Raw genomic sequence first — 57,409 nt, 5'->3', positions numbered from 1 at the left:
GGTATTCGCTTTACTACGTTGAGGGGTGCGTTTGCCTTCTTTTTGTACAACTAATCGATTTTCCGACTGTTTACCGCAGTGGGATACCCGGTAAAGGTTTCATAAACGCCGCGGCTCTATTATCATCCTCTGTATATTTATTACCGTCCGGGATGGACTACATGTATCAACCTGTCGCTTTATTTATTGGCTTACGCTACATGCGTGGGCGCGCTACTGATCGATTCGGGCGGTTTATCTCTTGGCTCTCGGCAATTGGTATTACCCTCGGCGTACTGGCCTTGGTCACGGTATTATCGGTGATGAACGGCTTCGAGCGCGAGTTAGAAGGGAATATCTTAGGGCTTATGCCGCAAGCCGTCGTTTCACAGCCTGCGGGGAATATCGATCCGCAACGCTTTCCCGCGTCGTCGCTGAAACTCCCAGGCGTCAACCGTGTTGCACCGTTAACCACTGCCGATGTCGTCTTGCAGAGCGCCCATAACGTCTCGGTCGGGGTCATGCTTGGTTTAGCACCGGGGGAACAGGATCCGCTACTGCCTTTTATCGAACAAGGTCCTCCTCATATCCCGGCTGCGGGCAGTTATCAGGTGATCCTCGGGGCACAACTCGCCAACCAACTCGGTGTTCAGGTGGGTGATAAACTTCGTCTGATGGTGCCCTCTGTAAGCCAATTTACGCCGATGGGGCGGATGCCGAGCCAGCGTCTATTTACCGTGGCCGGTATCTATGCGGCAAACAGTGAGGTGGATAGCTACCAGATCCTCGTCAATCAACAAGATGCCTCACGCGTTATGCTGTATCCGGCCGGCCATATAACCGGTTGGCGGCTATGGCTCGATCACCCTCTCGCCGTCGATGAGATCGACCAGCAGTCGCTTCCCGCGCAGTCAGTCTGGAAGGATTGGCGCGAGCGTAAGGGCGATCTCTTTCAAGCGGTGAGAATGGAAAAGAATATGATGGGGCTGCTACTGAGTCTTATCGTGGCCGTGGCGGCGTTTAATATCATTACGTCGTTAGGGTTATTGATTATGGAAAAGCAGGGTGAAGTCGCCATCTTACAGACGCAGGGACTGACTCGTCGTCAGGTCATGACGGTGTTTATGGTCCAGGGTGCCAGCGCAGGGATCATCGGGTCACTCTGTGGCGCGCTATTAGGGTGTTTACTCGCTAGCCAACTCAACCATTTACTGCCGGTCATCGGCTTATTACTTGATGGGGCAGCGCTGCCCGTTGATATCCACGTCGGTCAAGTTGTTATTATTACGCTGAGTGCGATGCTGTTGGCACTGCTGGCGACTCTTTATCCTTCGTGGCGTGCCGCCACTGTCCAACCCGCTGAGGCTTTACGTTATGAATAAATCTCCTTTGTTACAGTGCGCTGAGTTATGCAAAACGTATCGTGAAGGCGCGGTGAGTACTGAAGTGCTTAAGCAGGTGAGCTTTAGTATTGCAGAACGCGAGTTGGTGTCGATTATCGGTAGCTCTGGATCCGGCAAGAGTACGCTCTTGCACCTTCTGGGTGGATTAGATCAACCGACCTCGGGTGAGGTGCTATTTAAAGGGCAATCCCTCAACACGTTAAGTGCCTCTGCGAAGGCCGACCTGCGTAACCAACAGCTAGGATTTATTTATCAGTTTCACCATCTGCTGCCGGATTTTACTGCCCTAGAAAATGTAGCGATGCCGCTGCTAATTGGCGGATGCTCACCGCAAGAGGCGACACAGTGCGCGGACGAGATGCTAAAAGCTGTGGGCTTGAGCCCTCGCGGTAAACATCGACCTTCGGAATTATCAGGGGGAGAGCGTCAGCGTGTTGCCATCGCCCGCGCCTTGGTGAATAGACCGAGTTTAGTGATGGCCGATGAACCGACCGGTAATCTTGATGCACGTAATGCCGATGCTATTTTTGCCCTGCTCGGCGAATTGAACGAGAGTCAAGGTACGGCTTTCCTCGTCGTCACCCATGACTTAGCCCTCGCGAAGCGGCTGGATCGTCAAATGGAGATGCGCGATGGCGTGTTGCATGCACATCCGATGTTACAGGGAGTGAGTTGATGCGCGGCTCACTCTCTTTCCTGCTTGCCCTTCGCTTTAGTCGAGGGCGTCGACGGGGAGGCATGGTCTCTCTGATTTCGGTCCTGTCTACGGCAGGGATCGCCCTTGGGGTTGCCGTATTGATCATTGGCTTGAGTGCGATGAACGGTTTCGAACGCGAGCTGAATAAGCGTATCTTGGATGTTGTTCCTCACGGCGAAATCATCCCCGTACACCAACCCTTTCAGCAGTGGCAGTCGCTACTCGGCCCCATTGAACAGGTGCAAGGCGTCGCCGCGGCCGCGCCGTTCATCACGTTTACTGGCCTGATCGAAAGCGCACAGAAACTCCAGGCCATTCAGGTCAAGGGGGTCGATCCGCAGCAAGAAACACGGTTAAGTAGCCTGCCACAGTTTGTCCAGAACAATGCGTGGTCGCAGTTTAGCGCGGGGAAACAGCAGATTATCATCGGCGGCGGGATCGCGAAAAGCTTGGGGCTGAAAACCGGGGATTGGCTAACGGTATTGATTCCGAATAACGACGAACAAAATAAGTTATTACAGCCTAAGCGTATTCGTCTGCAAGTCAGCGGTATTTTACAGTTAAGCGGCATGCTCGACCACAGCCTCGCCTTAGTTCCGCTGGCTGATGCCCAACAGTACCTCGATATGGGCCGCTCGGTGACCGGTATCGCATTAAAGATGCGTGATCCCTTCCAGGCACCAGCAGTGGTTCGTGCGGCGGGAGAGGCGACACACAGCTACGTCTATATTCGTAACTGGACCGCAGACTTTGGTTATATGTATCGCGATATTCAGATGATCCGTGCCATCATGTATCTCGCCATGATCCTGGTGATTGGGGTGGCGTGTTTTAACATCGTCTCGACCCTCGTGATGGCGGTAAAGGATAAAAGCAGCGATATTGCCGTGCTACGTACGTTAGGCGCGAAAGATAGGCTGATTCGTGCCATATTTATCTGGTACGGTCTGTTAGCGGGGATTACGGGTAGTCTAGTCGGTGTGGTATTAGGGGTATTGGGTGCCTTGAACCTGACTCGACTCATTAAGGGCATCGAATCGATGACCGGGCACCACTTTCTTTCCGGGGATATCTATTTTATCGACTTCCTGCCTTCGGCACTGCACTGGGAAGATGTGTTGATCGTGTTAGTGTGTGCGTTGGTATTAAGCCTACTGGCTAGCTGGTACCCCGCTCGTCGCGCAAGCCGTATTGACCCGGCACGAGTCTTAAGTGGCCAATAATTTTCCGTACTCGCGATAAGGCGAGTATGATGTTTAACGTGTTCTGCAGGAGCTCTCATGCGTACCAGTAATCGTCGTCGCATTCGCGTCGCCCGCTTTAAAAAAGACAAGCGAAACATGCGCCAACGCTTTCGGCAGTCTTATTTTGAAGATGCCCGCATAGCCAAGCTCATCACCAAGCCGCTGCCTAAAGTGGTTGTGCTTACCGGCGCCGGGATCTCAGCGGAGTCAGGGATCGCGACTTTCCGTGCTGCGGATGGATTATGGGAAGATCATGCGATTGAGGATGTCGCGACGCCAGAAGGTTATCAACGCGATCCACAGCGGGTCCATGATTTTTACAACGCTCGACGCCGCCAGCTGCAATCGCCACAACTATTACCCAACAATGCCCATCGCGCGTTAGCTAAGCTTGGAACGGTTCTTGGCGATAACCTACTGATCGTGACCCAGAACATCGATAACCTCCACGAGCGCGCGGGTAGCTCAAATATTATTCATATGCACGGTGAGCTGTTAAAAGCGCGCTGTACCCAGAGCCAGCAAGTCGTGACCTGGACCGGCGATCTGCAGCCGTCGGACCGCTGTACCTGCTGCCAATTCCCGGCACCATTACGCCCACATGTGGTCTGGTTTGGTGAAATGCCGTTACAGATGGAAGGTATCTACCAAGCGATCGCTGAGTGCGATATTTTTATCGCTATCGGCACATCGGGGCAGGTCTATCCTGCGGCAGGCTTCGTGCATGAAGCGAAGGTTCAGGGGGCGGAGACTATTGAATTCAATCTTGAACCCACTGCCTCCAAAGAAGAGTTTATCGCGGGCCACTATGGACCGGCATCTAAAACGTTGCCTACGTGGGTCGAGCTGTTCTTAAGTCAGCGCTAACGCTATTCGGCAGCCGCGCAGATTTGATCTGCGCGGCTTGGCCTAGACGGTGGGCATCAAGTCTCTTCTTCTTCTTCCTCTTCCCCAGCGAAGTGCCAGTAACCTGCGTTAATCAGCCCGGTCAGTTGCGTTAAGGTCGTGGTGTCGTCTATCAGCGGCTGTAAGGCCTCAGCCTCGATAGTAAGATCTTGCGCTAATAAGCGTAAAAACGCCGGATCGGCGTCACTGAAGCGTTCGCCATTGATAAAGGTCTGAGTCGCGAGTTGTAACACCTTCAGTCCGCCGACGCGGTATAACGGCGTTCCCTCATCGAGGGCTTGACGGACTTCATCTTCCTGGTAGGCGGGCTGCGGCGGGGCGATATCTAATTCATGGCGTGACTGCGACAGGAACTCACCTAACCAAGGCGTGAACTCAGCGGAGCGAAGAAGTTCGGTCATCATCCCACGTAACTGTTCAGCTTCATCGGCTAAGACTTCGGACGCACTGTCTCGCAGAGCGAGTGCGGGGTCTTGATAGCGGCGGCTGCCCAACTCCTGCGCTAACACGTAATCGGCGAAGCCACTGAGGAGCTCTTTGCCCGATGGTGCACGGAAACCGACGGAGTAGTTCAGCGAATTTTCTAACGAGTAACCTTCGTGAGGGAAACCAGGAGGAATGTAGACCAAGTCGCCAGGCTCCAAGATCTCGTCAATGATCGCATCGAACGGCGCGACTTGCAGCAAATCGGGGTGAGGAGAATGCTGTGCGATGACGTCATTATTGCCTACACGCCAACGGCGCCGACCCGCGCCTTGAATGATAAATACATCGTATTGATCGAGATGTGGACCGACTCCGCCCTCAGGAACCGAGAAGGAGATCATCAAATCGTCCATTCGCCAATCCGAGAGGGCGCGAAAGGGCTGCATAAGCTCTGCCGCAGCGGGATGCCAGTGGTTAACCGCCTGTACAAGCAGTGACCAATGCGTCTCGGTTAGCTGATCGAAATCGCTAAATGGGCCATGGGCAACCTGCCAACCTGCCGCGGTTTGACTGACGAGTCGACTATCGACCTCGTTTTCCATCGCCAGACCGGCCAATTCATCAGGCGTAATAGGATCCTGAAAATCGGGGAAAGCTTGACGGATAATGACCGGCTTTTTTTGCCAATAGGTTGTAAGAAATGTCGGCCAGTCAATGGCGAGTTCGAATGACATAATACCCTCAGAGATGAAAAAAACTGGCGAGAGTATAGCAGCGTGAGGTCGAGAATGAGATAGAAAATCAGATCATCTGATTGGCAAATACAATCTCCATCCGCGCGCCTCCCCAGTGACTACGCGCCACACGGATCTCTCCGGCATAGTTTTCGACGATCTCACGGGCTAGCGATAGCCCGATACCTTGGCCGGGTCGCAGAGTATCGGCACGTTGACCGCGTTGGAATATCATCTCGTGGCGGGCCGCGGGGATGCCTGGGCCATCGTCGTCGATAAATAGCGTGAGTGTCGCGTCATCCTGTACCGCACTGATATGAATAAATTCGAGACAGTATTTACAGGCATTGTCGAGCACATTTCCCATCACTTCGACCAGATCGTCGCGATTACCGGTAAAGGTGAGTTCCGGCGAAAGCTCGACGGTAATATCAACGCCTTTATTTTGGTAAACCTTATTTAACGCTGAGCACAAACCATCGATTAACGGGGCAACCGCATGGATCTCTCGATGTAAGATATTGTTTTCTGCTTGCAAGCTGGCACGGTGTAAATAGTAGCCGACTTGCTGAGAGATACGGCTGATTTGTTCAAGCATTAGCGGCTCCGCCTCTTCTATTTTCATCGGCTTCGCCCCACGTAGCGCGCGTAGCGTACTTTGTAACACGGCCAAGGGGGTCTTTAAGCTATGAGTCAGATCAGAGAGTGTGGTGTGATAACGACTACTGCGTTGACGCTCGCTTTTTAACAGCAGGTTAAGGTTACTAACCAGCCCTCTTAGTTCCTGCGGGGGTGAGTCGCCCAGCGATTCTCGCTGTCCAGATTCCAAAGCTTTCAGCTCTGCTGAGAGCTGCCCGATGGGCTTGAGGCTCCAGCGTGCCGCGAGCCACAATAACGGAATAACGAGTAGGCAATTTGCGGCTAAGACGTAATTAAACCACGACCAGACAAGCTCGCTATGTTGTAATTCCTGTGGGATAGAGTCGACCACAACGATGGTGAGTGCCGGGAGTGTTGCGGTGGCATCGTAGCGACTGACTGCTACGGAGTGGGTAAAGGTATCGTCGCTATCGAGCTCGGCTATTTTTTTCTGGGCCTTACTGTTATTACCTATCGCCGCGATACTGACTTTATTGCTCGCATCAATCTCATAAAAATTATTGGTGTGTAACCAGCTCTTGTGAATACTGTGACGAATTTCCGGGACATCGCGTAATTGCCAAAGCAGCCGGCCGTGTTCGTCATAAATATAGACGAGCGTCGGGAAGTTTAACTTTAAGTTATCGGGGCGATCGATAACCAGTTGGTTATTGCGCCACTGAGCTAAGGTGAAAAACAGGTTACTCTCGCCGCGCATAATTTGATACGTGCTTTTATCGAAACTGATCACATAGCCAACCACGGCAACCACGCCATAGCACAGTGAGATGACCAGAACCAGCGCCGACGCGGCAAGTAAAAAACGGCCGCGTAACGAAAGGGGAAGCAGCCTAAACGGCGCGCGACGGCGCACAGAGGGAGTACTATGGGGCATCGAACCGGTATCCCAAGCCTCGTAGGGTGGTGATCACTTCTTCAGAGTAGTGCTGTTGAATTTTCTTGCGTAATCGTCCCATGAGCACGTCGATCGTATGGCCTTCGCGCAGATCGGCATCGGGATAGAGCTGCAACATGAGCGACTCTTTACTGACGACGCGCCCAGCGTTGATGATTAACGTTTCAACGATCGTATATTCGAAGGTTGTCAGTTTAATGGGTTGTTGGTTAACCGTAAGCTCTTTTCGCGACAGATCGATAAGGAAGGGCGCGTAGTGGATGACTTGTGAGGCATGACCCGCAGTACGACGTAGGAGCGCCTGCAAGCGTGCGGCCACTTCCTCAATATGAAAAGGCTTTGTCACATAATCGTCAGCACCCGCCTGGAGTGCGGTGACCTTCGATTGCCAGCCTTCGCGAGCGGTCAGAACAAGGATCGGCTGTTTAACTTCTTGGGCACGCCAGCGTTGAATAAGGCTCATTCCATCTTCATCGGGAAGTCCGAGATCGACTAAGGCGACGTCAGGTGCATATTCGTTAAGAAAATAGTCGGCCTCGTGGGCGTCTTCGGCGGCATCGACTTGATGCCCCATCTCGCGCAGCTGTACCGCTAAATGGTGTCGTAATAATGGGTTGTCTTCGACCACTAAAATGCGCATCTCTATTTCCTCTCGTAAAGTCGCGAACACGTAAGAGTAGGGCCTAAGATCTAAACAGGGGCTTAACGCCGCGCAGATAACGCCGCGATTAAGCCCTTTTATACCTTATTTCAGCTCATCAGTCAGTTGGATAGCACGGCCTAAATAGTTGACCGGCGTCATCGCTTTAAGACGAACTTTTTCTGCTTCAGGCAGATCTAAATTATCGATGAACTGCTGCATACCCTGTGCGTCAATACGCTTACCACGAGTGAGTTCCTTTAGTTTTTCATAAGGCTTCTCAATACCATAACGGCGCATAACGGTTTGGATTGGCTCAGCAAGTACTTCCCAATTCTGATCCAACTCGGCGAGAAGTTTGTCTTGATTGACTTCTAACTTCGAGATCCCCTTCAGGGTCGATTGATAGGCGATGAGTGCATAGCCTAAGCCTACGCCTAAGTTTCTTAACACCGTCGAATCGGTCAGGTCACGCTGCCAGCGAGAGACGGGCAGTTTGGTCGCTAAGTGCTGCAGAACCGCGTTCGCTAAACCTAAGTTGCCCTCAGAGTTTTCGAAATCAATCGGGTTAACTTTATGCGGCATCGTCGAGGAGCCAATTTCACCGGCAATAGTCTTCTGGCGGAAGTGATTCAGTGCGATGTAGCCCCAAATATCCCGGTCAAAATCGATAATGATGGTATTGAAGCGTGCGATACAATCGAACATTTCGGCGATGTAATCGTGCGGCTCGATCTGCGTGGTATAAGGGTTCCAGCGGATACCGAGCGCCGTCACAAACTCCTCGCTGACTTGATGCCAATCGACTTCAGGGTAAGCGGCGATGTGGGCATTATAGTTACCGACCGCGCCATTAATTTTACCAAGGATCTCACATTTTTCGAGTTGGGCGACTTGGCGGGCGAGACGGTAAGCCACGTTAGCCATTTCTTTACCTAGGGTCGATGGAGTTGCCGGTTGTCCATGGGTACGGGAAAGCAGCGGGATATCGCGATAATCAGCCGCTAAGGTTTCGACTGCCGCCAAGACTTTACGCCATTCTGGCAAGATAACCTGCTGGCGCGCCGTTTCAAGCATCAGCGCATGAGAGAGGTTGTTAATGTCCTCAGACGTACAGGCGAAGTGAATAAACTCTGTGACCGCATGAAGCTCAGGCACCGCCGCCACTTTCTCCTTGAGGAAGTACTCAACCGCTTTGACATCATGGTTAGTAGTGCGCTCGATGGTCTTGATCGTTTGGGCGTCCTCGACCGAGAACTCCGCAACGATTTTATCTAGGTAAGCGTTTGCGTCTGCGCTAAATGAAGGAACTTCAGCGATTTGCGTCACTGATGAAAGTTTCTGTAGCCAACGCACTTCGACCTCGACGCGGAACTTTAACAATCCGAATTCGCTGAAGATAGCGCGCAATGGGCTGACTTTGTCACCGTAGCGACCGTCGATAGGGGAGACCGCGGTGAGTGAGGATAATTCCATCAGTAAACTCCTGAGTAAAAAATAAACATTGCTGCCACTACGCGTCAACGTGTGGCAAGCCAGATAAAATTAATTTCGCCATCTCGACCATCTTCCCGCGTGAGAATAGCAGCTGTAGCCGACCACCGCCGCATTGCTGCCACAACATCGCCGAGCGCACACCGGTGAGCAGGACTGCGCGGACACGGCTTTGCACGAGAGAGTTTTGCAGGATGGCTTGCTCGCCAGTGATTTGAATACGTGGCCCCAATGGGCTGACGATATCGGTATAAATACTGGCGGTCGATGAAGCGAGTGTAGATGAGTCGATCCCAAAGTGTTGTAACTGGCGATCGAGCTGACGTAAGCGTTGCTCAAGGTCGCTCATGGCCTGAGTGTTTTTAGTTACCTTACGTTCTAAGCCGATCATTCCTAAGCTATAACGGGTAATGTCGGCTAAGGCGCCTTTCTGTGCGGGCGTATTGAGTACGGCAATGACCGTCTCTACACCGAAGCGCAGCGCAGCCTCGTCCCCCCCAAAGAAAGCCAGTGCGCCACCTGTACCGTTAAGGGGATGGGTAAGGCTATGCAGCGAGCAATGATACGCGGCTTCGGGACAACGTCCATGGCGAGCGAGCTGCTGCGCAAGATGCGCAGCCTGACAGATGCCTGCAAAGGCCAGCGTCATCTCGTAGGTATCTTTTTTTGCCACTACACGATATCCGTAGCCACTAGCGGTAAGCGTTGCTCAATCACACCGCCGCCTAGGCAACGGTCGCCAAGGTAGAAGACAGCCGACTGACCAGGGGTGACAGCCGCAACCGGTTCATCAAAACGGACCTCGATACGCTCGGCATCGAGGGGGGTGATCAGGCAAGGAATATCGGTTTGACGATAACGCGTTTTAACGCTGCAGCGCAGGGGTTCGGTGATCGGCTGGCGATCGACCCAGTGCAGCTGTTGAGCGATGAGGCCTACGGACATAAGGCGGGGGTGCTCACCGCCCTGCGCGACGATGAGGTGGTTTTGTTCGACGTCTTTATCGACCACATACCAAGGATCATCGTTGCTTTCCTTACGCCCGCCGATCCCGAGTCCTTTACGCTGGCCAAGGGTGTGGTACATCAGGCCTTGGTGAGTGCCTAACGCTTGCCCATCGACACTGAAGATCGGACCTGGCTGCGCGGGGAGATAGCGCGCGAGGAAATCTTTAAATTTACGCTCACCAATAAAGCAGATGCCGGTCGAGTCTTTCTTGCGCGCAGTGACCAAATCAAGCTCGTCCGCAATACGGCGGACCTCTGGTTTTTCTAATTCGCCGACCGGGAACAGGCTCTGTGCAACCTGCTGATGGCTGAGCGTGTAGAGGAAATAGCTCTGATCTTTGTTCGCGTCGAGACCGCGCAGTAATTGGCTTTTACCGTCAACATCTTTACGGCGCACGTAGTGACCGGTCGCGATAAAATCAGCGCCTAGGTCTTCGGCAGCGAATTCGAGGAAGGCTTTAAATTTGATCTCTTTATTACAAAGAATATCGGGGTTAGGCGTACGGCCAGCTTTATACTCTTCGAGGAAAAGCTCGAAGACGTTATCCCAATACTCGGCAGCGAAGTTAATTTTATGCAGTTTGATGCCTAACTTATCGCAGACAGCTTGTGCGTCGGCCAAGTCTTCCGCAGCAGTACAATACTCTTCGCCATCATCTTCCTCCCAGTTTTTCATGAACAGGCCTTCAACTTGATAGCCCTGTTGCATCAGTAACCAAGCTGAAACGGAAGAATCTACACCCCCGGACATGCCGACGATGACTTTTTTTGCACTCTGGTCAAACATAAATACTCACTGAAGTTGGCAGACAAAACGAACGCCTCAGTGTACCACGCACCGAGACGCTTCGCACCTGTAATACCGCCCTGGATTACACCCTATGTGCGCTGTTGCGTTGAGAGTCTAGTAGGGTGGGAGGCTTTAAGACGTTGATGACGTCGATTGCCAAATAGAGTGAGGAAGATCCCTATGGCTAGCGGGGCCATTAAGCAGAGTGACGCGAAAGAGATCGACCGTCCATAGAGGATATTCTCCAAGCTTAAGGCGATAATAGGGAAGATTAGAAAGACAATCGATGCTTGGAAAGCGGTTGCGCGTTGTTGCAGCATGAAGTAACACAGGATGCCGAATACGCCAGCAAATGCCCCGAGATAGAGCACCGCCAAGAGCGATTGAACGCTAAACTGGCTTATAGCCGGCTGCTCAATAAGACCACCTAACAGGGTGAGTCCGATTCCCGCTGCCAGGCAAGGTAGGGCATTAAACGTGAGCACCGAAACGCCCACACAGCGTTTCTTACATAAGGCATACATCACCGCATGGATCACCACTGCCGCCACTAGCATCGCTATCCCCAAGAATTGCCCCGCTGCTTCTCCTTGCGATTCGTGTAGCAATACACAAATAAGTGCTACGAGTGCCAGAGTAAGACCGAGTATCTGGAGAGTGTTCGTTTTTTCGCCTAATAACAGGACCGAGGCACAGAGGACCGCAACAGGCATCATCGCAAAAATGACTGAGGCCAACCCAGAGCTGACCCAACGTTCGCCGTAGATCATCAAAGTAAAGGGGAGGGCAAAATAAAATAGGCTGATGATGGCTTGGAAGCGCCGCTTGCCAGGGGGAAACAGTAAGGGTGAACGGCTAAGCTTCACGGCGAGTAGAAGAAGTGGTGCAGCACAGAGGAAGCGCAGACCGGTGGCGAAGAGGGGAGGGATAGAGGTGCCCGCAATCTTCATAGCTAACCAGGTAGTACCCCATGTCAACGACACGATGATAAAGAGTAATGTTTTAATGACAGAATTCATCTCGTTAACCTCGATAAGTTTAGGGGGTTACTATATCGAGATCACGAGAGAATGATTTTGCTACTTTCTCTACTTAAATAAGGATAGAGAGAAATTAATTCTCCTCAACATCAAAAAAGGAGAAATAGTTTCTTCAGTAGTGCGATTGGTAAACATTACTGCACAAACCAGTTAAGGACGGTAAGCGGATAACGCTGACCTGACTGCCACAGCGTGACGCTTTCTGCGACTAATGGGGAGCGCAATTGGTCGGAGGAGAGGATCTCATCAGGCGTTAGCCAATGACAGCAGTCGATGTCGTCATCTTGAGGGGCCGTCGTTAAGCACGCTGCGACCTCACAACTGAATAAAAAGCGAATAAATGGTGTACCGTCCTTTGCCGTCCACTGGTGGACACCGAGTAGATGTTCCGGGGATAGGGTAAGCCCAGTCTCTTCAAGGATTTCGCGCTGCATAGCGTCGATTAAGCTCTCTTGCGCTTCCAGATGACCCGCCGGTTGATTCAGTGTGACGGCACCGTCAACACGCTCCTCAACCACCAGTAGCCGCCCTTGCGCATGAATAACACAGGCAACCGTAATATGGGGGGTGAACATAGCTGCTCCTTAACCTCTACTGGGAATTTTCGATTTTACGCCACTCTCCGCAAGCCAAATCGTCGAGGCTATAAGGACCGATGGCGTAACGAATTAAGCGTAATGTAGGAAAACCAATATGTGCCGTCATACGGCGGACTTGTCGGTTTCGGCCTTCCTGTAGCGTGATTTTCAGCCATTGCGTGGGGATCGCTTTACGTTCGCGAATCGGCGGGGTACGCGGCCACAACCACAGCGGCGGGTCGCAGCGCTCGACGCCAGCTGGAAGAGTGGGACCGTCTTTCAACGTGACGCCAGTTCTTAACGGGGCCAGCTGGGCTTCGCTAGGCTCGCCCTCGACTTGAACATAATAGGTCTTTTTTGTTCCTCTGCCGGGCTGCGTCAATGCTGCTTGTAACTTTCCGTCGTTGGTTAACAAAAGTAGCCCTTCGCTATCTCGGTCTAATCGTCCGGCCGCATAGACATCGGGAACGGAGATATAGTCTTTGAGCGTAGCGCGCCCTGCGTCGTCAGAGAATTGGGGTAACACATCGAACGGCTTATTGAAGATGATGACGGTCGTCGGGCCGGTTGGACGACGGCGAGTAAGCGGTTTTTTAACGCGTGGTGGGCGAGAGTGTGGCGACATAGTTTGGATTCTTGTAAGTAATTTCGCTCATTATACCTGAGACTACCCAGAATATAACCCTACCACTGTTAGGCTTTATGTTGATGTCTAGCGCATATTGCAGTAAGTTTTTCCAACGTTTATCGCGCCACGACAATAATCATTATTCACCACGTTAATCCTTTGTTGTGAAAATGTAGAGGGTGATAAGTCATCCCGCAGTGGACGAAGCAAAGTAAATAATGAGTTTCACCAGCGAGTTACCAAGTAATTAGAAATAATTTGCGACGCATTCATATGTTTTTTTCTAGGAAATTTGGGGTGAGTTCGCGTAACATACCCCGACACATTACAAGTTATTAACAAAAACGCTCGAAGGAGAGGTTGATGGAAAGCAAAGTAGTTGTTCCTGCATCAGGCCAGAAAATCACGCTAAATCAAGGCAAATTAACGGTTCCAAACAACCCAATCATCCCTTATATCGAAGGGGACGGTATCGGGGTTGATGTCTCTCCTGTGATGCTGAAAGTGGTCGACGCGGCAGTCAATAAAGCCTATAACGGCGAGCGCAAGATTTCTTGGATGGAAATTTTCACTGGCGAAAAATCGACAGAAGTTTACGGTAAAGACGTCTGGTTACCGCAAGAAACCCTCGATCTAATCAAAGACTATCGCGTTGCCATTAAAGGGCCACTCACCACGCCAGTTGGCGGTGGTATTCGCTCGCTGAACGTTGCCCTCCGTCAAGAATTAGACCTTTATGTGTGTTTGCGTCCCGTTCGCTATTATACCGGCACACCAAGCCCGGTAAAACGCCCTGAAGACACCGATATGGTGATCTTCCGCGAGAACTCTGAAGATATCTACGCAGGGATTGAGTGGAAAGCGGGCAGCGCCGAAGCCGATAAAGTGATTAATTTCTTACGCACCGAGATGGGCGTGAAAAAAATCCGCTTCCCAGAACAGTGTGGTATCGGTGTTAAGCCATGTTCCGAAGATGGGACTAAACGTTTAGTCCGCGCCGCCTTCCAATACGTTATCGATAATGATCGCGATTCGTTGACCTTGGTCCACAAGGGTAACATCATGAAATTCACCGAAGGCGCCTTCAAAGATTGGGGCTACCAGCTGGTGAAAGAAGAGTTCGGTGCCGAGCTAGTAGACGGCGGCCCATGGATGAAGGCGAAAAACCCAAAAACCGGCAAAGAGATCATCATCAAAGATGTTATCGCTGACGCATTCCTACAGCAAATCTTGCTACGCCCAGCGGAATATGACGTGATCGCCTGTATGAACCTGAACGGTGACTACATTTCTGATGCATTAGCTGCGCAGGTCGGTGGTATCGGTATCGCTCCAGGTGCAAATATCGGTGACGAGTGCGCACTGTTCGAAGCCACTCACGGAACGGCGCCTAAGTATGCGGGACAAGACAAAGTGAACCCAGGCTCGGTTATCCTTTCCGCAGAAATGATGTTACGTCACCTCGGCTGGTTTGAAGCCGCAGACTTAATCGTTAAAGGTGTTGAAGGCGCAATCGCCAATAAGACCGTGACCTACGATTTCGAACGTCTGATGGAAGGCGCTAAGTTACTGAAATGTTCAGAGTTTGGTGATGTGATCATCAGCAATATGTAATTAGTCACTCTGCGTTATTGATAAGAGCGGGTACTGAAAAGTGCCCGTTTTTTTACTGTAAAATTCTTTCCCCAAAACTCTCCCCAAAATTCTTCCCCAAAACTACCCCGATTTTAGTGAAATAGTGACCCATTCTTTGCCTCGATCATCGTTATATCGGTCGGTCATTTTTGCTGACTTATGCCCCAATAATTTTTGAGTATTGATACCCTGTTCACGATAGAGTCGCTCCGAGAGTGATCGTTGTTCGTGGAAAGTCGGGGCCGCATTTTCTGGCCACGTAAAGCCCGATTTATCGCGAGCTTTTTTAAAGGCAGTGGTTAGGTTGCTGGTGGACAGTTGGCCACCACGAGGAGCTTGTGAGGTGGCATGGCGATAATGAACGAGGTATTGGCTCACCACTGCATCACGGCACTGTGAGACAACCTCGGTTAACGTCATATTGAGCGCATTGCATTTTAGGGCTAACGGTATCGCTAGGCGACTTCCGGTTTTTTCCTGCTCGATATGCAGATGCCCATCCCAAATATCGGTAAACTTCATCCTGCAGATATCGCCAATACGCTGGCCGGTGACGAGTGCCAGTAACATGCCGTTTCTCAAATAAGGTCGCAAGGTTTTCGCTTGTTCAAATATCACGAGCCACTCATCTAACGACAAGCGCTGACGAGTCACTTTGTTTCTTGGTTGACGGGTTGCTAGGGCAGGGTTATATCCAGGGGGAACGATTCCCGCATGTTGTGCCTCTTTGAACAGATCAACTAAAACTAACCGCACAACTTGAGCCATACGGTTATGACCTTTCGCTTTAACGTCATCGATAATCTCAGAGACATGCAAGGTGGTAACTTGATCCATAGGGGTCATGCCGCAGTGCTCGTTGAAGAGTCGTAAAGGTTTTTTTTTCTGTTTAAGACTGTTTTCTTTTAACTCGAGATGAGCCACTTTCTCTGCTTGAATTTCTAAGTAGCGATCGATCCATTGAGTAACAGTAGGGCTATAAGATGAGTTTTTTAGCCGGCTGAGTCGGTCATTAAGGCTAAGAATTTGTCGTGTTTTCTGCTCAGCGATTATGGTATTGGCCTCGGAGGCTATCTGTTTTGCTTCAACTTCGTCGCTTCCGAGACTATGAAATTTTCCTGTCAGAGGATGCTTATACTGCCAGTAGATCTTTCCTGTTCGCTTATCTAACTTGCAGTATAGGTTAGGTATAGAGATATTATGTGCTCTAGGTCTAGCAGCCATCCTCAATGATCCTTTTGAGTTTTGGGTGAGCATTTGTGGGTAATTTCGGAGCTGATAACTGCCCAACGTAGCGAGCTTCCTTGTCTACCATCCATCTACGACCCACCTTAATAGCGGGTGGCATGATCATGTTCGCTTTAGCGTACTTGCATAAAATCCGTTCATGCGGCGCAAATTCACCAAACTCTTGTTTAGCCCATTCTGGTAACGAAAGCATCCTAGCCATTTTTATCTCCACACGTTCTCGCAGCAACGAGAGTTTTAAAGAGTAAGGGTTCTGCAAAACCCCTATCTACGTTCTCCACACAAGAGAAAACATAGATGCTCGTTTTATTATGTACCTATACGGTACATTGTCAATCCAAAGAATATCCTATTATATGGATATTCTTTCAATTTAAAGTCTGGGTTTACCGGAAAAGATAACTGTCCCCATGATCTTACAATTATCTTCGACAGGTATATATTTTTCAGGCCAATTAACATTTAGGGCCTTCAAATACTTTTTGTTACCTTCCTCAATAAGTCGTTTAAAGGTTGTTTCACCAGTATCTGTAAGTAAAGCGACAACATCATTTCCAGAGGTAGGGGAAACTGATGGATCTACAAAGATAAGTTCTCCTGGTTTGTAGTCATCTGACATCGACTCGCTAACTACTCGTAATACATAAGTAAGCGGTCCGCATGAGATAGGGCAAGGAAGCTTCTGTAGTTTATCTGTATCCATTTGGGTAAGTCCTTTTTCGTTCCACTCACTTACTTTCTCCCATGGAATAACCGGAACAGATCTAAAGTCATTTGACTTGTGAACTGGCTCGAAGGAATTATGTTTTTCTGTATTTTCTCGGTCCTGGTCAAGCCAACCCTCAGGTAGATCGAAACATCTTTCAATGTGACGAGCCAAGTCCTCCCCAATATTTTTAGTGGGATTATTACCAAGTATGCGACTAGTTTGGGTTGCTTCTCTGTCTATTCTTTCAGCAAAAAAAGAGTTCCCACCAGTTACATCACGTAAATTTCTCGCGTTGCCGCGCCTAATTTCTTTGATCGTTTTCATAATTCCATTAGATGGTTTGTATCTAAATGGTACAAGTTCCTTGAAGGAACTTTTTTAAAGTGTAATATGTTCCTCGGGGGTACATATGAAAAGTTATTGGGATTCACTTACAGCTAGCGAACAGGAATCTCTAGCTATGGCTTCTGGCACAAGTCGACAATATTTGAGGCTGATTTTTAATGGATACAAAAAAGCTGGTTTTCAATTGGCCATATCGATTGAAAATTTGACCCATGGTCACGTTACAAAGCAGCAGTTACGTCCAGATATTTATGCTCGTTCAAATAGTTGAGTTTAGTAACCACAGATGTAAGGAGGTGGCAGTGGTGATAGGAAACTGGAAAATTCAGAAGCAACCTGACTGGTATATCAAGGCTGTCAAAAAAACCATAACTGAGTTAGCTGGTGGGTATTCGGAGGCCGCTGAGTGGCTAGGCATTACTCAAAACTCACTCTTTAATCGCTTACGTGCTGAAGGTGATCAAGTTTTCCCCATCGGCTGGGCACAAGTAATACAGCGTGCCGGCAATACTCACTATGTTATTGATGCGATGGCTCGTGAAGTGGGATGTATTTGTGTACCTCTACCAGAAGATGAGTTAATTGGCGTAACAGATATCAATGAGAAACTGCTCGAGGTCTTTGAAGAGGTGGCACGTTACTCACAGCTGGTCAAAAAATCCATTGAAGATGGCGAGGTCGATCAGGAGGAATTTGAGAATTTGAAATTGGGCTTATACAGGTCGACGGTCAAAATGCAGGAACATTTAAATCTCATTAGCCGAACATTTTGTAAGCCAGAAGAGGTGAACGCCCCGAGTTGCAGCTCAGGACGTTCGGTTGCGAAAAACACTTGTGTGGAGAATTAATCGCGTGAGCATTGTAACAGCAGAAGAGAAATTGCCGCAACTGAGAGTGTTGCCGGTCCGTGGGGGCCAGTTTCCAACGCTCTACTGCTATACGTTGATGGTATATGGAAAATGGATCCCTATTCACCACAGTTTTGCTGAATGGATTGTGGGGGAGTTCAATCAAATGGCCAAGGAAGGCGCAAATGGAAAAAGAATTCATTAGGCCCTGGGTGGCACGGTATCGGAATTCCCATGGAATTGAAGTTCAAACGGTCGGGGTAGATATCATCAACCATCGAGTTATCTACCGACAGAAAGGGTACCCATACGACTGTGTGTGCCCACGTCGAGAATGGTCCAAAAAGTTTAAGAGGGAACCATCATGAGCGTTAAGTTGAGTTCATATGTATGGGACGGCTGTGCCGCTGCAGGGATGAAGTTAACGAGCGTGGCCATCATGGCACGCCTCGCTGACTACAGTAACGATGACGGGGTGTGTTGGCCCAGTATCGAAACGATAGCTCGACAACTTGGGGCAGGGGTTTCAACTATACGAACGGCGATCGCAAAGCTTGAGAAAGAAGGGTGGCTAACTCGTCAGCAAAGGAGATCAGGTAATCGTAATGCTCCGAATATTTACCGATTAAATGTGAGTAAGCTTAGACAAGCTACTTTATCTCATACGCCAGATTCTGACCCCTCAAATTCTGACGGGTCAAAATCTGACGCATCAAATTCTGACCCGTCAAAATCCGACGCGTCGAAATCGAGCAAAACGGACCATTTTCATCCCCCAGAATCTGGCGGGGATCCGTTAGTAAATTCAACACAGGATCCATTATTAAATTCAAAACCCATTTGTCAGGTTGCTGAGCAACCCGACCCGCAAGTTTTACTTACAGACCAGGCTAAGCAAGTTTTAAAACACCTGAACTTGATCACAGGTTCACGATTTACGAACTGTAATTCGTCACTGGAACACATAAGGGCCAGATTACGCGAAGGATTTACCTCTGACGAACTCCAGCTGGTGGTTGAGTATAAAATCGAAGACTGGCGCGGAAGTGAGCAGGAGCAGTATTTGCGACCCATGACGCTGTTCACACCAAGCAAGTTTCCGGGGTATCTGCAGAAAGCAGGTCGGTGGCAAGAGGCGGGAAGGCCTAGGCGTGTCGATGGGAGTTGGGTTAAGCGAGATATCATCTCTAGAAATAGTAACCCTAACTACGCTATTCCTGCTGGGTTTAGGGGGGAGTAACAAAAGAGTTTCATTGATTGTATTGCTTATATAAAATAAAGTTACAGAGACTTTAAAAAACCTCTGTAACTAGTTTAATTAAAATACATCGCCATATTTTGTTTTTTGTTTTTCTTGCGCTTTATCTTGGTCGTTTAAAAGTTCAAATAATTCCTCAAGGCAAATGGCAAAAATATATGAGTTTGTGTTGGTATTGAGAATGTGAGTTATTCCGTGATGTTTTCTGTGATGTATATTGTCGAAGTCCAATAAAGATATTACATTATATTTTTTTTCATATTCAGTACCCATACTCCAAAAGATTGCTAACTCAATACTACGCTCATCTTTAACTTCTGATTCAAATTCTCTGATTAACCCATCTAGAGTGTACTTATATTCTAATATCTTAGGTTTGATAATATATGGTTTTATTAATTGCTCTGAATTAACACCTAATGGGTTTTTATGTTTATCGAAAAATAAATTTTCGAGTGGTTCTTCAGCACAAAATCTAAAAACACCATCGTATTGTGATGATTGCGACGTTGCTAATAGCCTTATTCCTCGTATGACACCACCTGCAAGGAGCTGGTTAAATAATACAATAACATCTTGTTCTGATTGCGGAACTGCACCAATAGAAATTTTTTTAGTTGGAAGGAAGAAAACGTCATTATCCAGAACAAGGGGATTATTTTTCTCATGATCTTCTAATTCTCTTAACCATTGATCAACTTTTATTTCCCTTTCTATGTCTGCTTGAGCTCCACTATCAGATTTTAAATACATTCTCTGATTGCTTAATTCTCTAACAATAGCAACAGAAATCTTTTCTGCTAAATCTTTTAGTTCTGGTTGAAAACCCTTACGGCCTAGATCTGGATCAGCTCCTTCGAAGTGAACAATTACATGCGTTTGGTTTTGATGCCCAATGTTCTTAGTCAAGGGTATAGTTATATTTTCTCCTTGAATCATTCGGTTATTAGCGATGCAAAGCCCTCCTTTCATAATTCTTAAGTTTTTCCTTAATTTTGCTTTCTTATCATTTAATTGATCCCAAACCTCAGTGGAATATGCGAAGTAACCATAAGCAGTTACTTTATAATTTTTTATTAATTCATATTCATCCCCATCTTTTTCTTTTATTAAAGATAATAATGATTCTGAAGTGTAAAATTCATAAATTCCATTTGAATTTCTAAATCGTAGAGAAGTCTTTTGGATATCCTGGCCTTGATCTAGGGATTTTTTTATATTTTCTTTTATTTTAGTGTAATTTTGTGAAGCACTTATTTCGTTGTGTGGGAATTTATATGAAGCTAGTGTATCTGTTTTACGTGTTACATCTCCGTTTGGAGCTGTTACCTGTAAATCAAAGAAAATATCTTGACTATCATTCTTATCTGAAAGTTGTATTGCTCCCAAAGGTGTTTTTAATAATAGTAGATACATCCATTGCTCGGCAGTTGTAGCCTTATACCAGCTCAAATTTGCTGGGCGGATATGACTGCCAGTGAATATTATTTTGAAACTCGACCCTTGGTCTATTTGATTAAATAGATCACTTTGCGTTTCTGTTTTTTCAATCTTAGGGCGCGCAACTGATCCATCAATGTTTTCAATCCATTCTCTTCCTCTCCGCATTAAACCTTGGTAACTAAAGTGAGGGTTTTTTGTTCTTATGAATAAATTGTTGAATCCATAAGCTATATAAGTGACACCAACACCTTTGTTTCCTCTGGTTTTTCCACCGGATTTAAATGATATACTTGGTGCAAGGAAAGCTCTAAATTCGCTTTCTTCAAAACCACACCCGCTATCACAGATTTCTATTGAGTTTTCATTTAGATCTATGTGAATAAATATTTTAGGTATATAGCTTGATAATTGATTTTTTCTTTTCTCTACAGCATCCATAGCGTTTTGAAGTAATTCTGAAAAGGGATCGTAATTACTAACGTATGACTTTAGTATATTCTTTATCTCTCTTTTCTTCGCTGCAGCAACTACATCCTTATCAATGTCATTAGCTGTTTCAAGTGGATCCCAACTAGAAATGTTAATTTCGCTCATAACTTCAAATCATCCGGTAATTGTAAATTGATATATTCTAAATTAAATTTAAGGCTAATGCTACTATTTAAATGAATTTTATGAATGGGGATGGACAGAATATTCATATGGGAATTTAATTAATAATAATCTTTTAATATTTAATTTACGCGATTCTCATTAAGATATCTGGGTATTAATAATTTTATTGTACTCATATCGGTTTTTATTTTTATGAGATGCAAGAGGTCTTCCCGTTTTAAATTCTATCTTTATAGAAAGGTTTATTGTCTATATCTTGTATGTATATTAAATTTATTAGACGAGGGAGTAGTCATTAGCTAGCTTTTGTTATGGGGGTTAATTTATTCGTTGCTTAATAAAATATATTTTTATATTAATGATAAAATATTATAAGTTAATTTAATATGATATATACGTCAAAAATCCTCATTTAGTGTGTTTTCACTTGAATAATACGGCAATATATTTTTCGATGAGTTTTAAAAGTTCGTTTGGTTTTTATTTTCAATGCAACTAATAAAAGTTGGTTCCGTTCATTTACATATAATGGGGCTAGGCCGCTATAAGAACTGTGTCAAGAGAAGCATGTTCTCCCCTATAAATAAAGCAATTGTGCCCGAAAAACGTTCAAATCTGTTACGCTCGTTGGCGTACCAGTAAACTTTCCTATTTTGTCCTATTATTGTATCTGTGTTGTTACCTTCGACACTGTGTCAGAAGGTTATCGGACAAGAATCACCAATACTCCTGCAAATTCAGATGCTAAACTTTAGCCTTTGATTCCTGCCTTATTTGTAAAAATGATTGCTGATTTGGGTGCCAAAACTCCGACGCACAACTTTCAAGTAAAATATTCACTCTGATCTTAAGAACAGAGAGTTGCGCTACCATCAAATCCAAAATTGCCGATACTAATCAGGCTTAAGATTATGCTATGAAATCAGTATGAAAGCCTGTTTTGTGCGAGGAGCAGAAATCTATAGTGTTTTACAGCGAGATGTCAGTATCGCCAACTTAGCCGTTTATTGATAAAGTGGGAATAGGTCAGGTGCATAAGTTTCTATATTCTCTGGCTGCGATGATATAATTCGGCAATCCAACGTGAGTACTTACCCTTTTCATAAACCATGTGCAGCTCTTTTCTGGGACGGGTGACACCTACGTAAAATAGGCGACGAGCCTCGCGAAGGGTATTATCTGAACCTAAATCTCTCCTACTAGGGAAGTCATATTTATTCACCCCAAACATTATGGCTACATCGAATTCTCGGCCTTTAGCACTATGAAGAGTACTAAGGGTGATACGTCCAGTTCCTTCTACTTTCCCAGCGAATGTATCAAGAGACATATCAAGTCCTTTGAGGGGATCGGTTCTTATCAGTAACTCAGAGATGACATTCCATTCCTGCTGAGTGTTATCTGAGATACTCATCCAGGCGGTGATAATTTCTTCATTTAAACGTCTAAGCCACTCGTGAGCACTTTCCGCTTTATCAATCCCGCTTCGCAAAAAAGTGATGAGTTGTATGGTCAGTAATTGTTCTTCAGTACGGCTTGCGCGGCGGGCATAAACAATAAAGAGCGCTTGACCCAGTAAGTGGTTGAATGATGGGGAGGCTTCTTTCCATCCCCCAGTTACCCACTGGCTACAGGCTTCTATGAAACAGGCAAGACGAGAATTACGTTTGATAAGGGCATTACTATCTGCACGTATCGTAGAAATATTTCTGGCTTTGAGCTCATCTGAAACTTTATCACCAAGCCAGGCTGCTCGGTAAAGAACCCCTATGCGTTCAGGCTGAAACCCTCTTTCAAACAACGAAGGAATTAAATTATTAGCGATAAAATGAGCTTGTGCGTCATAATCGCCATTAACCCCATGGAATCCTAACTCTCCCTCAGGATTACCATCGGGGCTAACATAATTGCGTTCTTCTCCCAATGCACCTAGTGATGCCCTAATAATTTTCGCTCCAGATCGATAGTTGAAGCGAAGACGGAATGGTGTCACATCTGCCCGTGAAATAAGATTATCCAGCAGCCTTGGATTTGCACCATTGAACCCGTAAATGGACTGATCTGCATCACCGACCGCAAATAGTCGTATTCCCCCTTTAAAGCACAACAGAAGAACTAGTTCATGTAGAGCGTGCCCCAGATCTTGGTATTCATCGACAAATAAAACAGGATAGCGCGATCGGATAGCATTACGTACCCACTCCTGCTCGCTAATAATACGAAAAGCTATGAGTGGCATATCATCGAAGTCAATCAGGCCCATGCGCCGAAGTTCTGCCTCATAACCTTCAATAAAATCTGCCAGCTCCGGATTATTATTCCGCCAAGCCGGTAGGAGCCGGTTCACATCCCGGTGTCGTTTTTCTTCTGCAAATTTCCACCGTTCATGAGGATTTCCTACATCTCCGAATATAGCCTTATAAGCCACTACAACAGCCGAGCGAATTTCATCTCTGGTCGCCACACGAAAATCATCTGGTAGTAAGCCAGGTATACACCGTGAGTAGGGGAGTAAAACCTGATTTAATGCAAAACTATGAACGGTCCCAATAAAGTTCCGGTCATCGCCAATAACGTCAAAGGATGCCAGACGTCCTTCAAGTTCAGAAGCGCATTCATTGTTATAAGTAATACAGGCTACACCGCGGGGGTCAGTAATATCTTCAATCAGTGCACGTGCCATGGCGGTAGTTAGTGTCTTAGTTTTCCCGCTACCTGGCCCAGCAATAACTACGCAGTGGCCGGGGTATGTGGCCGCAGCATACTGCTCTCTATTCGGCAATAGCTCATTCAAAGCCTCTGAAAGTGCGCGCCGGTCAGACATTCGATACCACATATTGAATAGCTGAAGCAATATACTCTGGTGGTGCAAGCCCTGGTGCTTTTTGTTTCAGCTTGGCAGCCAATCGTCCCTTACCTATGTCAGATATCATCGCGAGAAGTTGAGTTGGGTCGGGATCCATACCGGCGCGCCATGAAGCAATCCTTGATGAGCGTAACGTACCAAATCCCTGCTCATCGAGGATATCCAGTAGCACTTCTTTGAGGCCACTCGTATTAGCCACGGCAACTTCAAACGTCTGATCGTTTAAAAAAATACCAATCTTTTCAAATACAGGCTTACATTTTTCGTAAGGATTATTGTTGAACAAATCAATATGCTCAGGAGTTAGTTTTTTTGGTTTTGCCGATATATCGCTCAATGCCTGCCAGATACCAATTGAACGTGTTTTACCCATCGGTTGTTTTCTACCATCCAGTGGGTCCCAGTCAGTTACAACGGAAAAGGGTAGACCTAGGCTAGCTGCCAGCTTCACGTATGGTATAAAATTAACTCCCGCTACGTTACATACCGTAATCCCAAGCTGGTCCAGATTGATTCCCAACGCCTGTGCGAAACCTGGAAGTAAAACCTCCTCAGCATCGCCTTCAACAAATATTACACCGTTAGCAAAAAGTAGCTCGGATCTGGTTGCTGTTAGATACCGTTCAATGTCGTCAAGTTCTTCACTGGTTACTGGTAGTTCAGCTAGCGAAAAAGCTCGTGATCGTCCTTTAGAATCCCTGCAAATACGAACTATAGAACGAAGAGGAGCAATGGTTGCCAACGTGGGAGAGTGACTAGTTACAATTAATGACTGATCTTTTTCGGTATTATTAAAGAGTTTGTCAAAAACAGCACGCTGAAGTTGTGGGTGAAGGTGGGCTTCGGGTTCTTCAATACAAAGCAGCGAAAAATTACGTTCATTCTTTTCACGTCGCCATGCAAACTCTGCTAGCTTGAGTGATATCAGAGCCACGTTCGCAGAACCTAGACTCGCTTCGATAATGCCTCTCTTCCCATCATCAATAAACATAGAGATAGAACGCATCAATCTGAGCGGGTCAGTAGGTGCAAAACGGAGGCGGGCATTTAAATCGTGAGCCGTTCCAGCCAGGTCAAGAATGCCATCACGTAGAGAATCTTCGAGTTCCTTAATTGATGGGAACTTCTCCATGGTTTCCGTTGCCGTCTGAAGCTCAGTTGCTACGCGATCCAAATCGGTTCGGCTTAGTGAAGAGAATGCATCTTCCAATAACGGGCGTAAAGGGGAGTTTTTCCAGGAAGCAAGTTGTGCTTCTGCATCGCGTAACGCGTCCAGCATATCAACAGAGATCCGCCGCCTGACGCGTCCAGGAATGGTCCGCGATTCCTGACCTCCGCCAAAAATAATAAACTCATAATCCTCCCCCGAACGTGGAGTTCCATCTACTTCTTCTTTTTTACGAAAAATGTAGCTCAACCTTGCTACGGTTGGATCATCTGCTATGCGAAAATCCGTCAAGAGGGCTGATAAAGAAGGATCACTATCGAAATCGGTAAATTCAAGATGCACCTCAATTTGAGGGTTTAATTCAGGGTTGCAACCGTCCCAGAAATCTGAAAGTTTAAGCTGCCTGGCTGAATCAGGCAGAGTGGGATCAATAATTAGTCGAATTGCGAAAAGCAGATTACTTTTACCGACACGATTCTCACCCAATAATACAACATTACCTGCCAGGGGAATATCAGCCATCTCAAAATTTCTAAAGTTGCGGATTACAAGTTTTGATAAATACATAAGACTCCCTTTAAATGCATTACATATGCTTTGAAGATATCCCCTGGCAAAAACGCATAAAATTAAACAGCTAAGATTCTGAGTAGTTTTACTTTATTTTTTATTATCAATAGCTGTTAATTGCAAGAGTTAAACACTTGAATTGGAGAATTACTATAGTGGGGGCACCTCGCTACGTCTGCTTTTAGTACTAAGAGGAAGTATTATCGCTGTTTATTGGATATTTAATCAGTATCTATTGTAAGATTATTGGGCTGGCGTATTTGCAATATAATCAGCAAAGGTTGATCCCGTTCATTTGCAGATGATAGGGGCGGTACTGGTTAAAACGAAACGTGTGGAGAATCTAATGCTACCTACGAAAGGGGCAAATATGCCCAAAAACCGTCCTACGACAACTGAGTCTACAACACAATCTCCAAATCTTCCCGTTCTGAATTATCAAGAACAGCGTGTTGTGACTACTGAGACTCTAGCCCTAGGTTATGGCACGAATGAAGTGAATATCAGAAAAAATCTCTCTCGAAATATCGACAGATTTGAAGAGGGAAAACACTACTTTTTGCTAACTGGTTCAGAGTTAAAAAATTTTAAGAACAGAGTAGCTGATAGTCACTCTGTGGGAAATAACGCAAAATCGCTCACTCTCTGGGCAGAAAAGGGCGCAGCCCGAATGTCTAAGATCGTAGATACCGATCAAGCCTGGGATTTCTTTGAAAAATTAGAAGCTAGCTATTTCAATGTTCGTGAAGTGTATGGAGTAATGCTACCTATCATTCACGACCCAATACAATTAGCCAGAGCTTGGGCTGATGCGATGGAAGCAAAACAGCAGGCAGAAGCATTAACCCACCAGCAAGCAGAATACATCGAACAACTCGAAGAGCTCTTTTCCGAAGGATTAACGCCTGTTCAATTCTGCAAACGCTTGAATGGTGTGAACACAACAAAGGTCAACGCCTGGCTGGAAAATAAGCACTGGTTGTATGATGAAAAGCCTAATAGCACACATGCCCATTGGCGAGTCAGATCCGCTGCTCGCGATAAATACCTTACCGAAAAATCATCACAAGTTTCTCCTAGTCCCTCATTAACTTTCACCACTTACCAACCGGTTCTATTACGGACAGGTGCTGTATGGCTTTATCGCAAATACCTTAAAGAAGAACTCCCAATGAAAATCACGTGGGATGGCACTTTTACTCATGACAAGTATCTAGCGGGAGAACTGTAAATGAGCGGACGAGCGAAAATTCATCAGTTTGGTTGCGGCAACACATGTATAACGCTGGGAAAATAGGATATGAGATTATTACTAACCCCAGATGTAGCCCCTCGTTCCGGTACTGTGATACTTCGACCGGGTAGGGAACAGTTGTCGATGTTTACCCATGGGCGGATAATTGTTAGTCCAGCCCCACCAGCTTTAAACTTTCTACCATCTGGCCCACTTAGTGATATTGAACAAGAAATAGTGGCTGGCAGAGAATGTCCGGTACCAGAAGAAAGTCACAAGCAGCTGGTGGCTCTAGAGGTAGATCCGGAGTCCCCTCAGTCATTAATGCGAAAGCCTAAACGCCTACTGTGGAGGAATGATAAATATACGCGCTGGGTTAAAGCTCAGCGATGCGTGTGTTGTGGCCAGCAGGCAGACGATCCGCATCATGTAATTGGTTATGGGCTGGGGGGAATGGCAACTAAGGCCCACGATATATTTGTATTCCCGCTGTGCCGGCTACATCACAATGAGATACATGCTGATCTGGCCAAGTTTGAAAATAAGTACGGACATCAGCTGGTACTGTTGTTCCGTTTTCTCGATCACGCGATTGCAGTCGGTGTGATTGGTTAACCCTGAAAGTGGAGATAAGGGAATTATGAGACGAGATATTCAAGAGGTATTACAGCGTTGGGGAGCATGGACGGTTGATAATCCAGACTCTATTACCTGGCCTCATATAGCAGCAGGTTTTAAAGGCCTTATACCGTCTAAGATTAAAAGTCGAGACTCATGTACTGATGGAGATGGGCTGATCATTTCGGAATGCATTGCAAAACTGATGAGAAATAATCAGGATTTTCATGACTTACTCTTCGATTATTATGTCTTTGGGATGACCTTCATTACTTTAGCCAAAAAGCATAGTTGCTCTGATACACATATCGGGAAAAAACTTCAAAAAGCGGAGGGGGTGATCGAGGGTATGTTGTTAATGTTAGATATAACCTTAGAAATGGATTCAATCTAAAAGCCAATCATCTCAGAAAAATCGAGCATGTACTATGTCAGCTTCTGGTGATGAATGATTTGAAACGCTTAGATTCATTGATTGTAGTAATATATGACGTCTAGGGACGTGGCTTTAAGCTATAGATCAAATATGATAAATGTAACAAATTGAATTTTATGGGATTATGATGCAGATGCTAGAGGTTGCTGATAAAAATCGAAAGTTAGCTAATGAAGTTCTTGATAAGAAAAACAAGTCAGCTCTTGGTCAGTTTATGACCCCAGCACCCATATGTCTGTTTTTGGCGAGTTTGTTCGACAGTATCGAGCGTCATGTGAAACTTCTAGATCCCGGTGCAGGTGTTGGTTCTTTGACCGCTGCATTTATAGAGCGAGCGAACGAGCTAGGCGTTGAGAGTATCGATGTCGATCTATACGACATAGAAAACCGGATGCTTTCTTATCTGAATGATACTCTTGAGAACGCAAAAGGTAGGCTTGGTGAGCGGCTTTCTTTCGAGATACATCATAATGACTATATCTTGGAGGAAACAAATTCTCACGAGGTAGAAGAAAAATATACACATGTAATAATGAACCCGCCTTACAAAAAAATATTATCGTCTAGCCCGCATAGAATTGCTCTGCGAAATGTAGGTATTGAGACGGTAAATTTATATTCTGGGTTCGTGGCTTTAGCTATCCAACAGTTGAAAGTTAGCGGTGAGTTAGTGGCGATTATTCCTAGGTCATTTTGTAATGGCCCTTATTACCAGTCTTTTCGTGAACAGCTTATCAAAGATACATGTATCAAACATATACACTTATTCGAATCTCGGAATTCGGCTTTTTCCGATGATGAGGTTTTACAAGAAAATATAGTGATTCACTGCGTTAAAGGTATCCCTCAAGGTGAGGTAGTTATCACTTCTAGTCCAGACGCAGACTTCCATCTTGATAGCGATTCTCAGCAAATCACAGCTACTGACATGACCTACAGGCGTGTAACGTTTGATAAGTTGGTTAATCCTAATGATAAGCAGAAATTTATACATATAGCAGCTAACGATAGTGAACAGCGTATTATTGAGCGTTTAGCACCGTTCACTTCAACTTTAGACGATTTAGGTATTCAAGTAAGTACGGGTCCAGTTGTTAACTTTCGATTACGTGATGACTTGCGTGAGGGTTTAGATTCTGAGTCGGTTCCTTTACTTTTCCCTCAACATTTGAATGGGGGTGTAAGATGGCCTTTAGAAGGCCCAAAGCCGAACGCAATAAGGATATCTAAAGCTTCCAAACCATGGCTATGGGAAAATAAAGGCCATTTTTTAATCGTTAAAAGGTTTAGCAGTAAAGAAGAAAAAAGAAGAATCTCAGCTAGTATTTACGATTCTACTTTACCAGGTGAATTGATCGGATTTGAGAATAAAACAAACGTTTATCATATTAAGAAAATTGGAATGGATGCAGAGCTTGCAAAAGGATTGTTTGTTTATTTGAATTGCACATTGCTAGATAAATACTATCGACAATTTGGTGGACATACTCAGGTAAACGCATCTGATCTAAGAACAATTCATTACCCTTCTGCCGAAATACTCAGGAAGATTGGTAAACAGCTACAAAATATCATTCCAGATTCCAGCACAATAGATGACATCATAGACAAGGAGTTAGATGCTATGACTGGTGAGAAATCAACCAATCCCCTAAATGCACAGAAAAAAATTGAAGAGGCACTTCAAATTTTGGAAGTTTTAGGAATGCCCAAAGCTCAGCTAAACGAGCGTTCCGCTTTAACTTTACTTGCATTACTTAACTTACATCCTGAAGGGAATTGGTCTGAAATAGAAAGACCTATGATGGGGGTAACTCCAATCATGGACTGGTGCCGCGATATTTATGGTAAGGAATATGCACCTAATACCCGTGAAACATTCAGAAGACAAACTTTACATCAATTTTGTGATGGTGGAATAACTTTATATAATCCAGACGATCCAGCTAGGGCTGTAAATTCACCAAAGGCCTGTTATCAAATTGCTACTGAGCTACATACAGTTTTATCAATATTTGGTACCCCTAAGTGGGAAGCAGCTATACAGTTACATCTTGAAAATGTTCCTAGCTTGGTTGAGCAGTATGCAATGTCTAGGAATATGGAAATGGTTCCTTTAGTGCTTGATGATGGTACTGAATTGAAACTTAGTCCAGGAGCTCATAGTCAACTAATTAAAGATATTATCGTTGAGTTTGGGCCTCGCTTTGCTCCAGGGGCTGAATTAATTTATGTAGGTGATACTGGAGCTAAAGAAGATTTTTTCCAAAAAGATAGACTTAAAGAACTTGGTGTTACAGTTAATCGAAAAGGTAAACTTCCTGATGTTGTTTTATATTGGGAAGAGAGAGATTGGTTCCTACTTATTGAATCAGTTACCTCCCACGGCCCAGTTGATGGCAAAAGACATGAAGAACTAGCAAAACTCTTCCAAAATGTTAAAGAGAAGCTCGTTTATGTAAGTGCATTCCCAGATAAGAAAGTGATGTGTAAATATATCTCAGAATTGTCTTGGGAAACTGAGGTTTGGGTAGCTGATTCACCAACCCATATGATTCACTTTAATGGGGACCGTTTTTTGGGGCCACATAATTAAAAATTCTTTATCCTATTAAAAGAGTGCTTAAAGAGTGCTCTTTTTTTTGCAATAAATATTTACGATCGTAAAAATAGGTTTAAGCTGATAAAAATGGTTGCTTCGCTCCGTTGTTTATAATCTTAGTTACTACCTAGAAAATTGGCCAATTACGTTGAAAGGCCGCCAATCTTTTAAAATACATTATTGTGAAATGGGCGACTAGATAAGTGTTGATGCACTTTCCCAGCCATCTGCTCATGACTCGGATCACAAGCAAACCAGGGCCCACTGCTTTTGCGCAAAAGCGTAGTGAGCTTATCAAGGCAAAGCTTATTGATCTATGAAAAGCATTTCACAAGAAAACACATTTGCGATGTATCACGCAGATTGCCTTCAGGTCTTATCTTCATTGTCAGATAATTCCATCGATCTAATTGTTACCGACCCACCTTACTTTAAAGTTAAGCCCAATGGATGGGATCATCAATGGAAAGGAGATAGTGACTATCTACTATGGCTCGATAAGTGCTTAGTTGAGTTCCAAAGAGTGTTGAAGCCAGCAGGGAGTCTTTATTTATTCTGTGGCCATCGCTTGGCGGCAGATATCGAAATAATGGTGCGTCGTCGGTTTAATGTGCTGAACCAAATAATTTGGGCGAAGCCGTCAGGCCGCTGGAATGGCTGTCATAAAGAAAGTCTACGCAGCTATTTTCCGGCTACTGAACGTATTCTGTTTGCTGAGCATTATTTGGGCCCCCATTCAGGTAAGGACACCGGGTATCAGGCGAAATGCGATGACCTGAAGCGTCATCTTATGACTCCACTCATTGATTACTTCCGCCAGTCTAAGGAGTCGTTGGGGATCAGTGCCAAGCAGATAGGTGAAATAACGGGTAAGCCAAATATGGTTTCTCATTGGTTCGGCAGTAGCCAGTGGCAGCTACCAAATGAAGATGACTATGCCAAGTTGCAGCAGCTATTTATGGATGTTGCCCAACAAAAAGGGCTCAGTAATCCGTTAAGCTCGTTTCATTCACCTCTTGTAGCTATTTATCAAACACTCTCTAAGCAATATCTCGAGCTGGTGGACGAATACAAATCACTGAGACGTTATTTTGGCGTTTCAGTCAATGTGCCCTACACCGACGTATGGCAGCATAAACCGGTTCAGTTCTATCCAGGAAAACATCCCTGTGAAAAGCCGGCAGACATGCTCAAACATGTCATTGAAGCCAGTAGCCGTCCCGGTGAACTGGTCGCTGATTTCTTCATGGGTTCGGGGTCTACTCTGAAAGCTGCGCTTCTCTCTGGGAGAAGGGTGCTTGGGGTAGAGCTTGAAGAAGATCGCTTTAACTCAACGGTTGAAGAGATTCAGAACCTACTCTCCGCACACCACCCAGGTTCTGGGTAAGTCATCCCCTCATTCGAGCGGGAAAACATCATCCGCACATTGAGGGGGCATAATGTCCGAACCACTATCCGGTACCGGAGCTGCTGCAACAGCTCTGGCCGGAGTTAGTCTGTATGGCTTGTTTGCCGGCACTGATTATGGCGTTGTATTCGGTGCTTTTGCTGGGTCAACGTTTTACATCACTACCGCAAATAACATTGGCTATTTCAAACGTATCGCGCTCTTCGTTGTTTCGTTCATTTCGGGCGTGCTTTGTTCTGGACTGCTCGGTGCGAAACTCTCGGAGTGGACTGGCTACATAGAAAAGCCATTGGATGCGCTTGGTGCTGTAATTGTTTCAACGCTTGCCGTGAGATTACTCACCGTATTGAGCAATTATGATTTCACCAGTCTTCTTGAACGTCTACGAAGAGGGAATGGGGATGCTAATAAATGAATATGCTGCATGTGTTAATACTCTCCTTAGTACTCTAATTGTCCTGGCTATTTCACTTTATCGACGTGGTTCTTCTCCTTACCGACCGGCTGTATCGTGGTTAGCATGGTTAGTGGTGATCACCTACGGCAGTATTCCGCTTAGGTATCTGACAGGGCAGTACGAAGCTACACACTGGGCAGTAGTATTAGCCAACTTATTTATATGCATCATGATTTTTAAGGTGAGAGGGAATCTCGCTCGGATCATCGACTTTAGGTTTTAATTATGGATAAAAAACAATTTCAACAGGCGGCTAAATTAAGTGCCGGGCTGGCTACGTGTTGGTTTCAGCCAGTAAAAAATGCAATGGATGAATTTGGTATTACCGCACCGTTGGACCAAGCAATGTTTATTGCTCAAATGGGGCATGAGTCAGAGGGTTTCACCAGGATAAAAGAAAATTTTAATTACACGCCGGTGGGATTACTTACAACCTTTGGTCGACGGCTTAGTCGTCAGCAAGCCTATGCACTTGGTCGTAGTGAGGGGCAGAAAGCTCAGCCACAGGCGATCGCGAATTTGGTGTATGCCAACCGGATGGGGAATAAAATACGAAACGACGGATGGCTCTATCATGGGCGGGGATTGATACAAATCACCGGTAGAGAAAATTATGCGAAGTGTGGGGCTGCTTTAGGCATCGATTTGATCAGTGAGCCAGAACTTTTAGAAATTGATAGTTATGCGGCACTTTCGGCGGCTTGGTTTTTTACCCATAAGGGGTGCATGTTGCACAGTGGGGATATTAAGCGTGTGACACTCATAGTTAATGGTGGAACGAATGGGTTGGCCGATCGCGCTCGGCGCTTCAATTTAGCTTGTTCCTTCTTGGTGTAGAAAATGAAAGTGACCACATTATGGATTGTCACTCTTGTCATGTTTTTCATGGTCAGTAGCGGTATTTCAGGTGTATTAGCTTATCGTTACAAAGAGGCACTGGACCGAGCTGAGCAGGCAGAAGGGCAGATAGCTCTGCAAGGTAAAGTGATTGAAGCACAGCAAGATCAGCAACGGGTCGCAAACGAACTCTCCAACAAAACGCTTCAGGCCAATCAACGTACTCAAGCGAATGCTGAACGGATCCTCATTCAATATCGAGAGGTGCTGAAATATGAGAAAACCTGTGATTTTGCTGTGCCTGCTGATATCGCTCACGGCTTGCTCGAATACACGGACAGTTTACGTACCCGCACATTGTCAGGCACTACCAGCCAGCTTAACCGCACCAGTACTGCCTCCACTACCACCGGGCAGTTAACCTATTGTCAGGCTGTGTTATGGATCCATCCTCTCTTGTCTACCATTGCACAGGCTAATGACCAATTGTTGGCTATTCGTCAGTTTGAACAACGGGTAATAGTAAATCCATCAGGCGGCTGATTTACCAAAACTACGGTGATCGCCGCAGTTTTTGTTACCTGTTTTTGCTGCAACCAAGCCCACCTTACATGGTGGCCTTTTTTATGTACGTATCACACGCTCAACTTAACGCCACAGAACCTTATAGAAAGCGAACCTGAGAAATAATGATATTTCTGTGGGTCGTTATTTCTGTGTGACAGGTTCGCTTTCTATGAGGAAATAGCGATATGAATTATCCAACTGTAGTAAACGGTATTGATTTTAAAGATTTGGTTTATTTAACAGGAAGCGAATCCGCCACTGACACCATGAAAGTTGCAGTGGCTTTTGGTAAAGAGCATAAAGATGTTTTGCGAAAAATGAGGAAAGTCCTTAGCCAATGTTCACCGGAATTTGCAGAGCGCAATTTTACGCTTTACCATGAAAACAATGAGTTACAAAATGGTAAGCCTCAACCTTTTTATCGGATGACACGGGATGGTTGGACCATGTTAGTGTTCAGCTTTACAGGACAGGCAGCAATGGTATTCAAAGAAGCTTACATAGAGGCGTTTAACTGGATGGCTAATATGATCAAGCTGGGTAAAACTAACCTCGACGCTGAACGCAACGCCTTGATGCTTGAATATATGAAAGAGAAAGATGTTGCCAGCATGTCGGGGCGCCTACTCAATCGCTGGGGTAGAGTAAAGAAGCCGTCACTACTGACTAAACTCGAACGCCTGGCTAAACAATCGCAAATTTCTCTTCCCGGCTTTAACGAATGATCATTAACCGAAACTGACTGCAGTCGAGTGAGGATAAGCTGTTTACTTTGATAGGAGTAAAGAGTAGCTTGACCCTACAGCTCAACCTCAAACGCAGCGATTCAGTTCACTGGCCGTTAAGGTGAAAAGACCGGCCTAGGGCCGGTTTTTTCGTATCTAAGAGAAGTAAAAGTTAGTACTACTTTTAACAATTTTTATTGTTAATTGTTCATGGTAACACCATACAAAAACCTGCAGATAAGCCGCATTATTGGTAACAGGCCGCTCAGGCCGGATCCATGATTTGCAAAACTTGATTTTGCTCATATTTTCAACGGGTCCTTCCTGCAGATTTGTTCACCGAGGGGGGGAGCACACGCGGAAAACGGCTAGTTTTTGAATTTTCATGCTGTCATCAGCAGGTCTCTTAACCCTCTGTTTATTAAGAAGTAAACGACATTTTAGGTGACAAAATTAATTTTTGACTGTCACCTCTACCCTCATTAACCTACTGAATTTAATAACTTAAAAGCAAAACCACCTGACAGCGAGAGGTGACGATGTCCAACGTCAGTAATCTTGGCGATGCCTATCACTGGAGCGTCGCAAAGATTGCTGAGGCATTCAGCCTAAATCGCGGCACGGTGCGAAAGCGCTTGCTCGATGCCAACACCCCGATAGCCGCGATGGTGAGAGGAAATCCTGTTTATGCCCTCAAAGATATCGGTCCGGTGCTGTTTGCGCCACCGACACTTGATGAGGGTAACGATATTCAAGACCCCAATAAGATGCCGCCCAAAGAGCGTAAGGATTGGTTTCAGTCCGAGAACGAACGCATCAAACTTGAAACCTCCCTTAAACAACTGGTACCGGCCAGCGATGTGCATCGTGAAATGGCCATGACGATTAAGCTTATCACGCAGGTGTTAGATACCTGGCCGGATAAGCTCGAGCGTGATCGCGGATGGAAACCTGCGCAAATCGCAGAGGCACAGAAAGCGGTCGATGAAATCCGTGAAGCTCTATCGGCAGAGTTGCTTTGTGCAGAGGACGAATGAATGTACGCATCGGTCGGTACAATACGGCGGGATGTCGCTGAGCTCTTAAAAGCACCTAGGCGAATGCCGGTCGCGGAAGCTGTTCAAAAATATATGCGGGTTCCTTTAGGGGGAGGGAGTTCGTTGCCTTGGGAGGCAACATTAACCCCCTATATGATCGAACCGATGAATTGTCTCGCCTCTCGAGAATACGATGCGGTGATCTTCGTTGGCCCCGCACGTACTGGAAAAACAGTCGGTCTGATTGATGGGTGGATCGTTTACACCATTGTCTGCGATCCGGGTGACTTCCTGCTTATCCAGATGACCGAAGAAAAGGCAAGGGAGCATTCCAAGAAGCGTCTAGATAGGACCTTTCGTGTCAGTCGAGAAGTCGCGAGAAGAATGAGCCCGCGGACCAACGATAATAACGTTCACGACAAAACGTTTCGTGCCGGTAACTACTTAAAAATAGGCTGGCCATCCATCAACATCATGTCCTCATCAGATTATAAAAGCGTCGCGCTTACTGATTATGACCGGTGGCCTGAAGATATTGACGGTGAGGGTGATGGGTTCTCTTTGGCCTCTAAGCGGACCACCACGTTTATGTCATCCGGAATGACGCTGGTGGAAAGCTCTCCCGGGCGTGAAGTCACCGATGCAAAATGGCGTCAAACCTCACCTCATGAAGCGCCCCCTACAACCGGGGTCCTCTCGCTCTATAACCGAGGTGATCGTCGTCGTTGGTACTGGCCTTGCCCTGAATGTGGCCACTATTTTCAGCCAGCAATGCCGGTGGTAGAGGGATATCGAAATGATCCTGATCCAGTCAAAGCCAGCGAGTCCGTCCATATCCGGTGCCCACACTGTTCTGCCATCATCGGCGCGCAGAACAAACGGAAATTAAATGGACGAGGGGTCTGGTTACGGGAGGGGCAGCAGATTGACTGTCGTGGAGTTATCTCCGGGAATGCGAGGCAATCACGTATCGCTTCTTTTTGGATGGAAGGCCCAGCAGCGGCATATCAGACATGGGCTCAATTGGTCTATAAGCTGCTGACAGCAGAAATAGAGTTCGAGACCACTGGTAGTGAAGAAACCCTAAAAGCCGTGATTAATACTGACTGGGGATTGCCTTATCTTCCAAGGGCTGTCAGTGAACAGCGACGCAGTGAGCAGCTTCTCTCGCGTGTTGAAGATTATGAAAAGCGTAGTGTGCCAGAGCCGGTCCGTTTTCTGCTGGCAGCCGTTGATATTCAGGGCGGTAAACAGCGTCGTTTTGTGGTGCAAATCGTGGGTTATGGTGAGAGTGGTGAGCGTTGGCTTATCGATCGCTACAACATTAAATACTCTTTGCGTTGTGATGAACACGGAGAGTCGTTACCGATTCACCCAGGAGCTTTCATTGAGGACTGGGACCTGCTTATTTCAGACGTCTTAGAGAAAACCTATGTGCTCGCAGGGGGCTGCGGTAGGCGGATGCCGGTATTGGCGATGGCCGTTGATAGTGGTGGCGAACAAGGGGTCACGGATAATGCCTATAAATTTTGGCGCCGCTGTCGTAAAGACGGGCTACATAATCGGGTTTACTTGATTAAAGGCGATAGTACGCGCCGGCAAAAATCGATAACGAAAACCTACCCTAACAATACGGAACGTAGTGATCGCCGTGCTGATGCTCGAGGTGATGTTCCTGTTTACCTACTCCAGACCGATACCTTCAAAGATCAGCTCAATAATACCTTGGCGAGGGATATACCAGGGGCGGGATATCTTCATTTCCCGAAATGGCTGGGGGACTGGTTTTTTGATGAACTGACCTACGAGGAGCGCGGCACTGATGGGAAATGGCGTAAACCTGGCAAAGGAAATAACGAAGCGATGGATCTGTTTTGCTATAGCCACGCTATCGCCACATTACGAGGTTACGAGCGTATTGACTGGAACAAACCGCCCGCTTGGGCTGAGTCCCAGGAATACAATCCCAATATTTTTAATGAAGGAACCACTCCGGAGGTGGTCATCGTGACAACAAGGAAACGGAAAGTTCGACCACAAGAGCCTTCCTCATCGGGTAGCCAGACTTTATCCGGAGCAGGGTGGCTCAGTGGAGGATCCAAAGGTGGGGGATGGATATGACGCGAAGCGAAATCGAAACCATGTTAGACAAAGTACGACAGGCTTACCTTGATGCGCTGGATGGAAAATCCGTCTCATTCACCGGTATCAACGGGCGTGCAGTAACCAATCATGATCCGATAGCGATCCGCCGAGAATTGGACTATTGGGAGCAACGCTACCGTGTGGCATGTGGGCATTCATATGGCCCCAAACTCGCCAATTTTTTATAGGAGCCACTATGAATTGGCTAGAGAAAGGCATTGCGCTATTGGCGCCAGGCTGGGCGCTCGAACGCTCTAAGCATCGCCACATCATGAATGCCTATGAGGCCGCCAACCCCTCACGACTGCATAAAGCGAAACGTTCTGGTGGCGGGGCAGATAATGCAATATTCGCCTCAGGTGTCTCATTACGCGAACAAGCGCGCTGGTTAGATGAAAACCATGACATCGTCATTGGTATTCTCGACAAACTTGAGGAACGAGTTATCGGGTCGCGTGGGATACAAGTTGAGCCTCAACCGTTAACCCTCGATGGTAAGTTACATGAAGAGTTTGCTACCCAACTTGCAAAGCTCTGGTCTGAATGGTCAATTCGGCCTGAGGTGACGGGGATGTTCACGCGTGCGGAGATGGAGCGTTTATTACTCCGTTCCGCGCTTCGAGATGGGGAAGTCTTTGGTCAGCTTGTTCGCGGTCCGGTAGCTGGGTTGAAGCACGCTACGCCGGTGCAATTATCCATTGAAATGCTTGAGGCTGACTACGTGCCGATGTCACTTAATCGCACTGGAAATACTCAAATCTGTCAGGGTATAGAGATAAATACATGGGGCCGGCCTACCGCCTATAACGTTTATAAATACCATCCGGGTAACACCCTGTGTAGGGTGACACAGACGAAACGCATCCCTGCTGAAAACATGCTTCATCTCGCCATGCGAAAGCGCCTGCATCAACTGCGGGGCGTAAGCCTACTTCATGGAGTGATTACACGATTAAGTGATATCAAAGATTATGAAGAGTCTGAACGTGTTGCTGCGCGTATCGCTGCCGCCTTGGGGTTTTATATCAAACGAGGTGAAGCCGCCAGCTATCAAGAAAATGAATTTGAAGAGCCTGACAGCAAATATCAGATGTTCGATATTGGCCCTGGGATGATTTTTGATGGACTAAAACCGGGTGAAGATCTGGGGATGGTGGAATCAAACCGACCCAATGTGCATCTCTATGAATTTCGTAATAGCCAGTTACGCGCCGTTGCCGCCGGAACGCGTGGCAGTTACTCGAGTATCTCTCGGGACTATAACGGCAGTTATTCCAGCCAGCGACAAGAGCTGGTGGAGGGATTTGAGGGCTACAACGTGTTGCAAAACTGGTTTGTAGGGCAACACAGCCGACCTATATACCGTGCTTGGATCGATATGCTCAAACTCTCAGGAGTCACTATCCCCGAAGATGTCGACCCTTCTTCCTTGTACAACGCCCTGTATCTTGGGCCGGTCATGCCATGGATAGACCCGATGAAAGAGGCGCAAGCGTGGAAAGGTATTGTGCGCGGCGGAGCGGGCACTGAATCAGAATGGATCCGCGCGCGAGGTCAGTCACCACAAGAAATCAGACATCAACGTCTGCGTGAAATTGAATATAACCGCGAACGGGGGCTGATTTTTGACTCGGACGCTGCCAACGATAAAGGAGGTCCATCCAATGAACCAGAAGAACATTCTCCTCAACCCTCAAGCAAATCTGATCACACATAAAACGCCAGAATCTTGGTATCACATCTATGCAGCAGCACAAGCGACCGACCCAGTAATTATTTATCTTTACGACATGATTGGCCATTGGGGGATCACCGCACAGGCATTTCTACGCGATTGCCGTGAGGTGGGGGTTTTTGATGCCTCGTCGATTGAATTACATATCCATAGTCCAGGCGGTGATGTCATGGATGGATTTGCCATCTTTAATTCATTCTCCAGGCTGACGGCTAAGGTGGATATTTATATCGATGGCATTGCTGCCTCTATGGCATCGGTGCTGGCTTGCCTTCCTAATGCCACAGTTCATATTCCCGAAAACGCTTGGGTGATGGTACACAAACCTTGGGGCGGGGTGATGGGGGATTCTGATGAAATCCGTGAATATGCTGAGTGGTTAGATCGCAACGAATCGCTCCTATTGTCGGCTTATGCCAACAAAACCGGGCTTACACGAGAAGAAATAGCCGGCATGCTCAAAGAAGAAACCTGGCTAGAAGGTGCTATGGCCATAGAAAAAGGCTTTGCGGATGTGCTCGAGGCTCCCCTAAGTGCTGCCGCATTGATCAACTCGAACAAAATGAAGGAGTTTCACAATATGCCTAAACAGGTTAAGGCACTTATCACACCGCATGCGGCGGCGACGGAGCAAAATACTCTATCAAACAACAAAGTACAGACACCGAGCGCCTCCACTCTCGATATGGAACAGCTTGCTCAGAGTATTAGCCAGCAACTCCTTGCGGTAAATACTGAGCGGGTGACCGCGATTAAAAGTGTGTTTGATGCATTCCCTGCATTTTCTACACTACAAACAGAATGCATTAGTGACCAAACGTGTACGGTTGATTCGGCGAGAAATAAGTTATTGTCAGCACTCGCCTCTGGCGTCACGCCGTTAACCAGTTATGCGGTTCATCTCCATGCAGGTAATGGCAATGTAGTCGGCGATTGCGTTCGCGCATCTATCTTGGCTAGAGCGGGGTACGATGAAGTTCATCAGGATAATGCCTACAACGGATTAACGTTAAGGGAGCTTGCTCGTGCCTCATTAGCCGATCGCGGTATTGGGTTATCCGGACTCTCACCGATGGCGATGGTTGGCATGGCATTCACTCATACTCAATCTGATTTTGGCAATATCTTGATGGATGTTGCACATAAAGCCGCATTGCTAGGATGGGACGAAGCTGAAGAAACGTTTGACCGCTGGACTCGCAAAGGGACATTAACCGATTTTAAAGTTTCCCATCGTGTCGGCTTAAATTCACTGGCAGCACTTCGAAAAGTACGTGATGGCGCTGAATACAAATACATTACGGTCGGCGATAAAGCTGAACCGATCGCACTGGCAACTTATGGCGAACTATTCTCACTCACCCGGCAGACAATTATCAATGACGATCTGGATATGTTAACCCGAATTCCCGCTGCAATGGGTGGGGCAGCGCGAGCGACGGTCGGCGACTTGGTCTACGCCATCCTAACCGGTAACGGTAAATTGAGTGACGGGCATACCTTATTTAGCGCAGAGCACAATAATGTGATTAAGGCCGCTATGGATATTGAGGGTCTCGATGCAGCACGCAAAATGATGCGCCTGCAGAAGTCTGGTGATCGTGCACTGAATATCCGCCCAGCCTATGTACTAACACCAGTGGCGTTAGAGTCACGGGCAAACCAACTCATCAAGTCAACCAGCGTCCCCGGTGCAGAGAGTAATAGCGGTATTAATAACCCTATCCAGAATTTTGCTGAGGTTATTGCCGAACCTCGTCTCGATGCTAATAGCTCCAAAGCTTTCTATCTGACTGCGGCACAAGGGCGAGATACGATCGAAGTCGCTTATCTAGATGGTGTCGAGGCGCCGTATGTTGAACAGCAAACCGGTTTTACCATCGATGGTGCAGCATTCAAAGTTCGTATTGATGCCGGGGTGGCGGCGCTCGATCATCGAGGGTTAGTTAAGTCAACGGGCAGTAACTAAACCGTCTTAGTTAGACGGTTTTTTTATATCCATGGGCGGAACGTATCGCCCTATTTCCCTTGGAGGATAAGCTATGGCGAAGAACTATTATCAAGACGGTACAACACTTGATTGGGGTAACAAAACGGATAAAAAAGTCCTATCAGGACAACCGGTAATTGTGGGGAATATCGTAGGGATAGCGCTGGGGAATATAGCTGCCGGCGCAGAAGGTGTACTGAAAATGAGCGGTGTATTCGTCTTGAATGCAATACGTGATGAATCTTGGGCACAGGGAGCGAAACTCTACCTGACTCAAGAAGGGTTATTAACGCTCAAGGCCGATGATGGGGATAAACCCGCTGTGAAGCATGCCTATGCGGGGGTGGCGTGGACTGAGCATAGAGTTGGCGACGACAGTTCGGCTGTTCGGTTGGCCTACTGATGAGCCGTTATGCACAACGGCTAAAGCGAGTAGATTCGATAGTCGATCGTATGTTCGCTGAGACTGAATGTGTGGTGTTAATGATCGGTGGGGAGTGCAGAACGATCACTGCCATATTGGAAAAGCCTGATGGCTTAACCCAGCTTAGTGGCGGTGGAAATATTGAGCATCTCTCTCCAGCACTCAGTGTTCACACCGCGGAGATTGTGGGGCTAATGAAACGTCATGCGGTGATCATCGGTATAGACCGCTATTGGGTGTCACATATCGGTGCGGATGAAATGGGGCGAACACGTCTTACCCTAGCTGTGGGGGATCCAAATCAACCAGTGGCCGATATTACGCAGTGGAGCTCTTGATATGGCCAGAGAACGTCGTTTACAGCGTAACATGCTGGTCGATATTGATACCAAAGCCTTATTAAGTATTGCGGTCGCTGTAGGCGCCAACCATAAACAGTATCGCAGTGCTTATTCACGCGCGCTGCAACGCACAGCGGTAACGCTGCGCAAACAGGCGATGTCCGATATAAAAATGGGTCTGGCGCCGAGAAGTTTAACCATGGTACGTCAGCGTTTATTGTCTTTTCGATACTCGCGTGGGGCAATGTTGGATGAGGCAAAGCTCTGGTTTGGTTTAAATGCCATCAAAGTAAAAGATCTCAAAGGGCGTATTCGAGGACGTATCCGTTCGCATCACACCCTACGCGATCCCAAGACAGGACGTTACAGCCCTGCACGGCGAACCTCTAATTCTGACGTCGGGTTCGACCCTAAGGGCTCGTTACTTGAAAGTGTCTCATTTCCCGATGGTGAGGTCGCACGAGCTCGGCGTGATAACCGGCGAACGGTCGTCATCCGTAATCCGCAAACTCGCCGAACTAAAGAGGCCGAGGTCGATATTTACGCACCTATGCTCGACTACATTGAAGACAATGCATTTTCTGGGGTGATGGAGATTTTTATGCATCACTTTCAGTCTGATATCAAAGGTCGTGTAAAGGGGAAAATCAGTTAATAAGGAGGTGGTATGGCCGATCCTCTCTCACTGGCCGTCTATCATCATGCTGTTATTGAGACATTACGCCAATTACCGTGGGTAGCCGATGCGGATACCTACCCTGAAAATAGAACACAGCTCGTCACGCCAGCGATTTATCTCTCTGTCGATAGTTGGAATCCCTGTAGCAATACCAGCGGACAGCCCAGCGTCACTTTATCCGTTTCACTTTTCATTGTGGTTGATCGTTCCAGTGCCACCATTACCAAACCTGATATTTATATTCGCAGCGCAGCCGCAGACGTAACGCAGTGGTTGGATGGGCAACAATTCGGCTTACCCTACGTAGACGGGGCTGAATTTATATCGGCAGAAGCAGATGCCTTCGACCCTCAATTCGATGATTATCTGGTTTGGCGTATTAACTTTGAACAACAAGCAGCTTTTGGTGCAGATCCGTTTGCACAGTCTGGGTCGTTACTGAAGGGTGTATGGTTAGGAAAAGCCCCCGATATTGGTATGGGACATGTGATGGATTACCGCAAAATTTATGAGGTAGCTGATGAGTAGCGAGGTGGTAGGTGATTTACAGCGGCGCCTTGCGAATATTGTCCGTCGTGGTGTTATTGAGTCGATTAAGCATGGTGACATCCCTAAATGTCGAGTATCGATAGGTGCACTCATTACGGATTGGTTGCCTTTATGCCAGGGTTTTTCGGGACAATACCGGTCTGATGTTAATCCCTGTTGTATCGGTGATGCCGTAACGGTTTTATCCGAAGCGGGGGATTTAAATAATGGTCGGGTGTTTCCTGGTTGGGCCACAGGAAACAGACCTGTGCCACAGGGCAGAGAGTGTGAGCATATTACTGTGTATGAGGACGGTACCGAAGTTCGCTATAACAGAGAGAGTCATGCCCTCACTATCACCCTGGCAGAGGGCGGAACTTATCGTATTGTCGGCAATGGGACCCTCGATGGTCCAGTACAAATTACCGGCAAATTAACAGTTAAAGGTAAAACCGATCTATTGGCCAATACTCATATCGAAGGAAATCTCACAGCATCGGACGAAATCTCTGATGCCAAAGGAAAGATGAGTGCGATACGAACTACCTACAATGGGCACACGCATCGAGAAACCAACAGTACGACGCGAAAGCCTGACCAACAAATGTAGCCCGCGATAGCGGGTTTTTTTATGCCTGGAGAAATTATGTCAGAACTTCATGGTGTTGAAACCATTGAGCTCACTGCCGGTACTATGGCGGTTACCACAATAAAAACGGCAGTGATTGGCTTAGTCGGCACAGCCCCCGATGCCTCATTCGGGACCTGCGCACGGATCACTGTGGGAACGGAACTCCTTGATAACCTATTGTCATTTGAAGCGGATCAGCCTGGGCGTATTGGTAATCAGTACAAAGTGATCGCCGTAGCCGCCGTACCTGACAACAATATGTCTGAACCGATCGAATCGTCGGCAGATTATCACTCAGGGATCCTCACACTGACGCTAGGATGTGATGCCGAGGGTGTGGTGACGGCTAAGGCTTACGAAGTCGTAGCGCTGGTCGCTCAGCTGGCGCATAGCAAAATACGCCTATTACCTACTAACGGGCAGGGAGTAGTGATCCCCTTTAGTGTTGAACTTAGCGGCGGAGAGGATGAACCTTATCCGTTAAATACGGCAGTCGTTATGGTAGGCACAAATCAATTACATCGACTGGGAGAGTCGGGAACACTGAAACAAGCCCTAATGGATATTAACGATCAACGGGCTGCGTTAACGATTGTAGTGCGTGTCGAGCAGGACAATGATAAATCGAGACAACGCGCCGCAATACTTAATGGGATGAGAGTATGGAGCCAGAGTGCATCAGTGACGGACTTAACACCTAGGGTACTGATTGCCACCGGCTTTAGCGAAGACGATGCAGTGGGTAAGGAGCTCGAGGCTCAGGCGAATAAACTGCGTGCGGTCGCTTATGTGGATTGCGCCTCAATGGTATCGGCACAAGAAGTCGTACAACGTCGCCAGTTATACGGCGCGCGCGTGGAATTACTCCGCCCCAGAGTATTTGTCACCGATAAGAATGGTGAGAATCGCTATATGCCTTATTCAGCACGAGCAGCAGGTTTACGCGCGAGGATTGATGTTGAAAAGGGCTGGTGGTGGAGTAAATCAAACCAAGATATCTACAACATTATCGGGGTCGAGCAGGCTGATGAATTTATTCTAGGGGAGCCCAATTGCCAAGCCAATCTTCTGAATATGGAAAACATCAGTACCATCATACGCCGTAACGGATTCAAACATTGGGGTAACCGGCTCTGTACCGTTGATCCGCAATGGCGATTTGAATCAGTGCGCCGTTCAGCTGATGTCATAGAAGACAGCATTCAAGAAACGGTATTGTTGTACAGCGACAGACCCCTCGATCGCGATATCGCAGAGGATATCATTGGGACCATCAACGCTTATATGCGCCAGCTCATTGGGCTAAAAGCTATTTTTGGGGGTGAAGCTTGGCTCGATGAAGAGCTGAATACCCGAGAATCTCTCGCGGCTGGCCAACTGTATATCAATTATGACTTTGGTCCGAAATCGCCGACGGAGCGTATAACCTTACGTGTTCGCGTCAATAAGGATTATGCCATTGAGGAGATGACCAGCTGATGGGAAGCAAAAGCACGTTACGTACCTGGACCTTTTTCGCAAAGGGCATACGTATTCAAGGAGCACATGAATACACTCCACCCGAGTTGAGTATTCAGGTCGCAAACCTTCGCAGCGGGGCACAAGATGCCCCTACGCCGGTAGATGATGGCATGGAGGCGTTAACCTGCCAGGTCAAATTCTGGGGCATTGACACAGATATGCTCGCGCAACTGGGATGTGTTACGGGTCAAAAGTCACGCTTTACCGCCTACGAGGGATACATGAGTAATGGTACCGCGTTGGGCACTACTGAGGAACTCGAAGGATTTATCTCGAAAGTGACTCGAGATGCTCGCTCCGGAGAATCATTGTCAGAAGTCTCGGTTACAGTAGATATAGCACTCAACTACTACAAACAGATGCTGGAAGGACGAGCGCTTATCGAAATAGACACTGAGCGGTTTATTCGTCGGATCAACGGCGTGGATCAGCTAAGCGGGCTGGCCACTAAAATTCGTCTTTAACTAAGTCATTCATATCACTAACGGCCTGAGGGCCGTTTTTTATTGGAGCTGATTATGTACCCAAGTAGTTCGCAAACCATCATCTTGTATACCCCTCTAACACTAGCTAACGGCGCGCAGTTAACCGAAATAGCGTTAAGAGAACCCACCGTTCGTGACCGTATCCTCCGTGAGAAAGATCGGGGTAGCGAGGGAGAAAAAGACGCTCGCATGCTGGCCTTGCTATGCAACATGAACGAGGAGGATATCTATGCCTTAACGGCAGCCGATTACTTACAGCTCGAGGAGGCGTTTAACGTTTTTATGCTACCGCCAAGCAAGCGTCCGAAACAGAGATCCTCAATGGACTCCGCTTCTTAGGCAAGCATTTGCATTTTCCAATGAGTGATTATCTTGAAATGCCCTTTAGCACCTTTAAAGACATTCTGTTAGATGAAGTGGAGGCTATAAAACGTGGCACTAAACCAAAAATTTAAGGCCGTGATTACTTTTGGTGGAAATCTAGATAGCAGTTGGAAACGCTCTACTCAAGGTATCAATAAAGGGATCAAGGATGTTGAAAAGCAAACCCAGAAGCTGACTAAACAGCAACAGACTCTCTCGGCGGAGATCAAAAAAGGTAAACTAGCTGGTAAAAATATCAGCTCACTCAAACGGGACTACAGTACCGTCACGCAAGAGATCAAGAAAACAACGCAAGCTCAAGAGGCTCTTAATCGTAAGTTAAAACGTGCTGAGCAATTTAAGCATATTCAAGGTTTAGGTAAAGGACTCTTCTCTAGAGCTAGCCGGATGGCAGGCGCTCCTATTCCAAGTGGTTTAGCATTAGGTGGCGGTAGTCTCATTGCAAGTGCGCTCGGCACGCTCATTACTCCCGCCATACGTAATGCGAAAACTGCTGAGCGAGCAGGGGTTGCTCAGCGTTATGGTGTAGATGTTGAAACGTTTAATGCCTGGGACACAATAGGCCGGGATTATGGTCTCAACGGGGAAAGCTTTGGTTCTATGTTTGAGGAGTATTTGCAAAAAGCGGGGCAGTACAAACAGACCGGTAAGCAGAGGGGGTTAGAAGAAGCGTTTAAGGCACTAGGCTTTAAAGCAGGCGATTTAGCTGGCCTGAAAGATATGGATCAATTTAATAAAATTATCGAGCGCGCACTGACGTTGGAAGACCCAATGGTCGCCTCCTTTGCCCTCGATAAGCTATTGAGTGGTGAAGCAAGTAAAATCCTCATGCTACTCAAGCAGTCAGGGAAAAGTTATCGTGACGTTATGGAGGAGCAAAAACGTTACCAAATGGTCACCGAGGCCGGTACTCGAGGAGCACAGGAAGGCCAGCAAGCGATATCTAATTTGCAAACGGTGATGTCGTCGGCATTGGATGAAATATCCGGGCAATTAGGCGATCAGCTTTCACCAAAAATTAGAGCGCTGACCGATGATCTCGCTGATTGGTTCCGAAATGGAGGGATCAATAAAATCGTTCATTTTATGAAGAACGAAATGTATCCAAGCGTGCTGAAATTTGGAAGCGGCGTCCTTTTGGTGGGTAAAGTTCTCTATGCTGCGGCGAAAAAACTTTCGTGGTTGTTACCCGACGATAAAGGTAATAAAAAACGCTTATTGCAAGCAGTGGCGACCGGCACTCCATTAAAAATTGCCGAAATTCAAGCCAGAGAGGCAGGGTTGGGTGACTGGTTTGCTCAACGTATTAACTCACCGAAGGTGGTTGATTCCCTGACAAATCAGTGGACTCGAGCCGAAGAGAAGGCAGGATGGCGAGTCACTCGAAATCCCTTCAAAAACGGAGAATTCCAAGAGAGCACAAGTCAGCTATTGCTCGAGTCCATCGATGGTAAATCTAAAAGTGAGCCTTTACCCCTCGGTTGGTTAAGCGAACCCTCCCTAATTCAACCTGAATTATCACCCGCACCTTTCCCTACTCACCATGACAAAACCGCTATTACTGAAGATAACCGCCAAGGGGGGGATAACGATGCTTCCTCAGTAGAAAGAGCTTCTTGGGCGATCTTGATGCAGCATATTACTCAAGCAGAGGGTGCGCCAAAAACTACGGAAATAACGGATCGACGTAAACAGGAATTGAAGATTGAAATCAATGTCAGTGATGAGAAAACCGGTGTGTCGATCGCTGACGAAGTGGTTAATCGAGTCAACGCTGCCGATATTTTTAACGGTAATAACGCGATGTATGACAAGGGAGAGCTATGGTAATGAGCGGATTCTCTGTACCCGCAGCGGTTGAATCTCAGGCAATGACCGCTAAGCGCGCGAGAGCCAGTAATCACTCTAGGGTGATGTTGTTACTCGGTGATTTTGAATTCTCGATTGATATGCTGACTTATAACCAATTAGCGCGCGAGGCCAATTGGCGTTGGAGTGTGCAGGAACGTATAGGGCGCCCAGATCTCTTACAGTACACAGGCAAAACTCGGCGAACAGTGACTCTTCAAGGAGAGGCCCATGCTTTTCTTCACCGTGGTGTGAACGCAATCGATGATCTCTACGAGCTTGCAGATAACGCTACACCGCTATTGTTGGTCAGCGGAGCCGGTGATGTTCTCGGATATTGGGTAGTGGAGAAATTCAGCGACAGTACCACAAGATTTTTACCTGCAGGGGCTCCGCGACATAAAACCTTTTCGATAGGAATTCGACATTATGGTGACGATTTATCAAACCCGTGATGGGGATATGCTAGATGCCATTTGTGCCGAGCGATACGGTTCAGTTCATCTTGGTAAAACACTCGTATTAGTCTTACAAGCCAACCCGGGATTGGCCGATTTAGGCGCAGTCTATGCAGCCGGCGTATCGGTCGTATTACCGGAGCTTCCAGCACAAGCGTCTATCCCGAGTTTCGTGTTATGGGAGTGAAGATTGAAGAAGAGTTCCGACCGGAGTTCAGCATTACTGCAGAAGGAAAGGACATTACTGTTGCAGTCAGACAATGTTTGCAGGAGCTAACCTTAACCGATAATGGCGGTGCTACGGGTAAAGCCGATGAATTGCAGATCACCCTAGTCTCTGAATCGCTGACTTTACCTATAAAGGGTGCGCGCTTGCAGCTGGCCCTCGGATTTAATGGGGAGTTAGTTAACAAAGGGTGGTTCGTGGTAAGTGGCGTCTCGAGCAGTGGCCCACCGCGCAGAATCGTGATTTATGCGACTGCTGCACCGATGAATTCCCAGAAGCACGCCGGCGACGTGCAAAACACTAAAACACGTAGTTGGGATAGTGTCACGCTAGGCGACATTGTGAAAACAGTCGCCTCCGACAATGGTCTATTTCCTAAAGTAACTCATAAATTAACGGATATCGCGATACATCATCTTGATCAGGTGTCGGAATCTGATGCTAATTTCATGACGAGACTTGCCCGAAGTTATAACGCTGTGAGCAAAACTACCGGAGGCTACTGGTTGTTTCTGGAGCAAGGTGCTGCACTAACGGTCAGTGGTAAATTCGTGCCGGAAATAACGTTGCTCCCCAGCCAAGTGACGCATTGGAGCTACAGTGAGGGCCAGAGAGGCGCTACTACCGGTAACACAGTGGCTGGAGATAAAGCAAAGCAAGGAAAAATCGGTGTTAATTACTATGACGAAAAGACCGGCAAAACTGTACTGACCCATACTGAGCATGAAGGGCCCGATCTTGAAAATCCTTACACCCAATCCCACAACGCTCAAGCTGTTCAACAAGCCAATGCGAAAAAAATGCAAGTTAACCGTAATGCACGACGAATGAGTATCTCTGCGCCATGCCGGCCAGCACATTTGCCGTTAACCGCTGAAGCTCGAGTTATGACTCAAGGTTTTGGGGAAAGAGAAGATAGGTCCTGGGTTATTCAGTCAATAATTTATAGTCTGTCCTCAACAGGGTTATCGGTGGTATTTGAGTTAGTGAAAGACATACAGTCGAAAAGCTCGACTAAGAAGAGTCCTACGACAACCACTGGTATTGATTATTTTAGTAAAACGATAAGTTAGCCCGCCTTGGCGGGTTTTTTTTTGAGGAAAATTTATGCAGGGTGTCGATGCTAAAACAGGTAAACGGCTATCGGGGGATGAACATTTACGCCAATCAGTCATTGATATTCTAAGTACCCCTAAAAATAGTCGAGTTCTACTGCGTGAATATGGCTCTGACATTATTGACTTGGTAGATAACCCTCAAGACGAAAGAACACGTATCAAAATCATCTCGGCAACAGCCTCAGCACTAGCAAGGTGGGAGCCTAGACTCAGTGTGAAAAAAATCCAATTAACAGGCATTAGCGAAGGGCACTTTGACTTAACAGTTGAAGGAGTTAATACCGAAACTGGCCAGCAGGTCGTATTTGAGAGGTTAACTATTTATGGCCATCAGTCCTAATCTTATCGATCTTTCCGCCGTGCCGGTACCCGATGCGGTTCAAATCCCAGACGCTCAACATATTTTCGATAATTGGCTCAATAAATTGCGGAGTCTCGATACCATCTATGATGCATTAGTCGAGTCAGATCCTGTTTTTAAGCAAGGCGAAGCAAATACTTATCAAACGGTTCTTATACTGCAGCGCATTAATGATGCGGTCAGAGGAGTATTGCTCGCGAGTGCAACGGGAGCTGATTTGGACCAAATAGGGGCTGGATTTAATGTGTTGCGTAAAGTTATCACTCCTGCAGATCTTAATACTATCCCTCCCACAGCCGCGGTTATGCAAGATGACGAAGAATATCGAGCGCAAATACAGCTTTCGTGGTCACAGTTGAGTACAGCAGGTGCCAGAAATGCCTACCGTTTCTATGCTAAGTCAGCCGATCCAGAAATTTTGGATGTTGAAGCTTATGGACCTAAAGTTCATGGCCGGCCAGGAGAAGTCGATATTTATGTTCTTTCCCGGGCGGGTAACGGTGTTGCCTCCCCACAATTATTAGAAAAGGTTCTTCAAAAATTAAATGAAGATGAAACTAGACCCCTGACAGATTTTGTTTCGGTGAAGAGTGCCAATATTGAGGAGTTCGAGGTCGAAGCGAAGCTCGATATTCCTGATGGACCTGATGCCAAGACAATTTTAGAGTCAGCAAAAAAGGCTCTTGAAGGCTATGTTGCGAAACTTCACCACATTGGTGGTGTGGTCCCCCTTTCAGGTATCTATCGCGCATTACATCAACCTGGTGTGAGTCGTGTTCATCTAACCCAGCCTACCTCAGATAACGAAACTCAGCTTGGTACGGCTCCTTATTGTCGGGCAATTTATTTATCATCTTCGTGAGGTGTTAATGTATAAAACCTTACTCCCTCCCAATGCGACAGTGACTGAACGCGCGCTCGAACAAGCAAATGCGGAACAGATCCTCACCATTCCAATTCCTATCAAACAAGCTAAGGATCCAGCCAGTTGTCCGGCTCATTTACTGCCTTGGCTCGCTTGGGAATACGCGGTGGATTATTGGGATCCTAACTGGGAAGAACATCAAAAAAGGCAGGTTATCGCAGATGCTGCCTACGTTCATCAACATAGGGGAACCGCAGGGGCGGTCAGACGTTCGCTAAGTGCCATAGGACTACCGACCACAATTGTAGAATGGTGGCAGGATACACCACGACAACTTCCCTACACATTTCGAATTGAAGTGTATAGCACTGAAGCAGTAACTGCGGAGTTATATGAAACCATTCACAGCCTCTCTGAAAGAGCCACTAATCTGCGTAGCAGCTTAAGCAATATTAGCGTTATTACTGACGTGGGGTCCGAGGGGGTGTTTTATATTTCTGGGGCTGTAACTACGCATATCGACATTGATATTTATGCAGGAGACTCGCATGGATGACTTCTATAGCATTATTACTAACCTAGGGAAAAAGCTCGAAATTGAGGCATTAGCGAGTGACTCAACAATTCGGCTCACCCAGTTTGTCATCGGCGATGCGAGCGGGAAGGCGATAGCCCCTAATGCAGCACAGACCGCACTTATCAATGAAAAGTACCGAGGAGATATCTCGGCTCTTGTGCAGTCTTCAGATCAGCAATCGCAACTTATGGCCAAGCTTGTTTTGCCACCGGAGATCGGAGGGTTTACCGTTCGTGAAATTGGGCTATTGACCAATAGTGGTGAACTCTATGCTTTGGCCAATTGCGCGGCAATAGAAAAGCCTAAGGGTGGGGTGAGTGTCCATATTCAGTTTCGATTAGCGGTTTCCGAGACGGCGAATATTTCGTTGAATGTGGCAACCGGTGAAGGTTTATTTCTCCGTATTGATCAAGCATTAGAGGAATTAGCTGTACAAGGGCCAGAGACTCAGCAAAGGGCTAGGGAAGCACTGGCGGTATTAGAAGGGGAGGTAGGCAAACGCGGTTTAGTCGAGTTGAGTAATACGATCGATGAAGCAGATGATAAAACAGCCGCTACGCCTAAAGCATTAAGCTCAGTAAAGTCCGTAGCGGATGCAGCGGCCAAATCGGTGAATGACAAGAAACCCGATCCAAAAGGTAATATCCAGCTAGGAAGCGCGGCTGATGCTGAATTAATCGAGTCGGAAGAGACAAGCGCTAAAGGACAGGTGCTTACTGTGGGAGATTTCGGGTTAGGGCTAAAACAAAGTCAGCCGATCTCGATAGATTTTAATACTTATGTGTTTCATAACGGCGCGCATATTCTGCTTGATGTGAGTAACTGCCGAAATGTCCCGCATATCTTAACCGGTGGGCACCTTTACGCATTATGTATAGGTAACGATCACGAACAACGTAGCTGCACTGTTTTATTTATTGATAAAGCAAATATGGCCCGTATTTATATTGGTCTTCGTTCGAGCAAAACTAATGGTTGGAAACTCCTAACGATCGCCAATCAGGATTATGTAAAAAATTATCTCCCCCTGATTGGAGGCAATATAACAGGTGACCTATCTATTTCGGGAACTCACACCGTCAGTGGTCGAAGTTATATTGAGAAATCCGGAGTAGGGTTAGTTTTTGATAATCAGCGTCAGACTAATGGTTTAAGGGTTACGGGCTATGGAAACCTGAAAGCTGATATTTTTCACCTAGAAAATATTGGGCATTACCATTGCTTGGGGATCCACGTAGCAAATGGTGGGGCGACCGGTTGGTTTGAGTTTCGCAATAACGGCGAATTCGTTGCGAACGGCAGTGGGTACTTCGGCGGAAACGTAGTTCTCAACTACGGTGGTCAAAGTCATAGCCTTCAATCAAATGGGGATATTGTAGAAACTCAAGGAAGGGGAAGTGTATTTCGCGCATTTTGGAACGCTACTACCTTACAACAAGCGCTTCAGCACATCACTAACAGAGCGAACGATGCATGGAACAAGAGTCACGATGCACAGGTGAATCGTGTCCAAGATATTAGACTATCAGGCATCGCTTACCTGTACGCCGGCAGGAATACTGGGAGAAGCATAGTTCCTGAAGGTGCCGTTTTCATTGGTTGTGATGTACAGGGTGAATGGGACAATAACGAAGGATTTTACTATAGCTATATTCAAAAATTTATAAATGGAAATTGGGTAACCGTAGGACGCGCTTAAATGAAATTACTCACTATCAAAAACTTCGAAAAAGTACACCCAAGTACACCTGAGCAGTTAAGCCTCTCCGAGGAATGTGGGGTAATTTACCTACAATCGGCAGATGGCCAAGATTGGTATGAATGCCAAAAGAGATTTAGGCAAGATACAATGAAGTTGTGCTTTGACGCAAACAACGTCATCCGCATGATCACCCGTGCAGAAACAGGTAATGACGTGTCCAGTCTCTGGCCAGAAGGCATGAGTGTAACCGAGCTAAAAGATACCCCACAAAATCGCCGTGCTGATATTACGGGGGGGTGGATCTACGTTGATGAAAAAGTTGTGGAAAGAGAGCTAAGCGATACAGATCGTCTCGAGCGAGCCACCGACCAGCAGAGAAAATTAATCAAAATCGCCGCAGAGAAAATAGCGCCGTTACAAGATGCCCTAGATCTAGAAATAGCGACTGAAGAAGAGACACAGAGATTGAAAGAGTGGAAAAGGTATCGAGTAATGCTTAGCCGGGTAGAGCTTAATACTGATGCAGTGATATGGCCAGAACAACCTGTTTAAGTCATACTTATCCCCAAACTTCGACCTCTGACACCCCATAATGGAGAGTTATATGTTTATAATCACTATCTTCGGTATGAAAAGTTAGCAATGAGTAATAACTCATAGCTAAAAAGAGGTGATTGACTGAAATATGAACATATAACTTCCCCTTTTAGTTAATGGTAATTTTTAATACATATGTATGATTTATCCTCTTTTGAACTTCCATCGAAGAGCCAATCCAGAGAGAGCTAAAAGAGAGACTGAAAAAATACTATTAACTAGGCTAATAAGAATTAGAGCAATGTGTGTTCCAGGGGCTCCATCAGATACCATATTATTGTTTCTGAGTAAGTCGAAAGGAAGGAAGGTTTGTTTTAACGCCATGATAAATGATTGTGTTATTAACTTCCAGTCTAAAGGTAGATTAATCGATAGTGTAGTAGAGTTAACCATTGAGTAAATGATGGTGAATAATGGTATTGAGGTTAATAAAATAAACAGTGGTGTACGATAATTAGTGCCGTAATCTGACAGTATATAATATAAATAACTTACACTAAGGTATTTTTTTGTTTTTGTTTTAGAGTTAAGTAGGCTTTCTTGCTCCAGAGAGAAAAACATACCTTCAAGATCACGGTTTCTCTGTGACTCCATAATGAATCTTAATGCGCGATAACGTGATGCATCATTCACACCATTTTTCCCTATGAAATATTTTCTATCGGGAATTATACTTCCTTCTGGTATATTTGAACCATGTATTATAGGTGGGGTATGAAAATAAGTATTAGAAAAATCAATTTCATGGATTAACTCTCTATTTTTTAAGTTCAACTTTTGTACGCATGAATCGGTTATTCTCATATTGTATATTGTATTTTTTTTATTTGAATTATCGTCGATAGTTGATAACTCCAGTACTCCAATATCTGAGTTTTCTATTTCAACCTCTTTTAATTCGATCGAAAAAAATGAAAAAGTAAAATTTTTTAAATTTGAGTTTGATATAAATAGAGATTTTACAATAACTATGTTACTGGCATTAAAAAACGCACTATTATAATTGTCTATCTCATCTGAAGAACTGCAATTTTGTATAGTTAAAACAACTGGGCTTGGTGAGTTTATAAAAATTTCACTGTTACGGTGGAACTTGCATTCCTTGAAAACTAATTGATGATCTCCATCTGTTTCTGCTGAGTTTATTTTTAATTTTTTTTTGAAATTAACTCTTGTAAAAAAAGGTGGCTGGGCTATATTGCAAGTTAGATAATCGATAGTACAATCTTCTATAAAAGGTGAGAGTGAATCGAAAGGATCATGACCGTAGTTTTCTACAATATTAAATTCAGTACAATGGATATTTTGTATTGTTACATTTCCTGTAAAGAATTTTTTTTTACAATTCCTTATTGAAAAACTCCTGCCGTAATTTAAATTTGATATTTTAGTTTGGGTTTTAAATGAGCAACCATCTAATTTAAAAGAACTTACAGCGTCAGGGATTTCAAATTCATCCAAGCATATCGATGAGTCTTTAATTGTTAATTTAATATCGTCTAGGCCATATAGGAATGACTTGATTTTTTCGTAAACATCATCAGTTACATCGTCATTTATAAATAATTCGTTATTACTAATTTTCATTATCTTTAAGGTATGTTTATTTAAATATTTAATTATATCAAGATCGCAGTCAAATGATAGTGATTTTGCGAAGAAAAATCTCCAAAGATTACCTTTTAGTCTGTCAATAGTAATATCTTAATTGATATTTTTCATTAGCATAGACATGCTGAGAGCTATTAAAATTATTTCTAACTGCGGTCAGTATTTCACAACCATAAAAATTACAAAGTAATAGTACTATTCTGTAAACTTTTCATACAATTATGTGTCCCCAAAACGAAAATAACCAATCATCTTTTCATAGGCTTAGTTGATCTAAACATTGACTAATTTAGTGGTACTTTCAGAGTTAAAAATCTAAAGCAGGCAGTGAGTTAGAACAATAAGATAAACCTACTGTTACGTCACCTCGGCTGGTTTGAAGCCGCAGACTTAATCGTTAAAGGTGTTGAAGGCGCAATCGCCAATAAGACCGTGACCTACGATTTCGAACGTCTGATGGAAGGCGCTAAGTTACTGAAATGTTCAGAGTTTGGTGATGCGATCATCTCTAACATGTAATTAGTCACTCCGCGTGATTAATAAGGACGGGTACTGAAAAGTGCCCGTTTTTTTACTGTAAAATTCTTTCCCCAAAATTCTTCCCCAAAACTACCCCGATTTTAGTGAAATAGTGACCCATTCTTTGCCTCGATCATCGTTAGTATTCCACAGTGAGATTGCCGCAGTCAGCAACGTCAGACAGCTGGCTTGATAGCGCTTATTCTCCAGCTCCCGATCTATGATTTCTCCCAACCGGAACATAAAGACCGCTCGGGTAAGTGCATTGCGAACCTCACCTTTATTCAGCCTTATCTGTACGCGTCGACGTAGCGAGGGGCCAGCATATACCATGACCTTTTGATACGCCTAATATCTCTCGTTCAGCTCCTTTGCCAGACCATTCTTTTCCCTCCGAATGCCTTGTAAGCTGGCTTCGACGTTTTCCAGATAGGGCTTCAGCGTCTTTGTGTCGTGGACGATGACATTAAAAATAAAGAAGGCCGGAGCTGGTGTATTCATTGTGCACCTTTCTGTCACTTATCGAATGAAGGAGAGTATGCTTGTTTTTATTAAAAACCTGAACGCCACCCCTTGCTGATTAATAGATAACTTTAAGTTGATAATCGTCGTGTATAAATAATGTCGGGAGTCTGTATGGAGTTATCGCAACATGTCAGAGCGAGTGTTTCGTTTATTGAAGCTGCCGATACAGGGAGTTTTGCCTTTGCGGCCCGCAGCCTTGGTATGAGCACTGCGGCCCTACGCAATTTGAGACCAGTGGGGATAGCTATCATGTCTTTATCAATGGTATCACCGAGTCGAACACCCGCATCAAAGTGGTCTGCCACAATGTCGCGAAAACTATGATTCGCGTCGAACTCGATATTAATATCCGGATACTCATGTAGCAGTGGTGTTAGTTTTGGCAACAGCGT

Annotated in this window: 58 protein-coding genes and 4 pseudogenes (1 of these 62 running past the window's edge); 43 read left to right on the top strand and 19 right to left on the bottom strand. The window is 46.1% G+C overall.

The genetic code is table 11. The features are described 5' to 3' along the window. The first annotated feature begins 161 nt into the window (after positions 1-161). Genes lolC through cobB form a run of 4 tightly spaced genes read left to right on the top strand, consistent with a single transcriptional unit; the run spans position 162 to position 4,190 of the window. Positions 162-1,361 (top strand): lipoprotein-releasing ABC transporter permease subunit LolC, encoded by a 1,200-nt coding sequence (gene lolC / locus HGT70_RS07415; RefSeq protein WP_214195452.1) that lies wholly within the window; start codon positions 162-164, stop codon positions 1,359-1,361. After that, entirely contained in the window at positions 1,354-2,058 is a 705-nt protein-coding gene (gene lolD, locus HGT70_RS07410; protein ID WP_214195451.1) for a lipoprotein-releasing ABC transporter ATP-binding protein LolD, read from the top strand. Before lolC ends, lolD begins: the two co-directional genes overlap by 8 nt. Further along, entirely contained in the window at positions 2,058-3,302 is a 1,245-nt protein-coding gene (gene lolE, locus HGT70_RS07405) for a lipoprotein-releasing ABC transporter permease subunit LolE (RefSeq protein ID WP_214195450.1), read from the top strand. Before lolD ends, lolE begins: the two co-directional genes overlap by 1 nt. A gap of 57 nt (positions 3,303-3,359) precedes the next feature. Next, positions 3,360-4,190 (top strand): Sir2 family NAD+-dependent deacetylase, encoded by an 831-nt coding sequence (gene cobB / locus HGT70_RS07400; RefSeq protein WP_214195449.1) that lies wholly within the window; start codon positions 3,360-3,362, stop codon positions 4,188-4,190. A 56-nt stretch (positions 4,191-4,246) separates the two neighbouring features. On the opposite strand, the gene HGT70_RS07395 is transcribed toward cobB, so the two are convergent. From HGT70_RS07395 to rluE, 9 genes are all read right to left on the bottom strand, one after another. Continuing rightward, the gene (locus HGT70_RS07395) at positions 4,247-5,389 is read right to left on the bottom strand and encodes a ribosomal protein uL16 3-hydroxylase (protein ID WP_214195448.1); all 1,143 of its coding nucleotides are present in this window, start codon (positions 5,387-5,389) and stop codon (positions 4,247-4,249) included. Positions 5,390-5,456: 67 nt separating this feature from the next. Then, positions 5,457-6,923 carry a two-component system sensor histidine kinase PhoQ gene (phoQ, locus tag HGT70_RS07390; protein WP_214195447.1) on the bottom strand — a complete coding sequence of 489 codons (1,467 nt, stop codon included), beginning with the start codon at positions 6,921-6,923 and terminating at the stop codon, positions 5,457-5,459. Then, positions 6,913-7,584, bottom strand: coding sequence for a two-component system response regulator PhoP (gene phoP, locus HGT70_RS07385; protein WP_214195446.1), 672 nt, complete (start codon positions 7,582-7,584; stop codon positions 6,913-6,915). The genes phoQ and phoP overlap by 11 nt, the downstream gene beginning before the upstream one ends. A 105-nt stretch (positions 7,585-7,689) precedes the next feature. Beyond that, a complete protein-coding gene (gene purB / locus HGT70_RS07380) occupies positions 7,690-9,060 on the bottom strand; it encodes an adenylosuccinate lyase (protein ID WP_214195445.1) in 1,371 nt (456 codons plus the stop codon). A gap of 37 nt (positions 9,061-9,097) precedes the next feature. Further along, a complete protein-coding gene (gene hflD / locus HGT70_RS07375) occupies positions 9,098-9,751 on the bottom strand; it encodes a high frequency lysogenization protein HflD (protein WP_342355572.1) in 654 nt (217 codons plus the stop codon). Next, the gene (mnmA, locus tag HGT70_RS07370; protein ID WP_214195444.1) at positions 9,751-10,872 is read right to left on the bottom strand and encodes a tRNA 2-thiouridine(34) synthase MnmA; all 1,122 of its coding nucleotides are present in this window, start codon (positions 10,870-10,872) and stop codon (positions 9,751-9,753) included. The genes hflD and mnmA overlap by 1 nt, the downstream gene beginning before the upstream one ends. A 92-nt stretch (positions 10,873-10,964) precedes the next feature. Next, positions 10,965-11,894, bottom strand: a complete 930-nt coding sequence (locus HGT70_RS07365; RefSeq protein WP_071429631.1) for a DMT family transporter — start codon at positions 11,892-11,894, stop codon at positions 10,965-10,967. Positions 11,895-12,049: 155 nt separating this feature from the next. After that, positions 12,050-12,490 carry an NUDIX hydrolase gene (locus HGT70_RS07360; protein WP_071429633.1) on the bottom strand — a complete coding sequence of 147 codons (441 nt, stop codon included), beginning with the start codon at positions 12,488-12,490 and terminating at the stop codon, positions 12,050-12,052. Between the two features lie 16 nt (positions 12,491-12,506). Next, on the bottom strand, positions 12,507-13,118 hold the full coding sequence (gene rluE / locus HGT70_RS07355; protein WP_071429635.1) for a 23S rRNA pseudouridine(2457) synthase RluE: 612 nt from the start codon (positions 13,116-13,118) through the stop codon (positions 12,507-12,509). Positions 13,119-13,484: 366 nt separating this feature from the next. On the opposite strand from rluE, the gene icd reads away from it, so the two are divergent. Next, the gene (gene icd, locus HGT70_RS07350) at positions 13,485-14,735 is read left to right on the top strand and encodes an NADP-dependent isocitrate dehydrogenase (protein WP_214195443.1); all 1,251 of its coding nucleotides are present in this window, start codon (positions 13,485-13,487) and stop codon (positions 14,733-14,735) included. Between the two features lie 102 nt (positions 14,736-14,837). On the opposite strand, the gene HGT70_RS07345 is transcribed toward icd, so the two are convergent. The 3 genes from HGT70_RS07345 to HGT70_RS07335 form a co-directional block, all read right to left on the bottom strand. After that, positions 14,838-15,980 (bottom strand): site-specific integrase, encoded by a 1,143-nt coding sequence (locus HGT70_RS07345; RefSeq protein WP_214195442.1) that lies wholly within the window; start codon positions 15,978-15,980, stop codon positions 14,838-14,840. Beyond that, the gene (locus HGT70_RS07340) at positions 15,970-16,206 is read right to left on the bottom strand and encodes an excisionase (RefSeq protein WP_214195441.1); all 237 of its coding nucleotides are present in this window, start codon (positions 16,204-16,206) and stop codon (positions 15,970-15,972) included. The genes HGT70_RS07345 and HGT70_RS07340 overlap by 11 nt, the downstream gene beginning before the upstream one ends. 171 nt (positions 16,207-16,377) lie before the next feature. Next, positions 16,378-17,037, bottom strand: a complete 660-nt coding sequence (locus HGT70_RS07335; RefSeq protein WP_214195440.1) for a S24 family peptidase — start codon at positions 17,035-17,037, stop codon at positions 16,378-16,380. A gap of 85 nt (positions 17,038-17,122) precedes the next feature. Here HGT70_RS07335 and HGT70_RS07330 point away from each other — a divergent pair, with 85 nt between their 5' ends. Genes HGT70_RS07330 through HGT70_RS07310 form a run of 5 tightly spaced genes read left to right on the top strand, consistent with a single transcriptional unit; the run spans position 17,123 to position 19,146 of the window. After that, entirely contained in the window at positions 17,123-17,329 is a 207-nt protein-coding gene (locus HGT70_RS07330) for a transcriptional regulator (protein WP_214195439.1), read from the top strand. A 37-nt stretch (positions 17,330-17,366) separates the two neighbouring features. Continuing rightward, positions 17,367-17,906, top strand: coding sequence for a YmfL family putative regulatory protein (locus HGT70_RS07325; protein WP_214195507.1), 540 nt, complete (start codon positions 17,367-17,369; stop codon positions 17,904-17,906). A 4-nt stretch (positions 17,907-17,910) separates the two neighbouring features. Continuing rightward, positions 17,911-18,111: a hypothetical protein gene (locus tag HGT70_RS07320; RefSeq protein WP_214195438.1), complete on the top strand. Its 201-nt coding sequence runs from the start codon at positions 17,911-17,913 to the stop codon at positions 18,109-18,111. After that, a complete protein-coding gene (locus HGT70_RS07315; RefSeq protein ID WP_214195437.1) occupies positions 18,092-18,274 on the top strand; it encodes a DUF4222 domain-containing protein in 183 nt (60 codons plus the stop codon). The genes HGT70_RS07320 and HGT70_RS07315 overlap by 20 nt, the downstream gene beginning before the upstream one ends. Beyond that, on the top strand, positions 18,271-19,146 hold the full coding sequence (locus tag HGT70_RS07310; protein ID WP_214195436.1) for a conserved phage C-terminal domain-containing protein: 876 nt from the start codon (positions 18,271-18,273) through the stop codon (positions 19,144-19,146). The genes HGT70_RS07315 and HGT70_RS07310 overlap by 4 nt, the downstream gene beginning before the upstream one ends. A gap of 78 nt (positions 19,147-19,224) precedes the next feature. On the opposite strand, the gene HGT70_RS07305 is transcribed toward HGT70_RS07310, so the two are convergent. The 3 genes from HGT70_RS07305 to HGT70_RS07295 form a co-directional block, all read right to left on the bottom strand. Then, positions 19,225-21,201 (bottom strand): hypothetical protein, encoded by a 1,977-nt coding sequence (locus HGT70_RS07305; RefSeq protein WP_214195435.1) that lies wholly within the window; start codon positions 21,199-21,201, stop codon positions 19,225-19,227. Positions 21,202-22,264: 1,063 nt separating this feature from the next. Then, positions 22,265-24,046 carry an ATP-dependent helicase gene (locus HGT70_RS07300; protein ID WP_214195434.1) on the bottom strand — a complete coding sequence of 594 codons (1,782 nt, stop codon included), beginning with the start codon at positions 24,044-24,046 and terminating at the stop codon, positions 22,265-22,267. Beyond that, positions 24,039-25,823, bottom strand: a complete 1,785-nt coding sequence (locus HGT70_RS07295) for an ATP-dependent nuclease (RefSeq protein ID WP_214195433.1) — start codon at positions 25,821-25,823, stop codon at positions 24,039-24,041. Before HGT70_RS07295 ends, HGT70_RS07300 begins: the two co-directional genes overlap by 8 nt. Before the next feature lie 373 nt (positions 25,824-26,196). Between HGT70_RS07295 and HGT70_RS07290 the strand changes: the two genes are divergently transcribed. The 32 genes and pseudogenes from HGT70_RS07290 to HGT70_RS07135 all read left to right on the top strand — a co-directional run bounded on the left by HGT70_RS07290 (position 26,197) and on the right by HGT70_RS07135 (position 54,317). Further along, a complete protein-coding gene (locus HGT70_RS07290; RefSeq protein WP_244968857.1) occupies positions 26,197-27,057 on the top strand; it encodes an ORF6N domain-containing protein in 861 nt (286 codons plus the stop codon). 270 nt (positions 27,058-27,327) lie between these two features. Then, positions 27,328-27,675: pseudogene (locus HGT70_RS16840) on the top strand (DUF968 domain-containing protein); the annotation flags it as partial. Positions 27,676-27,700: 25 nt separating this feature from the next. Further along, positions 27,701-28,072: an antiterminator Q family protein gene (locus HGT70_RS07280; RefSeq protein ID WP_214195431.1), complete on the top strand. Its 372-nt coding sequence runs from the start codon at positions 27,701-27,703 to the stop codon at positions 28,070-28,072. 166 nt (positions 28,073-28,238) lie between these two features. Then, positions 28,239-30,710: a BsuBI/PstI family type II restriction endonuclease gene (locus tag HGT70_RS07275; protein ID WP_244968856.1), complete on the top strand. Its 2,472-nt coding sequence runs from the start codon at positions 28,239-28,241 to the stop codon at positions 30,708-30,710. A 322-nt stretch (positions 30,711-31,032) separates the two neighbouring features. Continuing rightward, positions 31,033-32,103, top strand: a complete 1,071-nt coding sequence (locus HGT70_RS07270) for a DNA-methyltransferase (protein ID WP_214195430.1) — start codon at positions 31,033-31,035, stop codon at positions 32,101-32,103. 52 nt (positions 32,104-32,155) lie between these two features. Then, positions 32,156-32,539: a phage holin family protein gene (locus HGT70_RS07265; protein WP_214195429.1), complete on the top strand. Its 384-nt coding sequence runs from the start codon at positions 32,156-32,158 to the stop codon at positions 32,537-32,539. Further along, positions 32,481-32,804, top strand: coding sequence for a phage holin family protein (locus tag HGT70_RS07260; protein ID WP_342355571.1), 324 nt, complete (start codon positions 32,481-32,483; stop codon positions 32,802-32,804). Before HGT70_RS07265 ends, HGT70_RS07260 begins: the two co-directional genes overlap by 59 nt. Before the next feature lie 2 nt (positions 32,805-32,806). Continuing rightward, the gene (locus HGT70_RS07255; protein ID WP_214195427.1) at positions 32,807-33,418 is read left to right on the top strand and encodes a glycoside hydrolase family 19 protein; all 612 of its coding nucleotides are present in this window, start codon (positions 32,807-32,809) and stop codon (positions 33,416-33,418) included. A gap of 3 nt (positions 33,419-33,421) precedes the next feature. Next, positions 33,422-33,961, top strand: coding sequence for a hypothetical protein (locus HGT70_RS07250; protein WP_214195426.1), 540 nt, complete (start codon positions 33,422-33,424; stop codon positions 33,959-33,961). Positions 33,962-34,170: 209 nt separating this feature from the next. Continuing rightward, the gene (locus HGT70_RS07245; RefSeq protein WP_214195425.1) at positions 34,171-34,710 is read left to right on the top strand and encodes a Rha family transcriptional regulator; all 540 of its coding nucleotides are present in this window, start codon (positions 34,171-34,173) and stop codon (positions 34,708-34,710) included. Positions 34,711-35,249: 539 nt separating this feature from the next. Continuing rightward, the gene (locus HGT70_RS07240) at positions 35,250-35,747 is read left to right on the top strand and encodes a DUF1441 family protein (RefSeq protein ID WP_214195424.1); all 498 of its coding nucleotides are present in this window, start codon (positions 35,250-35,252) and stop codon (positions 35,745-35,747) included. Continuing rightward, positions 35,748-37,868, top strand: a complete 2,121-nt coding sequence (locus tag HGT70_RS07235) for a phage terminase large subunit family protein (RefSeq protein ID WP_214195423.1) — start codon at positions 35,748-35,750, stop codon at positions 37,866-37,868. It begins immediately after the preceding gene. Continuing rightward, positions 37,865-38,080, top strand: coding sequence for a hypothetical protein (locus HGT70_RS07230; protein WP_214195422.1), 216 nt, complete (start codon positions 37,865-37,867; stop codon positions 38,078-38,080). The genes HGT70_RS07235 and HGT70_RS07230 overlap by 4 nt, the downstream gene beginning before the upstream one ends. 8 nt (positions 38,081-38,088) lie before the next feature. Beyond that, positions 38,089-39,609: a phage portal protein gene (locus HGT70_RS07225; protein WP_214195421.1), complete on the top strand. Its 1,521-nt coding sequence runs from the start codon at positions 38,089-38,091 to the stop codon at positions 39,607-39,609. Continuing rightward, the gene (locus tag HGT70_RS07220; protein WP_214195420.1) at positions 39,557-41,596 is read left to right on the top strand and encodes a ClpP-like prohead protease/major capsid protein fusion protein; all 2,040 of its coding nucleotides are present in this window, start codon (positions 39,557-39,559) and stop codon (positions 41,594-41,596) included. The genes HGT70_RS07225 and HGT70_RS07220 overlap by 53 nt, the downstream gene beginning before the upstream one ends. Before the next feature lie 73 nt (positions 41,597-41,669). Continuing rightward, positions 41,670-42,020, top strand: a complete 351-nt coding sequence (locus HGT70_RS07215) for a DUF2190 family protein (RefSeq protein ID WP_214195419.1) — start codon at positions 41,670-41,672, stop codon at positions 42,018-42,020. Continuing rightward, positions 42,020-42,379, top strand: coding sequence for a head-tail joining protein (locus tag HGT70_RS07210; RefSeq protein WP_214195418.1), 360 nt, complete (start codon positions 42,020-42,022; stop codon positions 42,377-42,379). Before HGT70_RS07215 ends, HGT70_RS07210 begins: the two co-directional genes overlap by 1 nt. 1 nt (position 42,380) lies before the next feature. Then, positions 42,381-43,037, top strand: a complete 657-nt coding sequence (locus tag HGT70_RS07205; RefSeq protein ID WP_214195417.1) for a hypothetical protein — start codon at positions 42,381-42,383, stop codon at positions 43,035-43,037. 12 nt (positions 43,038-43,049) lie between these two features. Further along, positions 43,050-43,589, top strand: coding sequence for a hypothetical protein (locus HGT70_RS07200; protein WP_214195416.1), 540 nt, complete (start codon positions 43,050-43,052; stop codon positions 43,587-43,589). Continuing rightward, a complete protein-coding gene (locus tag HGT70_RS07195; RefSeq protein WP_214195415.1) occupies positions 43,582-44,199 on the top strand; it encodes a phage baseplate assembly protein V in 618 nt (205 codons plus the stop codon). Before HGT70_RS07200 ends, HGT70_RS07195 begins: the two co-directional genes overlap by 8 nt. Before the next feature lie 36 nt (positions 44,200-44,235). After that, positions 44,236-45,699, top strand: a complete 1,464-nt coding sequence (locus tag HGT70_RS07190) for a phage tail sheath C-terminal domain-containing protein (protein WP_214195414.1) — start codon at positions 44,236-44,238, stop codon at positions 45,697-45,699. Next, positions 45,699-46,205, top strand: coding sequence for a phage major tail tube protein (locus HGT70_RS07185; RefSeq protein WP_214195413.1), 507 nt, complete (start codon positions 45,699-45,701; stop codon positions 46,203-46,205). The genes HGT70_RS07190 and HGT70_RS07185 overlap by 1 nt, the downstream gene beginning before the upstream one ends. A 54-nt stretch (positions 46,206-46,259) precedes the next feature. After that, positions 46,260-46,565 carry a phage tail assembly protein gene (locus HGT70_RS07180; protein WP_214195412.1) on the top strand — a complete coding sequence of 102 codons (306 nt, stop codon included), beginning with the start codon at positions 46,260-46,262 and terminating at the stop codon, positions 46,563-46,565. A gap of 93 nt (positions 46,566-46,658) precedes the next feature. Continuing rightward, positions 46,659-48,440 (top strand): hypothetical protein, encoded by a 1,782-nt coding sequence (locus HGT70_RS07175; RefSeq protein WP_214195411.1) that lies wholly within the window; start codon positions 46,659-46,661, stop codon positions 48,438-48,440. Beyond that, positions 48,440-48,913, top strand: a complete 474-nt coding sequence (locus HGT70_RS07170) for a phage tail protein (RefSeq protein ID WP_214195410.1) — start codon at positions 48,440-48,442, stop codon at positions 48,911-48,913. The genes HGT70_RS07175 and HGT70_RS07170 overlap by 1 nt, the downstream gene beginning before the upstream one ends. Beyond that, positions 48,888-49,103 (top strand): tail protein X, encoded by a 216-nt coding sequence (locus HGT70_RS07165; RefSeq protein WP_214195409.1) that lies wholly within the window; start codon positions 48,888-48,890, stop codon positions 49,101-49,103. The genes HGT70_RS07170 and HGT70_RS07165 overlap by 26 nt, the downstream gene beginning before the upstream one ends. Continuing rightward, positions 49,094-50,215, top strand: a complete 1,122-nt coding sequence (locus HGT70_RS07160) for a contractile injection system protein, VgrG/Pvc8 family (RefSeq protein ID WP_214195408.1) — start codon at positions 49,094-49,096, stop codon at positions 50,213-50,215. The genes HGT70_RS07165 and HGT70_RS07160 overlap by 10 nt, the downstream gene beginning before the upstream one ends. A 34-nt stretch (positions 50,216-50,249) precedes the next feature. Beyond that, positions 50,250-50,600, top strand: coding sequence for a GPW/gp25 family protein (locus tag HGT70_RS07155; protein WP_214195407.1), 351 nt, complete (start codon positions 50,250-50,252; stop codon positions 50,598-50,600). Then, on the top strand, positions 50,584-51,483 hold the full coding sequence (locus tag HGT70_RS07150) for a baseplate assembly protein (protein WP_214195406.1): 900 nt from the start codon (positions 50,584-50,586) through the stop codon (positions 51,481-51,483). The genes HGT70_RS07155 and HGT70_RS07150 overlap by 17 nt, the downstream gene beginning before the upstream one ends. A 7-nt stretch (positions 51,484-51,490) precedes the next feature. After that, positions 51,491-52,042 (top strand): phage tail protein I, encoded by a 552-nt coding sequence (locus HGT70_RS07145; RefSeq protein ID WP_214195405.1) that lies wholly within the window; start codon positions 51,491-51,493, stop codon positions 52,040-52,042. After that, positions 52,035-53,762: a phage tail protein gene (locus HGT70_RS07140; protein WP_214195404.1), complete on the top strand. Its 1,728-nt coding sequence runs from the start codon at positions 52,035-52,037 to the stop codon at positions 53,760-53,762. Before HGT70_RS07145 ends, HGT70_RS07140 begins: the two co-directional genes overlap by 8 nt. Then, the gene (locus HGT70_RS07135) at positions 53,763-54,317 is read left to right on the top strand and encodes a tail fiber assembly protein (protein WP_214195403.1); all 555 of its coding nucleotides are present in this window, start codon (positions 53,763-53,765) and stop codon (positions 54,315-54,317) included. 189 nt (positions 54,318-54,506) lie between these two features. Here HGT70_RS07135 and HGT70_RS07130 read toward each other — a convergent pair whose 3' ends face one another. Further along, positions 54,507-55,949, bottom strand: coding sequence for a hypothetical protein (locus tag HGT70_RS07130; RefSeq protein WP_214195402.1), 1,443 nt, complete (start codon positions 55,947-55,949; stop codon positions 54,507-54,509). Between the two features lie 375 nt (positions 55,950-56,324). On the opposite strand from HGT70_RS07130, the pseudogene HGT70_RS07125 reads away from it, so the two are divergent. Beyond that, positions 56,325-56,492: pseudogene (locus HGT70_RS07125) on the top strand (isocitrate/isopropylmalate family dehydrogenase); the annotation flags it as partial. A 141-nt stretch (positions 56,493-56,633) separates the two neighbouring features. Here HGT70_RS07125 and HGT70_RS07120 read toward each other — a convergent pair. The 3 genes and pseudogenes from HGT70_RS07120 to HGT70_RS07110 form a co-directional block, all read right to left on the bottom strand. Further along, positions 56,634-56,804: pseudogene (locus HGT70_RS07120) on the bottom strand (Tn3 family transposase); the annotation flags it as partial. Positions 56,805-56,840: 36 nt separating this feature from the next. Next, positions 56,841-56,993, bottom strand: a complete 153-nt coding sequence (locus HGT70_RS07115; RefSeq protein WP_214195401.1) for a hypothetical protein — start codon at positions 56,991-56,993, stop codon at positions 56,841-56,843. 221 nt (positions 56,994-57,214) lie between these two features. Then, positions 57,215-57,409: pseudogene (locus tag HGT70_RS07110) on the bottom strand (LysR family transcriptional regulator) (its annotated part continues 317 nt past the right edge of the window); the annotation flags it as partial.

Source organism: Rosenbergiella collisarenosi (genome assembly GCF_018494085.1).
In the GTDB taxonomy this organism is placed as follows: domain Bacteria; phylum Pseudomonadota; class Gammaproteobacteria; order Enterobacterales; family Enterobacteriaceae; genus Rosenbergiella; species Rosenbergiella collisarenosi.
Note: the sequence above shows the minus strand (reverse complement) of the source record. Positions and strands in the feature narration are given on the sequence as shown.

Bases quoted from the DNA above. Each gene is read 5' to 3' on its own strand.
- HGT70_RS07250 (WP_214195426.1), top strand. From the start codon at position 33,422: ATGAAAGTGACCACATTATGGATTGTCACTCTTGTCATGTTTTTCATG.
- HGT70_RS07340 (WP_214195441.1), bottom strand. From the start codon at position 16,206: ATGGCTAGGATGCTTTCGTTACCAGAATGGGCTAAACAAGAGTTTGGT.
- HGT70_RS07255 (WP_214195427.1), top strand. From the start codon at position 32,807: ATGGATAAAAAACAATTTCAACAGGCGGCTAAATTAAGTGCCGGGCTG.
- HGT70_RS07335 (WP_214195440.1), bottom strand. From the start codon at position 17,037: ATGAAAACGATCAAAGAAATTAGGCGCGGCAACGCGAGAAATTTACGT.
- HGT70_RS07290 (WP_244968857.1), top strand. From the start codon at position 26,197: ATGCCCAAAAACCGTCCTACGACAACTGAGTCTACAACACAATCTCCA.
- HGT70_RS07330 (WP_214195439.1), top strand. From the start codon at position 17,123: ATGAAAAGTTATTGGGATTCACTTACAGCTAGCGAACAGGAATCTCTA.
- HGT70_RS07115 (WP_214195401.1), bottom strand. From the start codon at position 56,993: ATGAATACACCAGCTCCGGCCTTCTTTATTTTTAATGTCATCGTCCAC.
- cobB (WP_214195449.1), top strand. From the start codon at position 3,360: ATGCGTACCAGTAATCGTCGTCGCATTCGCGTCGCCCGCTTTAAAAAA.
- HGT70_RS07275 (WP_244968856.1), top strand. From the start codon at position 28,239: ATGATGCAGATGCTAGAGGTTGCTGATAAAAATCGAAAGTTAGCTAAT.
- HGT70_RS07185 (WP_214195413.1), top strand. From the start codon at position 45,699: ATGGGAAGCAAAAGCACGTTACGTACCTGGACCTTTTTCGCAAAGGGC.
- HGT70_RS07150 (WP_214195406.1), top strand. From the start codon at position 50,584: ATGGCCATCAGTCCTAATCTTATCGATCTTTCCGCCGTGCCGGTACCC.
- icd (WP_214195443.1), top strand. From the start codon at position 13,485: ATGGAAAGCAAAGTAGTTGTTCCTGCATCAGGCCAGAAAATCACGCTA.
- HGT70_RS07225 (WP_214195421.1), top strand. From the start codon at position 38,089: ATGAATTGGCTAGAGAAAGGCATTGCGCTATTGGCGCCAGGCTGGGCG.
- HGT70_RS07270 (WP_214195430.1), top strand. From the start codon at position 31,033: ATGAAAAGCATTTCACAAGAAAACACATTTGCGATGTATCACGCAGAT.
- HGT70_RS07260 (WP_342355571.1), top strand. From the start codon at position 32,481: ATGATTTCACCAGTCTTCTTGAACGTCTACGAAGAGGGAATGGGGATG.
- HGT70_RS07205 (WP_214195417.1), top strand. From the start codon at position 42,381: ATGGCCAGAGAACGTCGTTTACAGCGTAACATGCTGGTCGATATTGAT.
- HGT70_RS07190 (WP_214195414.1), top strand. From the start codon at position 44,236: ATGTCAGAACTTCATGGTGTTGAAACCATTGAGCTCACTGCCGGTACT.
- HGT70_RS07235 (WP_214195423.1), top strand. From the start codon at position 35,748: ATGTACGCATCGGTCGGTACAATACGGCGGGATGTCGCTGAGCTCTTA.
- HGT70_RS07165 (WP_214195409.1), top strand. From the start codon at position 48,888: ATGGTGACGATTTATCAAACCCGTGATGGGGATATGCTAGATGCCATT.
- lolD (WP_214195451.1), top strand. From the start codon at position 1,354: ATGAATAAATCTCCTTTGTTACAGTGCGCTGAGTTATGCAAAACGTAT.
- HGT70_RS07365 (WP_071429631.1), bottom strand. From the start codon at position 11,894: ATGAATTCTGTCATTAAAACATTACTCTTTATCATCGTGTCGTTGACA.
- HGT70_RS07240 (WP_214195424.1), top strand. From the start codon at position 35,250: ATGTCCAACGTCAGTAATCTTGGCGATGCCTATCACTGGAGCGTCGCA.
- HGT70_RS07145 (WP_214195405.1), top strand. From the start codon at position 51,491: ATGTATAAAACCTTACTCCCTCCCAATGCGACAGTGACTGAACGCGCG.
- phoQ (WP_214195447.1), bottom strand. From the start codon at position 6,923: ATGCCCCATAGTACTCCCTCTGTGCGCCGTCGCGCGCCGTTTAGGCTG.
- HGT70_RS07300 (WP_214195434.1), bottom strand. From the start codon at position 24,046: ATGTCTGACCGGCGCGCACTTTCAGAGGCTTTGAATGAGCTATTGCCG.
- HGT70_RS07215 (WP_214195419.1), top strand. From the start codon at position 41,670: ATGGCGAAGAACTATTATCAAGACGGTACAACACTTGATTGGGGTAAC.
- HGT70_RS07170 (WP_214195410.1), top strand. From the start codon at position 48,440: ATGAGCGGATTCTCTGTACCCGCAGCGGTTGAATCTCAGGCAATGACC.
- HGT70_RS07310 (WP_214195436.1), top strand. From the start codon at position 18,271: ATGAGCGTTAAGTTGAGTTCATATGTATGGGACGGCTGTGCCGCTGCA.
- HGT70_RS07230 (WP_214195422.1), top strand. From the start codon at position 37,865: ATGACGCGAAGCGAAATCGAAACCATGTTAGACAAAGTACGACAGGCT.
- HGT70_RS07360 (WP_071429633.1), bottom strand. From the start codon at position 12,490: ATGTTCACCCCCCATATTACGGTTGCCTGTGTTATTCATGCGCAAGGG.
- mnmA (WP_214195444.1), bottom strand. From the start codon at position 10,872: ATGTTTGACCAGAGTGCAAAAAAAGTCATCGTCGGCATGTCCGGGGGT.
- HGT70_RS07140 (WP_214195404.1), top strand. From the start codon at position 52,035: ATGGATGACTTCTATAGCATTATTACTAACCTAGGGAAAAAGCTCGAA.
- HGT70_RS07155 (WP_214195407.1), top strand. From the start codon at position 50,250: ATGCAGGGTGTCGATGCTAAAACAGGTAAACGGCTATCGGGGGATGAA.
- HGT70_RS07345 (WP_214195442.1), bottom strand. From the start codon at position 15,980: ATGGCTGCTAGACCTAGAGCACATAATATCTCTATACCTAACCTATAC.
- HGT70_RS07245 (WP_214195425.1), top strand. From the start codon at position 34,171: ATGAATTATCCAACTGTAGTAAACGGTATTGATTTTAAAGATTTGGTT.
- HGT70_RS07395 (WP_214195448.1), bottom strand. From the start codon at position 5,389: ATGTCATTCGAACTCGCCATTGACTGGCCGACATTTCTTACAACCTAT.
- lolC (WP_214195452.1), top strand. From the start codon at position 162: ATGTATCAACCTGTCGCTTTATTTATTGGCTTACGCTACATGCGTGGG.
- phoP (WP_214195446.1), bottom strand. From the start codon at position 7,584: ATGCGCATTTTAGTGGTCGAAGACAACCCATTATTACGACACCATTTA.
- HGT70_RS07135 (WP_214195403.1), top strand. From the start codon at position 53,763: ATGAAATTACTCACTATCAAAAACTTCGAAAAAGTACACCCAAGTACA.
- HGT70_RS07220 (WP_214195420.1), top strand. From the start codon at position 39,557: ATGAACCAGAAGAACATTCTCCTCAACCCTCAAGCAAATCTGATCACA.
- HGT70_RS07315 (WP_214195437.1), top strand. From the start codon at position 18,092: ATGGAAAAAGAATTCATTAGGCCCTGGGTGGCACGGTATCGGAATTCC.
- HGT70_RS07280 (WP_214195431.1), top strand. From the start codon at position 27,701: ATGAGACGAGATATTCAAGAGGTATTACAGCGTTGGGGAGCATGGACG.
- HGT70_RS07130 (WP_214195402.1), bottom strand. From the start codon at position 55,949: ATGAAAATTAGTAATAACGAATTATTTATAAATGACGATGTAACTGAT.
- HGT70_RS07265 (WP_214195429.1), top strand. From the start codon at position 32,156: ATGTCCGAACCACTATCCGGTACCGGAGCTGCTGCAACAGCTCTGGCC.
- rluE (WP_071429635.1), bottom strand. From the start codon at position 13,118: ATGTCGCCACACTCTCGCCCACCACGCGTTAAAAAACCGCTTACTCGC.
- HGT70_RS07160 (WP_214195408.1), top strand. From the start codon at position 49,094: ATGGGAGTGAAGATTGAAGAAGAGTTCCGACCGGAGTTCAGCATTACT.
- HGT70_RS07200 (WP_214195416.1), top strand. From the start codon at position 43,050: ATGGCCGATCCTCTCTCACTGGCCGTCTATCATCATGCTGTTATTGAG.
- HGT70_RS07180 (WP_214195412.1), top strand. From the start codon at position 46,260: ATGTACCCAAGTAGTTCGCAAACCATCATCTTGTATACCCCTCTAACA.
- lolE (WP_214195450.1), top strand. From the start codon at position 2,058: ATGCGCGGCTCACTCTCTTTCCTGCTTGCCCTTCGCTTTAGTCGAGGG.
- purB (WP_214195445.1), bottom strand. From the start codon at position 9,060: ATGGAATTATCCTCACTCACCGCGGTCTCCCCTATCGACGGTCGCTAC.
- HGT70_RS07295 (WP_214195433.1), bottom strand. From the start codon at position 25,823: ATGTATTTATCAAAACTTGTAATCCGCAACTTTAGAAATTTTGAGATG.
- HGT70_RS07210 (WP_214195418.1), top strand. From the start codon at position 42,020: ATGAGCCGTTATGCACAACGGCTAAAGCGAGTAGATTCGATAGTCGAT.
- HGT70_RS07305 (WP_214195435.1), bottom strand. From the start codon at position 21,201: ATGAGCGAAATTAACATTTCTAGTTGGGATCCACTTGAAACAGCTAAT.
- HGT70_RS07195 (WP_214195415.1), top strand. From the start codon at position 43,582: ATGAGTAGCGAGGTGGTAGGTGATTTACAGCGGCGCCTTGCGAATATT.